47 protein-coding genes and 1 tRNA gene (1 of these 48 cut by a window edge) are annotated in these 57,671 nt (G+C 69.2%); 20 read left to right on the top strand and 28 right to left on the bottom strand.

Translation table 11 applies throughout. From position 1 onward, the window contains the following. On the bottom strand, positions 1-48 hold the 5' portion of the coding sequence (locus ACFXMV_RS06280; protein WP_378499417.1) for a nucleoside hydrolase. Its footprint begins 1,014 nt before the window's first position; 48 of the gene's 1,062 nt are visible here — the first part of the coding sequence; the start codon lies at positions 46-48; its stop codon lies beyond the left edge, outside the window. Between the two features lies 1 nt (position 49). After that, positions 50-520: an OsmC family protein gene (locus tag ACFXMV_RS06275; RefSeq protein WP_378499416.1), complete on the bottom strand. Its 471-nt coding sequence runs from the start codon at positions 518-520 to the stop codon at positions 50-52. 144 nt (positions 521-664) lie between these two features. Between ACFXMV_RS06275 and ACFXMV_RS06270 the strand changes: the two genes are divergently transcribed. Further along, positions 665-1,810 (top strand): lipase family protein, encoded by a 1,146-nt coding sequence (locus tag ACFXMV_RS06270; RefSeq protein WP_378499415.1) that lies wholly within the window; start codon positions 665-667, stop codon positions 1,808-1,810. A gap of 24 nt (positions 1,811-1,834) precedes the next feature. Here ACFXMV_RS06270 and ACFXMV_RS06265 read toward each other — a convergent pair whose 3' ends face one another. Next, positions 1,835-3,175 carry a CoA transferase gene (locus ACFXMV_RS06265; RefSeq protein WP_378499414.1) on the bottom strand — a complete coding sequence of 447 codons (1,341 nt, stop codon included), beginning with the start codon at positions 3,173-3,175 and terminating at the stop codon, positions 1,835-1,837. Between the two features lie 77 nt (positions 3,176-3,252). Here ACFXMV_RS06265 and ACFXMV_RS06260 point away from each other — a divergent pair, with 77 nt between their 5' ends. Then, the gene (locus tag ACFXMV_RS06260) at positions 3,253-3,966 is read left to right on the top strand and encodes a lysoplasmalogenase (RefSeq protein WP_378502767.1); all 714 of its coding nucleotides are present in this window, start codon (positions 3,253-3,255) and stop codon (positions 3,964-3,966) included. Here the strand turns inward: ACFXMV_RS06260 and ACFXMV_RS06255 are convergent. Genes ACFXMV_RS06255 through ACFXMV_RS06245 form a run of 3 tightly spaced genes read right to left on the bottom strand, consistent with a single transcriptional unit; the run spans position 3,947 to position 8,242 of the window. Then, positions 3,947-5,188 (bottom strand): saccharopine dehydrogenase family protein, encoded by a 1,242-nt coding sequence (locus ACFXMV_RS06255; protein ID WP_378500321.1) that lies wholly within the window; start codon positions 5,186-5,188, stop codon positions 3,947-3,949. The genes ACFXMV_RS06260 and ACFXMV_RS06255 overlap by 20 nt on opposite strands. A 60-nt stretch (positions 5,189-5,248) precedes the next feature. Next, positions 5,249-6,745, bottom strand: coding sequence for a glutamate--cysteine ligase (locus ACFXMV_RS06250; RefSeq protein WP_378500320.1), 1,497 nt, complete (start codon positions 6,743-6,745; stop codon positions 5,249-5,251). 60 nt (positions 6,746-6,805) lie between these two features. Next, the gene (locus ACFXMV_RS06245; protein WP_378500319.1) at positions 6,806-8,242 is read right to left on the bottom strand and encodes an SDR family NAD(P)-dependent oxidoreductase; all 1,437 of its coding nucleotides are present in this window, start codon (positions 8,240-8,242) and stop codon (positions 6,806-6,808) included. 245 nt (positions 8,243-8,487) lie between these two features. Here ACFXMV_RS06245 and ACFXMV_RS06240 point away from each other — a divergent pair, with 245 nt between their 5' ends. Further along, the gene (locus ACFXMV_RS06240) at positions 8,488-9,648 is read left to right on the top strand and encodes a S8 family serine peptidase (RefSeq protein WP_378500318.1); all 1,161 of its coding nucleotides are present in this window, start codon (positions 8,488-8,490) and stop codon (positions 9,646-9,648) included. A 95-nt stretch (positions 9,649-9,743) separates the two neighbouring features. Here ACFXMV_RS06240 and ACFXMV_RS06235 read toward each other — a convergent pair. Beyond that, a tRNA-Leu gene (locus ACFXMV_RS06235) sits at positions 9,744-9,829 on the bottom strand. 126 nt (positions 9,830-9,955) lie between these two features. Between ACFXMV_RS06235 and ACFXMV_RS06230 the strand changes: the two genes are divergently transcribed. Then, positions 9,956-11,308, top strand: a complete 1,353-nt coding sequence (locus tag ACFXMV_RS06230; RefSeq protein WP_378500317.1) for a M20/M25/M40 family metallo-hydrolase — start codon at positions 9,956-9,958, stop codon at positions 11,306-11,308. Positions 11,309-11,367: 59 nt separating this feature from the next. After that, on the top strand, positions 11,368-11,901 hold the full coding sequence (locus ACFXMV_RS06225; protein ID WP_378500316.1) for a YbhB/YbcL family Raf kinase inhibitor-like protein: 534 nt from the start codon (positions 11,368-11,370) through the stop codon (positions 11,899-11,901). A 98-nt stretch (positions 11,902-11,999) separates the two neighbouring features. On the opposite strand, the gene ACFXMV_RS06220 is transcribed toward ACFXMV_RS06225, so the two are convergent. Continuing rightward, complete coding sequence (locus tag ACFXMV_RS06220; RefSeq protein WP_378502766.1) at positions 12,000-14,000, bottom strand: DUF222 domain-containing protein; 2,001 nt, start codon at positions 13,998-14,000, stop codon at positions 12,000-12,002. A 67-nt stretch (positions 14,001-14,067) separates the two neighbouring features. On the opposite strand from ACFXMV_RS06220, the gene ACFXMV_RS06215 reads away from it, so the two are divergent. Beyond that, positions 14,068-14,286 (top strand): hypothetical protein, encoded by a 219-nt coding sequence (locus tag ACFXMV_RS06215; RefSeq protein ID WP_378502765.1) that lies wholly within the window; start codon positions 14,068-14,070, stop codon positions 14,284-14,286. 83 nt (positions 14,287-14,369) lie between these two features. On the opposite strand, the gene ACFXMV_RS06210 is transcribed toward ACFXMV_RS06215, so the two are convergent. The 3 genes from ACFXMV_RS06210 to ACFXMV_RS06200 all read right to left on the bottom strand — a co-directional run bounded on the left by ACFXMV_RS06210 (position 14,370) and on the right by ACFXMV_RS06200 (position 17,326). Continuing rightward, complete coding sequence (locus ACFXMV_RS06210; protein WP_378502537.1) at positions 14,370-14,801, bottom strand: hypothetical protein; 432 nt, start codon at positions 14,799-14,801, stop codon at positions 14,370-14,372. A 375-nt stretch (positions 14,802-15,176) separates the two neighbouring features. Continuing rightward, the gene (locus ACFXMV_RS06205) at positions 15,177-16,247 is read right to left on the bottom strand and encodes a quinone-dependent dihydroorotate dehydrogenase (protein ID WP_378501164.1); all 1,071 of its coding nucleotides are present in this window, start codon (positions 16,245-16,247) and stop codon (positions 15,177-15,179) included. 65 nt (positions 16,248-16,312) lie between these two features. Beyond that, positions 16,313-17,326: a YncE family protein gene (locus tag ACFXMV_RS06200; RefSeq protein ID WP_378501163.1), complete on the bottom strand. Its 1,014-nt coding sequence runs from the start codon at positions 17,324-17,326 to the stop codon at positions 16,313-16,315. A gap of 217 nt (positions 17,327-17,543) precedes the next feature. Between ACFXMV_RS06200 and ACFXMV_RS06195 the strand changes: the two genes are divergently transcribed. Then, positions 17,544-17,897: a hypothetical protein gene (locus tag ACFXMV_RS06195; RefSeq protein ID WP_378501162.1), complete on the top strand. Its 354-nt coding sequence runs from the start codon at positions 17,544-17,546 to the stop codon at positions 17,895-17,897. On the opposite strand, the gene ACFXMV_RS06190 is transcribed toward ACFXMV_RS06195, so the two are convergent. From ACFXMV_RS06190 to ACFXMV_RS06165, 6 genes are all read right to left on the bottom strand, one after another. Further along, complete coding sequence (locus ACFXMV_RS06190) at positions 17,898-18,743, bottom strand: heme ABC transporter ATP-binding protein (protein ID WP_378501161.1); 846 nt, start codon at positions 18,741-18,743, stop codon at positions 17,898-17,900. Next, complete coding sequence (locus ACFXMV_RS06185; protein ID WP_378501160.1) at positions 18,743-19,819, bottom strand: FecCD family ABC transporter permease; 1,077 nt, start codon at positions 19,817-19,819, stop codon at positions 18,743-18,745. The genes ACFXMV_RS06190 and ACFXMV_RS06185 overlap by 1 nt, the downstream gene beginning before the upstream one ends. Further along, positions 19,816-20,844, bottom strand: coding sequence for a hemin ABC transporter substrate-binding protein (locus ACFXMV_RS06180; RefSeq protein ID WP_378502764.1), 1,029 nt, complete (start codon positions 20,842-20,844; stop codon positions 19,816-19,818). The genes ACFXMV_RS06185 and ACFXMV_RS06180 overlap by 4 nt, the downstream gene beginning before the upstream one ends. Then, positions 20,841-21,527 carry a heme oxygenase (biliverdin-producing) gene (locus tag ACFXMV_RS06175; RefSeq protein ID WP_378502763.1) on the bottom strand — a complete coding sequence of 229 codons (687 nt, stop codon included), beginning with the start codon at positions 21,525-21,527 and terminating at the stop codon, positions 20,841-20,843. Before ACFXMV_RS06175 ends, ACFXMV_RS06180 begins: the two co-directional genes overlap by 4 nt. A gap of 59 nt (positions 21,528-21,586) precedes the next feature. Then, the gene (locus ACFXMV_RS06170) at positions 21,587-22,009 is read right to left on the bottom strand and encodes a TIGR03668 family PPOX class F420-dependent oxidoreductase (protein ID WP_378500733.1); all 423 of its coding nucleotides are present in this window, start codon (positions 22,007-22,009) and stop codon (positions 21,587-21,589) included. Positions 22,010-22,112: 103 nt separating this feature from the next. Further along, positions 22,113-23,030: an aldo/keto reductase gene (locus tag ACFXMV_RS06165; protein WP_378500734.1), complete on the bottom strand. Its 918-nt coding sequence runs from the start codon at positions 23,028-23,030 to the stop codon at positions 22,113-22,115. Positions 23,031-23,156: 126 nt separating this feature from the next. Between ACFXMV_RS06165 and ACFXMV_RS06160 the strand changes: the two genes are divergently transcribed. The 7 genes from ACFXMV_RS06160 (at position 23,157) to ACFXMV_RS06130 (ending at position 29,457) form a co-directional block, all read left to right on the top strand. Continuing rightward, the gene (locus ACFXMV_RS06160) at positions 23,157-24,002 is read left to right on the top strand and encodes an undecaprenyl-diphosphate phosphatase (protein WP_378500739.1); all 846 of its coding nucleotides are present in this window, start codon (positions 23,157-23,159) and stop codon (positions 24,000-24,002) included. A gap of 26 nt (positions 24,003-24,028) precedes the next feature. Next, positions 24,029-24,721, top strand: a complete 693-nt coding sequence (locus ACFXMV_RS06155; RefSeq protein WP_378500735.1) for a histidine phosphatase family protein — start codon at positions 24,029-24,031, stop codon at positions 24,719-24,721. 52 nt (positions 24,722-24,773) lie between these two features. Further along, complete coding sequence (locus ACFXMV_RS06150; protein WP_378500736.1) at positions 24,774-25,367, top strand: DUF3090 domain-containing protein; 594 nt, start codon at positions 24,774-24,776, stop codon at positions 25,365-25,367. A gap of 3 nt (positions 25,368-25,370) precedes the next feature. After that, positions 25,371-26,189, top strand: coding sequence for an SCO1664 family protein (locus ACFXMV_RS06145; protein ID WP_378500737.1), 819 nt, complete (start codon positions 25,371-25,373; stop codon positions 26,187-26,189). A gap of 48 nt (positions 26,190-26,237) precedes the next feature. Next, on the top strand, positions 26,238-27,479 hold the full coding sequence (gene mshC / locus ACFXMV_RS06140) for a cysteine--1-D-myo-inosityl 2-amino-2-deoxy-alpha-D-glucopyranoside ligase (RefSeq protein ID WP_378500738.1): 1,242 nt from the start codon (positions 26,238-26,240) through the stop codon (positions 27,477-27,479). A gap of 116 nt (positions 27,480-27,595) precedes the next feature. Continuing rightward, positions 27,596-28,186, top strand: a complete 591-nt coding sequence (locus tag ACFXMV_RS06135) for a sugar O-acetyltransferase (RefSeq protein ID WP_378502762.1) — start codon at positions 27,596-27,598, stop codon at positions 28,184-28,186. A gap of 125 nt (positions 28,187-28,311) precedes the next feature. Next, on the top strand, positions 28,312-29,457 hold the full coding sequence (locus ACFXMV_RS06130; protein WP_378499814.1) for a lipase family protein: 1,146 nt from the start codon (positions 28,312-28,314) through the stop codon (positions 29,455-29,457). 6 nt (positions 29,458-29,463) lie between these two features. Here ACFXMV_RS06130 and ACFXMV_RS06125 read toward each other — a convergent pair whose 3' ends face one another. The 11 genes from ACFXMV_RS06125 to ACFXMV_RS06075 form a co-directional block, all read right to left on the bottom strand. Next, positions 29,464-33,636, bottom strand: coding sequence for a TIGR02680 family protein (locus ACFXMV_RS06125; RefSeq protein WP_378499815.1), 4,173 nt, complete (start codon positions 33,634-33,636; stop codon positions 29,464-29,466). A gap of 13 nt (positions 33,637-33,649) precedes the next feature. After that, a complete protein-coding gene (locus tag ACFXMV_RS06120) occupies positions 33,650-35,041 on the bottom strand; it encodes a TIGR02678 family protein (RefSeq protein ID WP_378499816.1) in 1,392 nt (463 codons plus the stop codon). Then, entirely contained in the window at positions 35,038-36,582 is a 1,545-nt protein-coding gene (locus tag ACFXMV_RS06115; RefSeq protein WP_378499817.1) for a TIGR02677 family protein, read from the bottom strand. Before ACFXMV_RS06115 ends, ACFXMV_RS06120 begins: the two co-directional genes overlap by 4 nt. Positions 36,583-36,712: 130 nt before the next feature. Continuing rightward, positions 36,713-37,417, bottom strand: coding sequence for an MspA family porin (locus ACFXMV_RS06110; RefSeq protein ID WP_378499818.1), 705 nt, complete (start codon positions 37,415-37,417; stop codon positions 36,713-36,715). Between the two features lie 136 nt (positions 37,418-37,553). After that, entirely contained in the window at positions 37,554-38,288 is a 735-nt protein-coding gene (narI, locus tag ACFXMV_RS06105) for a respiratory nitrate reductase subunit gamma (protein WP_378502761.1), read from the bottom strand. Further along, complete coding sequence (gene narJ / locus ACFXMV_RS06100) at positions 38,285-38,983, bottom strand: nitrate reductase molybdenum cofactor assembly chaperone (RefSeq protein ID WP_378502275.1); 699 nt, start codon at positions 38,981-38,983, stop codon at positions 38,285-38,287. The genes narI and narJ overlap by 4 nt, the downstream gene beginning before the upstream one ends. Continuing rightward, positions 38,983-40,608, bottom strand: coding sequence for a nitrate reductase subunit beta (narH, locus tag ACFXMV_RS06095; RefSeq protein WP_378502760.1), 1,626 nt, complete (start codon positions 40,606-40,608; stop codon positions 38,983-38,985). Before narH ends, narJ begins: the two co-directional genes overlap by 1 nt. 61 nt (positions 40,609-40,669) lie before the next feature. Next, entirely contained in the window at positions 40,670-44,383 is a 3,714-nt protein-coding gene (locus tag ACFXMV_RS06090) for a nitrate reductase subunit alpha (protein WP_378502759.1), read from the bottom strand. Between the two features lie 78 nt (positions 44,384-44,461). Then, entirely contained in the window at positions 44,462-44,761 is a 300-nt protein-coding gene (locus ACFXMV_RS06085) for a Rieske (2Fe-2S) protein (RefSeq protein ID WP_378501407.1), read from the bottom strand. Then, positions 44,758-47,235 (bottom strand): nitrite reductase large subunit NirB, encoded by a 2,478-nt coding sequence (gene nirB, locus ACFXMV_RS06080; protein WP_378502758.1) that lies wholly within the window; start codon positions 47,233-47,235, stop codon positions 44,758-44,760. The genes ACFXMV_RS06085 and nirB overlap by 4 nt, the downstream gene beginning before the upstream one ends. A 232-nt stretch (positions 47,236-47,467) precedes the next feature. Then, positions 47,468-48,364, bottom strand: coding sequence for a PAC2 family protein (locus ACFXMV_RS06075; protein WP_378499320.1), 897 nt, complete (start codon positions 48,362-48,364; stop codon positions 47,468-47,470). A gap of 51 nt (positions 48,365-48,415) precedes the next feature. Between ACFXMV_RS06075 and metH the strand changes: the two genes are divergently transcribed. The 6 genes from metH to ACFXMV_RS06045 are packed head-to-tail and all read left to right on the top strand — an operon-like array spanning position 48,416 to position 57,649. After that, positions 48,416-51,985 (top strand): methionine synthase, encoded by a 3,570-nt coding sequence (gene metH / locus ACFXMV_RS06070; protein ID WP_378499321.1) that lies wholly within the window; start codon positions 48,416-48,418, stop codon positions 51,983-51,985. 8 nt (positions 51,986-51,993) lie between these two features. Beyond that, complete coding sequence (locus ACFXMV_RS06065) at positions 51,994-52,665, top strand: HAD family hydrolase (RefSeq protein WP_378499322.1); 672 nt, start codon at positions 51,994-51,996, stop codon at positions 52,663-52,665. Between the two features lie 40 nt (positions 52,666-52,705). Next, on the top strand, positions 52,706-54,217 hold the full coding sequence (locus ACFXMV_RS06060) for an ABC transporter substrate-binding protein (RefSeq protein WP_378499323.1): 1,512 nt from the start codon (positions 52,706-52,708) through the stop codon (positions 54,215-54,217). 8 nt (positions 54,218-54,225) lie between these two features. After that, the gene (locus ACFXMV_RS06055; RefSeq protein WP_378499324.1) at positions 54,226-55,173 is read left to right on the top strand and encodes an ABC transporter permease; all 948 of its coding nucleotides are present in this window, start codon (positions 54,226-54,228) and stop codon (positions 55,171-55,173) included. Continuing rightward, positions 55,170-55,991: an ABC transporter permease gene (locus ACFXMV_RS06050; protein WP_378499325.1), complete on the top strand. Its 822-nt coding sequence runs from the start codon at positions 55,170-55,172 to the stop codon at positions 55,989-55,991. Before ACFXMV_RS06055 ends, ACFXMV_RS06050 begins: the two co-directional genes overlap by 4 nt. Further along, complete coding sequence (locus tag ACFXMV_RS06045) at positions 55,988-57,649, top strand: ABC transporter ATP-binding protein (RefSeq protein ID WP_378499326.1); 1,662 nt, start codon at positions 55,988-55,990, stop codon at positions 57,647-57,649. Before ACFXMV_RS06050 ends, ACFXMV_RS06045 begins: the two co-directional genes overlap by 4 nt. Positions 57,650-57,671: the final 22 nt, after the last annotated feature.

The following is a 57,671-nucleotide window of genomic DNA, read 5'->3' as shown; positions in this document are numbered from 1 at the left end:
CAACGGGACGGTGGGCACGCCAGGCCCTGATTTCTCAGCCCGAGTCATCTCACGCCTCCACGAGTGCGGTGGGCTGGTGGTGCACGGGAAAGTTCACAGAGCGGGCGATGAAGCACTTTTCGTGGGCCGCAGTGTGCAGCTCCTCGAGTCTCGGGAGCATGTCCGCGGCCGCCACCGTCACCGCCGGGCGCAGCAGGACGACCGCGAACTGTCCTGCCCCGCCGGACTCTTCGGTCATTGTGCCGGTGGGGCGGTCTACGTAGTCAGTCACCACCACACCCGTGAGGGCGGCGAGGTTCAGGAACCAGAGCATGTGGCACTGCGAGAGGGCGGCGACCAGCAGCTCCTCCGGGTTCCAGCGCGCGGGGTCGCCCCGGAACGACGGATCCGAACTGCCCTGCAGGTCTGGCTTACCGTCCGCGGTGACGATGTGCTCGCGACCGTAGGAGCGCGGGTCGGTTGTACCCGTTCCGTGATTCCCGGTCCAGGTGACGGTGAGTTCGTAGTGGTGATCCCGCACGACCCCATCCTCTCAGTTCCGGTGCCGTTCAGTGCTACTGACGGGCACCGCACGGGCAGTCGTGTTGACTGCCTGTGCCGTCGTCGAGAGGATCGACGGGTCCGGGGATTCTCGGAGGTATCCAACCGGGAGGACTGAAGCGGAATGCGTAGAACGGGCAGGATTGCCGCAGTGGTGGTGGCCGTCGCTGTCGCGGCGGTGCCCACCGCCGCAGCAAGTGCGTCGGTTCCCCCTGGCGTCGTCGCCGCGACGCAGGGGACGATGACGTCGTCGCGAGCGCTGCCGTCCGGATGGGGCGGCGCTGACCGCGCCTGGCTCGTCGAGTACGTCACCGACGGACCCACCGGTGCCCCGGCGAACACCTCCGGTGCGGTACTGCTGCCCGCGGGCTCCGCGCCTGCCGGGGGCTGGCCCGTCATCGCCTGGGATCACGGGACGAGCGGTCTCGGACGCGACTGCGGGCCGACGTCGAGGCCGACCGCCGGTCCGGACGAGGAGATCACCACGACTCTGCTGGGCCAGGGCTACGCCGTCGTGGTGCCCGACTACATCGGCCTCGGCGCCAACGCTCAAACTCCGCACCCGTACCTGCAGACCAGCACGGAGGCCGCAGCGACCGTCGACCTGGTTCGCGCCGCTCGCGCCGTGACAGGTGACCTCGCGCCTCGCTGGGCTGTCGCCGGGGTGTCCCAGGGCGGTCACGCCGCGCTCTCCACGGGCAACATCGCCTCTGCTCGCGCGCCGGAGCTCGATTTCCGCGGCACCGCTGCGCTCGCGCCCGCCACGAACATCGAGAAGGCATTCACCCTCGTCGGCCCGTACGTGCCCGAGGTCCCCGGACTCGAGGGCATCACCGCACAGTTCGCTGCCGCGGTCGGCGGATTGCGCCTGGCGCAACCGGATTTCGACGTCGACTCCTACCTGACTCCGGCCGGTGTCCGGCTCGTCGACCGTCTCCAGACACTCTGCGAACCGGAGTGGGCCGAGGCGGCCAAGGGGCTTTTGCTCGGCGCACTGGTCAACAAGCCGCTGCTCGATCCGGAGTTCGCGCGCAGGCTCGCCGACTACATGGCCGTTCCGGTGGCCGGGTACCGGCAGCCGATTCTCCTCACCCACGGTTACGTCGACACCACCGTGCCCGTCCCACTGACGGCGGCGTTGCTCGCCGAGTTCCAGGCGGCAGGCACGCGGTACCGGTTCGAGACCTATCAGACCGACCACGCCGGGATCATCGACGCGTCCTGGCCGGTCCTGCTGCCGTACCTGGGCGAGATCCTGGCCGTCCGCTAGTCCTCCCGCGCGGTCCCTCCGCACTCAAATCCAGTGCGGCGCATCGGTGCCCCAGTCGTGCGCGGGAAAGGGATACTGCCCGTACCCGGGCAGCGGCGGCCTGGCCGCGGTGACCGCGCCGTGGGTGACAGCCATGCCGGGGCTCGGCTCTCGCGGGGGCGACGGATCGCGCACACGGCCGGGTGCGTCGAGCAGCCAGCGTGCCGTGCGGGCCAGTGACACCGACACCGCCCTACCGCGGCCGTCGGTGCGCCGCAGCGTCAGTGCGTCGACGACGCCGGCCGCGAGCAGGTATCCGCTGGCGTGGTCGAGCGCCTGCACCGGCAGCGCACCCGGGCGCTCGGCGCCCTCGATCAGCGAGATTCCGGTAGCCGCCTGCACGATGGAATCGAAGCCACGGCGTTGTGCCCACGGTCCCTCGGTTCCCCAGGCGCTGACGCTGCCGGAGATCAGGCCGGGGCGCACCTCCCTCAGCCCGAACCGGTCGAGGGAGCCGGGGCGATACCCGGTGAGCAGGACGTCCGCGGTGACCAGCAGGGCATGAATGCCTGCGGCGCCCTCCGCGGTGGCGAGGTCGAGCAGCGCCGACCGCTTGCCCTGCCCGGTATCCCGGTGCTGCCAGTCGATCTCGTGTAAATGGGGTGGATCGATCCGCAGCACCTGAGCGCCGAGCAGCGCGAGCGCCCTGCCCGCGACCGGACCCGCCAGCACTCGCGTCAGATCCAGCACCCGCAACCCCGCCAGCGGCCGCGACGGATCCGTGGCGATCGGCGTCGGTCCGTCGAACGTCCCGGCGGCGCTCACCTCCATCCGGACGATCGGTCCGGCCCCGGACGCGATGCCCTGCGGGTGGTCGGCCCACTCGGTCTCGGTGCGCAGCCGCGCGGCGATCGCACCCGACTCGGCGGCCCGATCCTCGACCTCCTGCGCTGGCAGCTCGCCGATGCGGGAGGAGAGGACGCCCGCATCGGCGTCCTCGGACAGGTCCAGTGCACGCAGCAGTCGGGTGCGGTGGTGCGGGTAGTTCGCGTGCGTCCGGGCCCACGCGTCGGATGCGGCGAAGAATCCCGACATCGGTGCGAAACCGGGGACCGGCTCGCCGTCGATTCGCATCATCCGGTCGCCCGCGAACGAGGCTGCGACCCGTTCCGAGTCGAGGGTCCACCAATGCGGGTCGCGCCCGCGCGCGAGAAGCAGACGGTTCACGGCGGAGGCCAGCGCACCGACGGACCCCAGGGCCAGGGCCGCGGTCGGCAGCCTGGAGGCGAGGTAGCCGTCGGCGGGCGGGTACTCGATCGAGCCCGGATGGCTCGGCAGGGCGCAGCCGTGCTCGTAGTCGGTGCACAGCAGCTCGGCGGACGCCATTCCTGCACCGTATACCCCGGTCAGTGCGTCGTGCTCGAAGCGGCGGTGCCCCGCGCCCGAAGCACTAATATGGCCCGATGATCGTTGATCCCGCACGGACTCTCGGACGCCAGGCCGTCGTTGCGCTGACCGCCTTCGCCGCGGTGTCGGTGGTCCACCTGGCGGCCCAACTCTTCGAGGCCGACGGCGTGGCCAACGTCAGTCAGTGGCTGCTGATGCCGTTGCTGGCGGCCTTCCTGTTTCTGGCGGCGCCTGCTCCGAGGTCACGGCTGGTCAACCTGACCCTGGTCGCGCTCGGACTGTCCTGGCTCGGCGACTCCGCGCCCGACCTGGCCGACGGCGACACCGCCTTCCTGGTGATGATCGGGTTCTTCCTGCTCGCCCAGCTCGCCTATATCGCCGCGTTCTGGCCGTACCGCGGGGAGAGTGTGCTGCGCCGGCCGCAGGTGCTCGGCTATGCGGTCGCAGTGGCGGGATTGGTTGCCGCCTGCGCGCCGGGTGCCGGACCGCTGTTCGTCCCCGCGCTGATCTACGGGATCTGCCTCGGCACGATGGCGGTGCTCTCCACCGGGCTGGGAAGGATCGCCGCCATCGGCGGCGCGCTGTTCCTCATTTCCGACGCGATGATCGCCCTCGGCGCCTTCGCGGACTGGTTCAACCCGCCCGCGTCCGGCTTCCTCATCATGTCGACCTACATCGCCGGGCAGCTGCTGATAATCCTCGGTGTGCTGGCTGCCGCGCGGGCCCCGCGGCAGCCCCACCCCGTCGCGGCTAGTTCCGCCGCGCGCTGATCTCGAAACCGGCGGTCCGCAGCCGCTCGACGAGCACATCGCCGATCGCCGTCGCTGGCGTCAACACGCCCGCGACGTCGGGCAGCGCGTCACGATCGAGCGCGAGTGCGAGGGCGGACTCGCCGAGCATCACCGCGGTCGCGGCGTAGCCCGGATCGCCCTTCGCGCGCATCCGGGAGACGTACCGAGCGCCCGAGCTGGTGGTCGTGTAGACGTCCACCGTGAAGTGGCCTGCGTTGCGGGACTTTTCGCTCGGGCCCTCGCCCGGCTTCGGCAGAATGCGGTCCAGCAGGTACCGGGTCGGGCCGAACGCGAGGCCTGCCATGAGGGCGCCGAGGCCGGCGGACACTCCGGCCGCGAACACGGGGGAGAGCACCGACTGCCCGACGCTCATCACCTCGCGGTAGCGGAACGCGCGGCCGTACTCCCACTTGCGCAGCGAGTTGCTCCGGCGCACCACCCGGGTGTTCGTCGATCCCATCACGAACGGAGCGGTGTGGCCGCGGAGGCCGGGCGCGATGTCCGAGCCCTTGAGCATCTCGACGTCAGACTGGCGACCGAGGTCGGGTTCGGATGCGAGGTCCGGGCTCAGGGAGTACGGGTTCACCGCCACGCGGCGCGCGGACTTGTCGGCCTTGACGGTGTCGATGAGGTTCCGCATCGAGTCGATGGTGCCGCCGCTGACGCCGCCCCGCCACGAGCTGACCAGCAGTGTGGTGTCGGTGAGATCGCCCTCGCCGTCGGCCGCGACCCGCTGGTGCAGGACGTGCACGCCGATGTCGGAGGGAATGGAGTCGAAGCCGCACGAATGCACGATGCGGGCCCCGGACGTGACCGCCACATCGTGGTACCTGTCGATGCTCTCGCGGCCGAACAGCACCTCGCCGCTGAGGTCGGCGTAGTCGGTGCCCGACTCGGCGCAGGCCCGGACCAGGTCGATGCCGTACTTGGCGTAGGGGCCGACCGTGGTGACCACGACGTGGGTGGACTCGGCGAGCGCGGTCAGCGAGGCCGGATCGCCGGAATTCGCGACGATGATCGGCCACTGCGCCGCCGCGGGGCCGAGCTCGGATCGAACCTTCTCGAGCTTGGCCTCGGACCGGCCTGCGAGGCCGATCCGCGCGCTGCTCGGGGCGCTTCTGGCCAGGTATTCCGCGGTGAGCTTGCCGACAAATCCGGTGGCGCCGTAAACGACGACGTCGAGATCACGAGTGCGGGTCATGTATCGGAACCCTACGCGGAACGCCTCCGGCTCTACATGCTCTCCACGCACCACTGGGTGCTACCGGCTCCACGTGTGCACCGGCTCGCCCGAGTGCATTCGCTCCAGATACTCGCCCAGCATGGCCTTCAGTGCGGCGTCACGCGACTGCCCGGCCCGTTCCCGCTTGGCCACGCACTCGCGTTGCCACACCGATCCGTTTCGGGTTGCACGGCAGCGGCCCTCGATCACGCCCAGATACCTGTCGCGGAGTGCGGCGTCGACCCCCAACGCCTCGAGTCCCGCATCCGCCATCGGAAGCAGCGTGCGCTGTACCAGTTCCTGCGGGCTCACCGAACCGATCTCGGGCCAGTGCATCACGGAGTCGAATCCGTTCAGCGCGCCCACCCGCAGATTCTCCTCGGCGGCGGCGAACGGCATCTGCGTCCACAGCGGCCGGCCGGAGCGGGTGAGCGAGCACAGCGTGCCGTAGTAGAACGCGGCGTCGGCGAGGGTGTCGAGGATGGTCGGCCCGGCGGGCAGCACGCGGTTCTCCAGGCGCAGAAGTGCCCGCGCGTCCGTGGGGTCATAGATCGGCCGGTTCCACCGATAGATGGTGCCGTTGTGCATCATGAGCTCGGCGAGTTCGGGGGTTCCGCCGCACGCGACCACCGCGAACGGGTCCTCCGGCGTGCACTCGGGGAGCAACGCGGGAAAGTAGCGTGAGTTCTCCTCGAACAGGTCGAAGATCGACGTGATCCAGCGCTCGCCGAACCACACCCGCGGGCGGACTCCCTGGTTCTTGAGCTCCTGTGGACGGGTGTCGATTGCCTGCTCGAACAACGGGATCCGCGTTTCGTGCCACAGCGCCCGACCCACGAAGAAGGGCGAATTGGCGGCGAGGACCACCTGTATCCCGGCCAGCATCTGGGCCGCGTTCCAGTGCGCGGCGAAGGCACCGGGGGAAACCTGCAGGTGCAACTGGACCGAGGTGCATGCCGCCTCGGGGAGGATCGTGGGCGTGAAGGTGGTCAGGTGTTCGCCGGTGGAGCGGCCCGGCAGCGGCACTCCCGCGATGCTCAGCTCGATGTCCTCGCCCTTCGCGGCGATGATCTGCTGATCCAGGACGGTGTACCGGGTGTCGGCCGACATCCACTTCTGCTCGAAATGCCCTTCGCGCAGGGTGGGCAGGATTCCGATCATCGCGAGCCTGCCGCCCGACCGGCGGGCGCGGGAATCCGCGTGGTCGAGCGAGGCACGCAGGTCGTTCTCGAGCTCGGCGAGGTTGGCACCGGCCAGCGGCCGGGGGTCGACGTTGATCTCGATGTTGAACTGCGCGAGTTCCGACTGATACGTCGGGCCCGCGAGGTCGGCAAGCACCGCGGCGTTCACCATCGCCGGCTCGCAGTCCTCGTCGACCAGGTTCAGCTCGATCTCCATGCCCATCTTCGGGGTGGGCACCTCGACATCGGCATCCTCGAGGAGGCCGGCCAGGGCGTCGAGACAGATCTGCACCTTCTCGCGGAAGTCCTGCCGGTCCTGGCGGGTGAACTTCCGCTGTGTCACCTGGTGGCCCATTGGGTACTCCTCGGCGGGTGCTGACGCCCTGGAGTCAGTATCCCCGCTTTGGTCCCCCCGTCACCAAGGCGACGGCTGATAGTCCTTCAGGAAGCAGCCGTACAGGTCGACACCCTGCTCGCCCTGCACGATCGGGTCGTACACCCGGGCCGCGCCGTCGACCAGGTCGAGCGGGGCGTGGAAGCCCTCGTCGGCGAGTCGGACCTTGGTGTAGTGCGGGCGCTCGTCGGTGATCCAGCCGGTGTCGACGGCGGTCATCAGGATGCCGTCCTCGTCCAGCATCTCCTTGGCGCTGGTGCGGGTGAGCATGTTCAGCGCGGCCTTGGCCATGTTCGTGTGCGGGTGACCGGCGCCCTTGTAGGCACGGCTGAACTGGCCCTCCATCGCGGACACGTTGACCACGTACTTGCGGCGTGCCGCCGCGGCTGCCATCGCCGGGCGCAGCCGGGACACCAGGATGAACGGTGCCACCGAGTTGCACAGCTGCACCTCGAGCAACTCGATCGGATCCACCTCGGCGACGGTCTGGACCCAGCTGTTGGTGTGCGCGAGGTCCGGCACCAGTCCGCCTGCGTCGATCGCGATGCCCTGCTCGATGCGCTCGAGAGAGGCAGAACCCGCGACCAGGGCGAGCTCGCTCACCTGCTGGATCACCGACTGGGCGGGCAACGAGCTCGCCAGCGAGGCGGGGTGGGCGTCGCTGGTCTTGCCGAAGGTGAGCACGTCGGGCAGTTCGCCCGCGGGCAGCGGACCGGACTCGGCCTCGGCCAGCGCGGAGTAGGCGCCGGGCGAGCGACGGACGGTCTGCGCGGCGTTGTTGATGAGGATGTCGAGCGGTCCCTGCTCGGCCACCGAATCGGCGAGCGAGACCACCTGGGCGGGGTCGCGCAGGTCGATGCCGACCACCCGCAGCCGGTGGATCCAGTCGCCGCTGTCCTCCATCGCCTTGAACCGGCGGATCGCGTCGTTCGGGAAGCGGGTGGTGATGGTGAGGTGCGCGCCGTCGCGCAGCAGTCGCAGCGCGATGTACATGCCGATCTTGGCCCGCCCGCCGGTGAGCAGCGCACGCCTGCCGGTCAGATCGGTGCTGGCGTCGCGCTTGGTGTGGCTGCTGGCCGCGCACTCGGGGCAGAGCTGGTGGTAGAACGCGTCGACGACCGTGTACCGCTGCTTGCAGATGTAGCAGGGCCGCGGTCGGATCAGGGTGCCAGCGGAAGCGCCGGGGGCGTTGGACGTGAGCAGCACCCCGGCGGTCTCGTCGTCGATGCGTTCTGGGGAGCCGGTGGCGGTCGCGGCCACGACCTGGCGGTCGGCGTCGGAGACGGCGTCGCGCGCCTCCACCCGTCGACGCCGCTTGAGCTGCTTGAACATCTTGCCGCTGGCGCGCTGGAGGACCATCGAATCCGGGTGGTCGGCGTCGAGGCCGCCGGCCTCGGACAGCACGCGCAGGCAGATCTCCAGGTCGGCGGGATCGATGCCCGTCATTGGTTGTGCCATCGGTAGGTAGCTCAGTTCTGATCTCGAAGTGCCGGTCGACGTCGAATTCTACCGAGTCCGGTGACGGGCGGAGACCATCGCAGTTTCACCAGCCGCAGGTGGTGACATCGGTCACAAGCCCGAGGAGGATTTTGGTATCGGGGGGATCTGTCGGCAGCGATGCCGATCACCGAAAGGCCGAGATCATGAATGAGTTGAGTGGTTCCACGGATCCACCCCGGTTCCCGACGGCAGTGACTGAGGATATGGCGCGTCCGAACTCGCTGCTGCATGTCGAGTCGGTGGTGCCCGTCGAGGCCCCGGTGCAGAAGGACGGACCGTTCCTGCCGGAACTGACGGAGGTCGATCTACTCGTCCGCGCGGCCGACGCCCGCCGTGACTTCAATGTCGGCGGCTCGGGTGTCACCGTCGCCGTGCTCGACACCGGATTGCGGACAACACACGTGGATTTCGCGGGCCGGGTGGTGCCGGGCCGCAATTTCACACACGACAACGGCGGCGACCCGGCCGACGTCGCCGACGGGCACGGACACGGCACGAACGTGTCGGGAATCGTGTGCGCGGCGCGGATCCACACGGGCATCGCCCCTAACGCGCGGATCGTGCCGGTCAAGGTCCTGTGCGACGACGGAGGTGGGAGCTTCACGGACATACGAGACGGATTGGACTGGGTGCTCGAGCGACGGTCGTCGTTGGGGATCTCCGCTGTCTGCATGGCGCTGGGCGCCTCGGACAACCGGACGACGGACACGGATATGCCGGGCGACGGGATCGGTGCGCTGCTACAGGAATTGACGGACGAGGGCGTCTGCTGCTGTGTGGCCGCAGGCAATGAGTACTACGCGCACGGTGGCCTGCAGGGGATGAGCTATCCGGCCATCTTCAGGCAGACGATCAGCGTCGGGTCGGTCTACGACGCCGACGAGGGCAGCTTCCGCTACCGGGACGGGGCGAAGGCGTTCGAGACGGCGGCCGACAGGCTGACGCCGTTCTCGCAGCGGCTGCACCGCAAGGTCGGCGGGCCCTGCGCGACGGACATCTTCGCGCCGGGATCGCCGGTGACCTCAGCGGGCATCCTCAACGACACCGGCGAGTCCATTCAGTTCGGGTCGAGCCAGGCGACACCGGTCGCGACCGGTATCGTCCTGCTGTTGCAGTCCTTCTATCTGCGCACCAGGGGTGAACTGCCGTCGGTCGCCGACGTCAAGCGCTGGCTGGTTCGCGGCGCCACCGTCATCTACGACGGTGACGACGAGCACGACAACGTCGGGCACACCGGGCTGTCCTTCCCGAGGGTCAGCGCCGTCGGCGCGCTGCTCGCCTGCGCGAAGGATCTCGCGATGCGCGAGCTGACGGCCGCCGAGCACGCCAGGGAGGAGGCCGGAATCGCGATGGGCAGGCGATGATTCACGAACAGTCGATGTCGGACAGTCGATGTCGGACCTACGAAAAAGGCCCCGGATCGTGATCCGGGGCCTTGCTCGTCTGTCTCAACTCAGAGTGCGCGAGGGGGGACTTGAACCCCCACGTCCATTAGTAGGACACTAGCACCTCAAGCTAGCGCGTCTGCCATTCCGCCACTCGCGCATGCACACCTTGTTGCTTGCCCGCCTTGTTTCTGCGTGCTGGGAAAGATTAGCTGATGCAGCCCGCCACACCAAAATCAGCGCGTCTGCGCTGCTAGGAGGGGGTGTTCGGTGGTAGGAAAGTGGGGTGTCAGACATCAGCAACAACCCCGTTCGTGGTCGAGCCGAGGCCGAAGTCGTCGATATCGTCAGCGCGCTGATCCGATTCGACACCTCCAACACCGGTGACCTCGCCACCACCAAGGGGGAGCGGGAGTGTGCGGAGTGGGTGGCCGCCCAACTCGAGGAGGTCGGCTACGAGACGGAGTACGTCGAATCGGGCGCGCCGGGCCGCGGAAACGTGTTCGCCCGGCTGCGCGGCGCCGATCCGTCCCGCGGCGCGCTGCTGATCCACGGCCACCTCGACGTCGTGCCCGCCGAGCCGGCGGATTGGAGCGTGCACCCCTTCTCTGGGGCGGTCGAGGACGGCTACGTGTGGGGCCGCGGCGCGATCGACATGAAGGACATGGTCGGGATGACCCTCGCGCTGGCCCGCCAGTTCAAGGCGGAGGGCACGGTGCCACCGCGCGATCTGGTGTTCGCCTTCCTCGCCGACGAGGAGGCCGGCGGCAAGTATGGGTCGCAGTGGCTGGTCGAGCATCGGCCTGATCTGTTCGAGGGCGTCACCGAGGCGGTCGGTGAGGTCGGTGGTTTCTCGCTGAGCGTGCCGCGGCCCGACGGCAGCGATGCCAGGCTGTACCTGGTGGAGACAGCGGAGAAGGGCCTCGGCTGGATGCGGTTGACGGCGAAGGCCCGCGCAGGCCACGGCTCGTTCCTGCACGAGGACAACGCCGTCACGATCCTGGCCGAGGCGGTCGCGCGCCTGGGCAGGCACACCTTCCCGATCGTGGTGCCCGACTCCGTCGCCGAGTTCCTCGGCGCGGTCAGCGCGGAGACCGGACTGGAGTTCGACCCGAGCTCGCCGGACATCGACGGCGCCCTGGAGAAGCTCGGGACGATCTCGCGGATCATCGGGGCGACACTGCGGGACACCGCGAACCCGACGATGCTCAACGCCGGATACAAGGCCAACGTGATCCCGCAGACCGCCGAGGCGGTCGTCGACTGCCGGGTGCTCCCGGGTAGGCAGGCGGCCTTCGAGCGGGAGGTGGACGAGTTGATCGGTCCGGACGTCACCCGCGAATGGATCACCAAGCTGGACTCCTACGAGACCACCTTCGACGGGCACCTCGTGGATGCGATGAACGCCGCGATCTTGGCGCATGACGAGAACGGCCGGACCGTGCCGTACATGCTGTCCGGTGGAACGGACGCGAAGGCGTTCGCGAAGCTGGGGATCCGCTGTTTCGGGTTCGCGCCGCTGCAGCTGCCGCCGGAGCTCGACTTCACCGCGCTGTTCCACGGTGTGGACGAACGAGTGCCCGTCGATGCGCTCGAGTTCGGAACCCGCGTGCTCGAGCACTTTCTTCACAATTGTTAGGGCTGCGTCACCCGCTAGACCGCTCCAGTTCTGTTCCCTCAACGCTGAAAGGTCTCACCATGGCTTCCTCACACAATCCATACGACGCGCTTCCCGAGCTTCCGTCGTTCACGGTGACCTCTACCGACATCGCGGATGGCGCGGTCCTGGCCAATGCACAGGTGAGTGGAATCTTCGGGGCGGGCGGCCAGGACATCTCGCCGCAGCTGTCATGGTCGGGCTTTCCGGCGGAGACGAAGAGTTTCGCGGTGACGGTGTTCGATCCGGATGCGCCGACCGCGTCGGGCTTCTGGCACTGGGCGGTCGCGAACATCCCGGTGACCGTGACGTCGTTGGATTCCGGTGCCGGCGCCGCCGACGGGTCCGGCCTGCCCGCGGGTGCGGTGCAGTTGCTCAACGACGGCGGGCTGTACGGGTACCTCGGTGCCGCGCCGCCTGCCGGTCATGGTCCGCACCGGTACATCGTCGCGGTGCATGCGGTCGGGGTGGAGACGCTGGATGTGGACACCTCGGTCAGCCCGGGTCGACTGGGCTTCAACCTGTTCAGCCACGCGATCGCCCGCGCGACGCTGACCGGGACGTACGAGCGGTAGCCGCCAATTGCGGCGTGGGCCCTCGGACCGAATGGTTCGAGGGCCCGACGCGTTTGTGGGCGCTGTGGTTGGGCGCTGTTGTGGGGTGTTGGGGCGCGTCAGAACGGTGGTGGTTCGTCGAGGTCGATGACGAGGATCGGTCGGGGCGGCTTGCGGGGTTTGGGGTGGCGCCAGTCCGGGGCGACGGCGTCGAGGAGGTACGCGAGGTCGTCCTCGACGGTGCAGCCGCTGTTACGGTCGGCGATGTCGCGGAGGATGCGGTCGGTGTCGGTGTCGGTGTCGGTGTCGGTGTCGAAGTCGCGTTCATTCATGAGCTGAGCGCTACGGGCATCCGCCCGTGCGGTGTCACCGCAGTTGTCGTCACTATCCGTCGCGAGACCGGGTGTGTGGTTGGTGCGGGTGTCGTTGCTGTTGCTGTGGCGTGTGTCGGCAACGCGCTCGCCCGGGTCGTGCCCGCTGTTGTGATCGTGGTCGGGGCTGGAGTCGTCGTTGTTGCTGCTGCTGTTGGGTGTGGCGGTAGCGCGCTCGTCTGGGTCGTGCCCGCTGCTGTGATCGTCGTCGGGGTCGGTGAATGGTCCGGTGGGTTCGGTGATGGTGGTGGTGCCGTGTCGGTCGGTCCATTGGAGGCGGCCGGAGCCGATCTGTTGGACGGTCCAGTAGCCCTCGGTCTTGAGGCGGTGGTGCTTTCGGCAGAGGCAGGCCAGGTTCTGTTCGATGGTCAGCCCACCGAGTGCGGGGTTGGCATGGTTGAACGGGATCGTGTGGTCGAGGTCGCAATCCTGTGCCCGCGCGGTGCAGTTTGGGAATCGGCAGGTCCCGTCTCGGGTCCGGATGATCTCGGCGAGCCTGGCGCTGGGCTTGTAGGTGAGGGCCTCCCGCGAGGCCTTGGTGCGGTTGGCGACATCAGATGGCGTGATGCCTGCGGCCTTGAGGGCTGTGCCGACGCCGAGGATCGGTCCGTGCGGGTTGGTGGTGATGCGGCGGCCGGAAACCCAGGGCTCGCCTGAGCCGGTCCCGTCGTTGGCGACGGATTCTCTGTCCGCGGCGTTGTATCCGCCCGTATCGGTCTCTGCGTCGCCTTTGTTGGCGCCTGTTTCGGTTGCGCCGGTGAATAGTTCGGGTGAGGTAGCCCGGAGTTCGCCCAGGAGGGTGTCGATGAGGGTTTGCCGGTCCTTGTCGGAGAGCAGCAGGATTTGTTTCCAGGTGCCGTCGGACGCGAGGTCGCGGGCGAGGGCGGCGTCTATGGCGCCGTAGCCGTAGAGGTACCCGGGGAGGTCGTCGAGGCCGAGGAGGGTGCTGGCGGAGATGCCGACCAGGACCGTTGCGGTCGGCTTCGGTTCACGGCCCGCGGCGCCGGTGGCGGGGCAGTGTTGGTGTCCGCATTGGCAGGGCAGGTGGTCGGCGCCGTCGGTGAGGGCGATGAGGGCGTCGGCTCGTCGTTGGGCGAGGGTGCGGGGGTCGTCGGCGCAGACCTGTAGCGACATTTGGCGTAGTCGCATGGACAGGCGTTGGGCGCCGACGGTGGGGAGCAGTCCGTCGAGGGTGGACATGCCGTCGTCGGAGGCGTGGGTGCGGACGTCGCGGTCGGCTTCGGCGCGTTCGCGTCGCTTGCGTGCTCCGTCGGGGTCGTGGCGGGCGATCAGGCGGCGGGCGCGTTGCTTGAGCTTGGTGGAGCAGTGGTGGTCGGCGCCGTCGAGGAGGCGTTGTTCGATGGCGTCGAGTTTGTCGTCGGAGACGTTCGCCAGGGCGTCGGCGATGGCGCGGGTTTGGGTGAGGTCGATGGTTCCTGCGGCGAACGCGGCGTAGGTGCGGTGCAGTCGCCAGCGTAGGTCGCAGCCGAGGTCGATCAGCGCGGCGGCGGCGCGTTCGGTGATGTGCAGGATCGCGGCGATCTCGACGTGCGCGAATTCGCCTTGGCGGGCCTCGTTCTTGCCGCGTCGGGCGTCTTGCTCGCAGTGGGCGAGGTAGAGGGCGGTGACGGCATGTATTTCGCGGAATTGTTCGCGGGCGATGTGGGCGTGGTGCTGTTGCAGCGTTGCCGGTTGTTCAAGATCCGGCACGTTGTCGAGTAGTCCCGATGTCGACCCGCTATCGAACATGTGTACGAGTCTACCGGCACCCGCCGACAGAAACCAGAGAACGCGCTATCGCATCGAAGATGCTCGCGTGCGGCCGCGTGTGCTCAACGGTGGGACTGTCGATGCGTCAACGCCGGCCGTGACGGCCGGAAGTGATGGCGGCGCTACGGTTCTGCTGGGCCGCTTGCGAAACCTGGCCGGCCAACGCCTCGCCACGGTCTTGCCCGAACTGGAACCGATTCTTCGCGCCTTCAAGGAGTTCAAGGTCAGCGACGCGACGCGCGCCCTGAACCCAGCGGCAATCTAGCGGGCAGATCCAAGCACTGACCGCCGAACTGCTGACCCCGATGTCATTTGCAGCGAAGATTGGCGGGACGCGCCACAGTAGATTCACCGATCTCGGGCGTGTCGAATGGAATCGCTCTTGCCTCGAACGGGGCGCCCCCACTCCGACGCTACTGCCGACACTCCGGCAACGACTGCTACGAAGGCAACTGGCCCTGCGACGGAAGGCCCGTCGATGCGTTGCGACGCGAAATGCATGTACAGCCACACCGCGGTTGCGACGGCACCACCGGCCGCCATGGCGAAAACAGCAACCTTCGAGGGACGACGCCAGGAAGACAGTGGCCCGGCAATCACTCGCCCGGCGAGCTTCCCCGCCACGATGGCGACCAGCCCGATGACCAGCCCATGGATGGTGCCGACGATAAACACGATCAGCAAGAAGATCGCAGTCGCCGGGTTAGCGGCGTCGATAGCGTCGAGCCCGAAGCCAGCGGTGATCGTTATCCCGAAGGCGACCGATACGGGCAGCCACATCAGCCACCTCCGCGACGACTTCATCGCCTTCGCCGGGGAGTGGAACACCGCAGAACATCGATCGTCTGCCGTTGCTGGACGCGCATGCGCATGCACATTACCTAGGCGAACTCACGTCAAGCGGGATACCGGCCCATCGCACACAGATGGTCGGCATGTACCGATCGGCTCGTCAAGCAAGCGTCGCAGTTCGCTAATCTTCGACCAGCAGCAAGGCCGGACTGGTCGAGGAGCTCGGCACCGTGGCCTGGTGCGGACCGATCCTGAAGCCGCGCCGGCACCGTGGGTCGATTTCGACCGACTCGAGGCCGCGCTTACCCGACGAAACCCATGGGCCAGCGATTCGGTGGTCCGGCGCAGCCCGAAGGCGTGCCCTCAGACCCGGTTCTCGGCCCCGACCGCGTCGGCGAGCGAGGAATACCCGGCCGCGCGGACCCGCCGCGCCAGGCCCTTGTGGATGCGCCGCATCCAGAACGGGCCCCCGTAGATGAATCCGGTGTACCCCTGAACCAGGTTGGCGCCGGCCAGAATTCGCTCCCAGGCCTGGTCGGCGGTTTCGATGCCGCCGACCGAGATGAGCGCCAGCCGACCGCCGACCCGCGCGTACAGGCGACGCAAGACCTCCAGCGAACGGTCCGCGACCGGGGCGCCGGACAGGCCGCCCGCACCGATCGCGGCGACCTCGGACTCCGGCGTGCGCAGTCCCGTCCGGCCGATCGTGGTGTTGGTGGCCACGATGCCCGCCAGGCCGAGCTCGACCGCCAGGTCGGCGACAGCGTCGACGTCCTCGTCGGACAGGTCCGGCGCGATCTTCACCAGCACCGGGACGTCCACGCTGTCCTGCACCGCGCGCAGCAGCGGGCGCAGCGATTCGACAGCCTGCAGGTCGCGGAGTCCCGGCGTGTTCGGGGAGCTGACGTTGACGACGATGAAGTCGGCGAGCGGCCCCAGCAGGCGGGCGCTGGCGGTGTAGTCGGCGTCGGCCTCGTCCGCGGGCACGACCTTGGTCTTGCCGATGTTCGCGCCGATCGGCACCCCGTTTCGCCGCTGCCGCAACTGGTTCGCGGCGTGGCCCGCGCCATGGTTGTTGAAGCCCATCCGGTTGATCAGCGCGTGGTCGGCGGGCAGCCGGAACAGTCGCGGTGCCGGGTTGCCCGGCTGCGCCTGGGCGGTGACGGTGCCGACCTCAGCGAAGCCGAACCCGAGCGGGCCCCAGGCGTTGACGCCGGTCGCGTCCTTGTCGAACCCTGCGGCGAGCCCGAGCGGGGCCGGGAAGTCCAACCCGAACACGCGGGTGCGCAGCACTGGGTCGGAGACGGTGAGCACCTTGGCGACCAGCGCGCGCGACGGACCGAACGCGGTGACCAGTCGCATGGCGCGGAACGCGAGGTGGTGCACCCGTTCCGGCTGGAGGAGGAACATCAGGCGAAGCAGCAAGCTGTACAACGGGTCTCCCTAGATTCCGGTCGGGCGCGCGTGAATGGCGAGTTCAGTGATGACTGGGCCGTGGTTCACGATTGGGCCCTGGTGTCGATCGACTGCAGTCCGTCGCCGACGGCTGAGCCGACGAAGAGCGTCCCGGTGCTCGGGTCGACGGTCACCGCGTTGGGTTGGCGGACCGTCGCAAAGCGATGCTTCTCGACCGGGATGCCGCTCGAGAGGTCGTAGCCGACCACCTCGTTGCTGCCGGTCAGGGTGACCCAGACCAGGTTCGCGGTGTCGTCGAAGGCGATGCCGTACGGCGAGTTCGGGACCGGGAACCGCTGACGCATCATCAGCGGATCGGTGGTCAGCGCGATCAGTTCGCCGCCGCGGGTGTCCGTGACGAGCACCCGGCCGAAGTGGTCGGTGGTGAGGTTGGTCGCGCCCTCGCCCGCACGCAGCGCGCGGCCGAGATGCTTCTCCGGGATGTCGATCTCGGTGACGGAGGTCTGCCTGCGATCGAGCGCGGTCAGCTGCTCGCCGGTGACGCCGAGCGCGTCGACGGACGCGAGACCCGAGATGCGCTCGGTCTGCTGTCCGTTCGTGTCGAGAACCAGGACCGAACCGTCGGCCGTGCCGACCGCCAAGTCACCGGTACCGAGGAAGGCGGCGGAGCGAACGTCGCCGTCCACCTCGACAGTCGTCGACTGGCCCGATGCCAGGTCCACGCGCACCACCGCGCGGCCGGCGGGCACCACCAGCACGCCGTCGCGGGCCTTGCCGAGCGAGGCCACCCCTCCCGGCAGTGGAACCTCTCGGGGGGCGGCCGCCGGGTCGGCAGCGGGCAGCAGAAGGAGCCGTCCGGCGTCGGGTGTGAGCAAGGCCACGGTCCCGGTTGTCGGGTCGAAGGCCGCGGTCTCGACGGCGGCAGGCAGGGGCCGTACGGTGCCGGCGGGCTGCGCGACCGTCGCGGGCGAGGCCGCAGCGGTGGCCGGCTCGATGGTCTTGAGCTTGTCCCCGCCGCTGTCCGAGGAGCAGCCGGTGACCAGCAGTAATAGCGCTCCCGCCAAGACCGTGGTGGTGCGTGCCGCCGGTACCCGCATGTACGTCTCCTCAGTTGCTACTCGGTGCCGGGAGCGGAGGCCGTGGCGTGGCCGCCGCGGACCCATCGCCCGATGTTCACCATGTCCGCCCCCTAGCATTCCTGATCTCGTTTCGTCCGAAGAATCCGACTCGGGCCTACCGGGCTCATCGGGACTACCGTGAGTGAATCTGGGCTGATGTCCGGCATAGTCCGATCCGAGGCAGGGAGGAGGCGGCGTGAGCGCAGACAAGACCCCCGGGTTCGAGTTGGAGGACCTCAGCGTCGGCCCCAGCGCGCACGGATTCGGGACGAACGCGGACGGCCAGACCTTCGCTTTCCGGGTCCGCCGCAGCACGCTCTTCGTCGAGGTGTACCGCGAGGACCTCGAATCCGCCGTCCCCGACGGGTCGGACGTGGTCGCGACGGCGGAGCGTTCGATGACCACCGTCGACCTGACCGACGAACGCAGCATCGGCGCCGCGGTGCGCGACGCCGTCGCCGCTGCGGAGCCGGTCAATCGCGGTGCCGACGAGGGGATCACCCTCCGGGCACTGCTCGGCCGGCTCAGCTCGGTGCTCGACCGACGCTGATCAGTCCCGGCGCGGCAGCACCAACTGCGCGCCGGACTCCGGATGCGCGATCACCTCGACGGGATGGCCGTACACCCGGCTCAGCAGCGTCTCGGTGAGCACCTCCCGCGGGCTGCCGTACGCGGCAAGCGCGCCCGCCTCGAGGACGGCGACGGTGTCGGCGTACGCCGCTGCCAGCGCGAGATCGTGCAGCACCACCACGACGGCGGTGCCTGCCCGCGCGCGCTCGCGCACCAGGCCCATCACCGCCTCCTGGTGACCGAGGTCGAGCGCGGCGGTCGGCTCGTCCAACAGCAGTGTCTCGGTCCGCTGCGCGAGCACACGGGCCAGCGCGACACGCGAGCGTTCGCCGCCGGAGAGCGCGGCGAACGGCCGCTCGGCGAACCCGGCGACGTCGCAGATCTCCATCGCCTCGCGAACCGCGTCGGCGTCATCGTCCCTGCGGGCGGTGCGGGTCCACGGCGCCCGGCCCATCCGGACCACCTCGAGCGAGGTGAATGAGAACCCGACGGTGTGCTGCTGGGGGAGCACCGCACGCCGCAGTGCCATGTCGGTACCAGTCCAGCGGGTCAGCGGCAGGCCATCGAGCTCGACGTGTCCCTCGACGATGGCCTGATCGCCCGACAGCGCTGCCAGCAGCGTCGACTTTCCGGCGCCGTTGGGCCCGACCAGGGCCAGCACCTCACCGACCCGGACGTCCAGCGAGACGGACTCGAGTACCCGTCGCTGCCCGCGGTCCACGCTGACGTCCACTGCGCGCATGCTCACCGAGCCGGGTTGCAGTCGTTCCGGCACCGCGAGTTCGCGCGCGAACAGGTTTCGCAGCTGTGCCGTCAGTGCCACCATCACGCCCACCCACCCTGCTGGCGACGAGTCCGGCGCAGCAGCCAGAAGAAGAACGGGCCGCCGACCAACGAGGTGAGCATGCCCAGCGGAAGGTCGGCGTTGGGCACCAGGGTGCGGGCGCCCAGGTCGGCCGCGAGCAGCAGAATCGCCCCGCAGAGCGCGCTGGCCGGGATCAGCATGCGGTGGCCGGGGCCGACGATCATCCGCATCAGGTGCGGCACCACCAATCCGACGAACAGGATGATCCCGGTGAACGCCACCGACGAGGCGACCAGGAGCGCGACGACCACGACAGCGAGCTGTCGGACCCTTTCGACGTTCACGCCGAGATGGCCCGCCGCGCTCTCGCCGAGGGCGAGCAGGTCCAGCTTGGTGGCCATTGCCATCGTCACCGCGATGCCGACGGCGGCCATCGGCGCGACGATGGCGACGGAGTTCCAGGTGGCGCCGTTGAGGCTGCCGAGCTGCCAGAAGACGATCTGATCGCGGGCGGCGGGGGAGGCCACGAACGTGAAGTAGGCGATCAGCCCGCCCGCGAACGCGTTGATCGCGATGCCGGTCAGCACCAGGGTCACCACCTCGGTGCGGCCCTCGGACCGGGCCATCAAATACACCAGCGCCGTGGTGATCAACCCGGACACGAACGCGGCCGCGGCCACCGTTGGCCCGCCGACGAACGCACCGCCGGTCACGATCACCGCGCTCGCACCCACGGCCGCGCCTGCGGAGACGCCGATGACACCCGGCTCGGCGAGCGGGTTCGCGAACACGCCCTGCAGCAGGGCGCCCGCGCAGGCCAGCCCGGCGCCGACCACGATGGCCAGCACGACCCGTGGGAACCGGACCTGCCAGAGGGTGACCTCGCCGCTGGGGTGTGCGGGCATCGGGCCGATGTCGAGTCCGATGCGGTGCAGGACGCTGCCGACCACCTCCATCGGCGCGGTCGGTACCTGCCCGACGCAGGCCGAGATCAGCGCGAGCACTCCGAGCGCGATCGCCAGTAGGGCGAGCAGTGCACCGCCGCGCAGTCGCCCGCGCGCCGGTGAGGCAGCGGGTGCGGCCGTCGGGGCGGTCACTGGGCGGGTGGGCCGTAGACGGCCGTCGCCAGCGCCTTCAGCACGGTGCCGGTTCTCGGCCCGAAGCTGAGCAGTGCGCCGTCCTGCATGTCCACGATCCGCTGGTTGCGACCGGCAGGGGTCTGGGCGATGCCCGGGATGGCGGTCAGTCCCTCGACCCCACCGAGGGAGTCGAGGCCGCCCGTCATCATCAGGAACACGTCAGGGGCCGCCGCGATCATCGCCTCGCTGGTGATCGTCGTGAAGGCCTCGGTGAGGCCGGCGGCGGTCCCGGCGTCGATGGCTCCGAGCCCCTCGATCAGCGAGTCGGCGCCAGATCCGGGTCCAGCCATCAAGGTGATCGCCGGGCCGCGCATGTAGAGGAACGCAATGGTCAGCGGGTCCGCGCCCGACGGCACGCGGGCTGCCGCGTCGGCGATCTCGGCGGCGGTCCGCTCGCTCAGCGCGGTGCCCTCGGCGGGCACGCCGAGCGCGTCGGCCACCGCCTGGATCTGGTCCGGCACACCCGCGAGGGTACGGCTGGGATCGAAGAAGACGACGGGGATGCCCGCCGCGCGCAACTGGTCCTGCACGCCCCGAGGTCCGATGCTGGCATCGGTGAGCACCACGGTGGGGTGCAGGTTCAGGATCGCCTCGGCGGAGAGCTGGCGGCCGCTGGGGGTGACGTTCGGGATCGACTCCACGGCAGGGAACTTCGCCGCGATGTCGCGGCCGACCAGGCGGTCGCCGAAACCGAGCGCGTAGACCGTCTCGGTGAGGGTGCCGTACTGGTCGGCCGCGACGATCCGGCTGGTGTCGGTGATCGTCACGTCGACGCCGTCCGCGCTGCGGACGGTCACAGGCAGCGCCGAGACCGGGTGCTCGGCGATCGGCTCGGGGTCGAGGCTCTCGAGGGTCGCCGTGGTCCGGCCGGTCTGCGCACCGGTCGGTGCGTCACCGTCGGACGCGCAGGCGGCGGTCATCGCCGCGGCGGCCAGTGCGATGGCCAGCAGCCGGGATGTCCGGGCGCCGAGCAGTCGGCTCATTTGACCAGGTAGCTCTCGATCTCGGCCTCGAGGTCGGCGAACAGGTCTCCGTTGAGCTGGTAGGCCAGGTTCACCTCGTCGATGAGGCGCTGCTGCTCGTCCGCGGACAGCGGCGCGGCGTCGAGCTTGCCGCGGTAGGCGTCCTTGTACAGCTTGGGCTTCTCGATCTGGTCGAAGATGTAGAACCGCAGGCCGTCCGTGGTGTAGCCGTACGCGCGCTCGAGCATCCGGCGGATGATCTGGCCGCCCGAGAGGTCGCCCATGTAGCGGATGTAGTGATGCGCGACGAATCCGGCGGGCCAGTCGAACGCGACCTCGTTCAGCCGGTCGACGTACCGCGTGGTCGCGGGCAGCGCGGTGATCTCGTCACGCCAGTTCGCGCCGAGCAGGAACTCCAGGTCTGCCTCGAGGGCCTCGGTGCGCAGGAGTTCGTCGCCGAGGAACGGGGACGCGATGGGGTCCGCCGCGTGGACCCGGCCCGCCTCCTCGAGCGCGAGGTAGACCAGGTACGTCTGGCCGAGCAGCGCCGCGTACCCGGCGCTGGTCAGTTTGCCTCCGAGGAGGTCGCCGATGAAGCGGGACTGCTCGGTCTGGCGGTGCGCCGCGTCCGTCTGCGTCTTGATCCGCTCGGCCAGGCCGGTCGAATCATCCGCGGCGGTAACGCCGGAATCGAGCACTGTCATCGTTTCTCCTGTAGCTCTCTGAACCCGCAATCGATGCAAGGTTAGCCTGTCCTAGTAGATCATGCGTCCAGTGCGGACCACGATGCCCACTTGTCCGGTTCGATCGCGACCACCGGACCTGCGGGTGGCGACGCCGTGTACTGCGGGTACTTGTGAACGAGGGCGTCGATCCCGGTCCGGCTCTCCGGGCCGTCGGCGAGCACGGAGGCCGCGCCGTCGACGCGGATCCACCAGAGCTGTGTCCAGTCTTCGGCGTAGTCGTCGACCAGCAGGCTCACCCGGCCGGTCGCGGTGATGTTGTCGAGCCGTCGCAGTTGCCGAGTCGACTTGGGTTTGCCGTCGACCGCCGTGTAGATGGCGTCGCCCGCCATCGCGAACACCACCGGTACCAGGTGCGGGAGCCCGTCGGAGCCGACCGTGGCCAGTCGCGCCACCCGCGCGCGTTCGAACCGGCGGTGCTCCTCGTCCGGCATCCGGTGCATGCCTTCAGAGTAGGTGGCCGGAGCGGAGCCTGCGGAGCGACCAGGGGTGCCGGAGCGGAGCCTGCGGAGCGACCAGAGGGCGGGGCCGGGCCGAAGGGGGCGGTCAGGCGCTGACGTCGTCGAGGGCCGCGGCGATCGCCGCCGGAAGCTCCAGGTCCTCGGCCGCCAGCACGCCGGTGTGCTGGGCGTAGTCCCTGGCTCCGACGATGGCGCTCGCCACCCCGGGCCGGTCGCACACCCACGCCAGCGCCACGGCCAGCGGCGAGGCCCCGAGGCCGTCGGCCGCCGTGACGACCGCCTCGACGACGCGGCCGCTGTGCTCGTTGAGGTAGCCCGCGACCAGGTCCGCGCCGGATTCGGTCGCTCCGCGGGAATCGGCGGGGATCCCGTCGCGGTACTTGCCGGTGAGCACACCGCCTGCCAGCGGGACCGCGGCCAGCAGCCCGATGCCGTGATGGTCCGCGGCCGGGATCAGCTCGTCCTCCACACCCCGGGCGAGCAGCGAGTACTCGGCCTGGGTCGCGATGAGTTTGGTGCCCGCCGCGGCGGTGGCCAGCTGCCAGCCCAGGTGTCCGCGGGCCCCGACGTAACGGGCCCGGCCGGTCGTGACCGCGAACTCGAGCGCCGACGAGACCTCCTCGGTCGGCGTGAACGGATCCCAGGTCGCCACCTGCCACAGGTCCAGGTGGTCGGTGCCCAGCTCCTTGAGGGTCGCGTCGAGCTGACCGATCAGGGCCCGACGCGAGCAGTCCAGGCGTTCGCGGCCGGGATGGATGCCCGAGCTGCTGCTCAGCACCAGCTGACTGCGCGGCACCACGTCGTCGAGCAGTTCCGCCAGGATCCGCTGGGATACGCCGTCGCCGTAGAACGGTGCCGAATCGACCAGCGTGCCACCGGATTCTGCGAACCCCATCAGCTGGGCGGCGGCCTCGACGCCATCCGTGTCCCGACCCCAGCCGAGCGTGCCGAGTCCGATTCGGGACACGCGGAGCCCGCTGTCGCCGACCGCGCGCTGCCTCATAATTCGATCACCACAAGAAGGGGAGCGTAGTGGTGCCGCGCGGCGCGCGCCCAGGGGCGCGCCGGGTACGGTCGCTCCCGTGAATCTTCTTTGCCGCGTGTGCGTGTCCCCGGGAGTCGGCCTGTGATCGTGGAATCGATGACATGGCTGCAGGCCATCGTCCTCGGAGTGGTCCAGGGACTGACCGAGTTCCTGCCGATCTCCTCGTCCGGCCACCTCCGAATCGTCTCGGAACTGTTCTGGGACACCGACGCGGGCGCCTCGTTCACTGCGGTGACCCAGCTCGGTACCGAGGCCGCGGTGTTGGTGTACTTCGCCAGGGACATCGGCCGGATCGCGATGGCCTGGTTCCGTGGCCTGTTCGACCCGGACAAGCGCGGCGATCACGACTACAAGATGGGCTGGTACGTCATCGTCGGCACCATCCCGGTCGGGATCCTCGGCTTCCTCTTCAAGGACCAGGTCCGCACGGGGGCGCGAAATCTGTGGTTGGTCGCAACCATGCTGATCGTATTCGCGCTGGTGATCGCCGCTGCCGAGTACTACGGGCGCAAACGAAGGCCGATCGAGCAGCTGACCCTCAAGGACGGCGTGATCATGGGCTCCGCCCAGGCGCTGGCCCTGATCCCCGGTGTGTCGCGGTCCGGCGGCACGATCAGTGCAGGCCTGTTCCTCGGCCTGACCCGCGAGGCGGCGGCTCGCTACTCGTTCCTGCTGGCGATCCCCGCGGTGACCGCAGCCGGATTGTTCAGCCTCCCCGACGCATTCGCGCCCGCGGGCGAGGGACTCAACGCGAGCGGTGCCCAGCTGATCGTCGCGACCCTCATCGCGTTCGTGATCGGCTACGCCACCATCGCCTGGTTGCTGCGGTTCGTCGTCGATCACTCGATGTACTGGTTTGTCGGCTACCGGATCATCCTGGGCCTGCTGGTGTTCGGGTTGCTGGGCACGGGCGTGATCTCGGCGACCTAGGTGGGAACTACACCTAGGCTGGGTCCATGACGGTGATCCTGCTCCGACACGGGCGATCGACGGCCAACACCTCGGGCACCCTCGCGGGCCGGAGCCCAGGGGTCGACCTCGACGATCGTGGCCGGGAGCAGTCCCGCGCGGTGGTGGACCGGCTCGCGGGTGTGCCCCTCGTCGCGATCGTGCGGTCGCCGTTGCTGCGCTGTGAGCGGACCGTGGACCCGCTGGCGCGGGACCGGAACCTGGAACCGATCGCCGACGAACGGCTGATCGAGGTGGACTACGGCAAGTGGACCGGACAGGCGATCAAGGACCTGCTCGAGGAGCCGCTGTGGAAGGTGGTGCAGCAGCACCCATCCGCGGCGGTGTTCCCGGACGGCGAGGGTCTGGCGCAGGTGCAGGCGAGGGCGGTCGCCGCGGTCCGTGGGCACGACGCGCGGCTCGCCGAGGAGCACGGCGGGGATGTGCTGTGGCTGGCGTGTACTCACGGGGACGTGATCAAGTCGGTGCTCGCCGACGCGCTCGGCACCCACCTGGACGGCTTCCAGCGGATCGTCACCGAACCGGCATCTGTGAGCGTCGTGCGCTACACCGCGACCCGGCCGTTCGTGCTGCGGATGAACGACACCGGCGACCTGTCGGGGCTCAACGGCGGTGCCCCCGCCAAGGCCGCGGGCGTCGGATCGTCGGATGCAGTTCCCGGCGGCGAGGTGGGAAGGTAGTGGGTAGGCGGATAATCACAGATAGCGACTACTCGAACAGACGGAGGTGCTGATGTCCCGCGCAATACACGTTTTCCGCACCCCTGATCGATTCATCGCCGGCACCGTAGGCGAGCCAGGTGACCGTGCCTTCTATCTCCAGGCGATCCACGAGTCCAGGGTGGTCAGCGTGCTGCTGGAGAAGCAGCAGGTGCAGGTGCTGGCCGACCGGATGGGACTGCTGCTCGACGAGGTGCACCGCCGTTTCGGCACTGCGGTACCACCACAGGACGTCGAACTCGAGGACCTCAGCCCGTTGATGACGCCGATCGACGCGGAGTTCCGGGTCGGCACGATGGGTCTCGGGTGGGATGCGGACGCCGGTTCGGTCGTCGTCGAATTGCTCGCGGTCAGCGAGTCTGAGATCGACGAGTCGGTGGTCCTCGACGACGCCGAGGAGGGGCCGGACGCGGTCCGGGTTTTCCTGACGCCGGAGCAGGCGAGGGCGTTCGCGCTGCGGTCGGAGCGGGTGATCGCGGCGGGCCGTGCCCCCTGTCCACTGTGCGGTGAACCGCTGGCCCCGGAGGGGCATGTCTGCATCCGCACCAACGGCTACCGTCGCGGCGCCAACTTCGAGCGCATCGACGAAGTCCCTGACGAGGAGTAGCCGTTGACCGCCGATCGCCTCGTGGACGAGGAGTCCGAGTTGTTGCACACCGGTGAACTGTCAGTGCTGGGTCGGATTGTCAGCGCGAGCAACGCCACGCTGGTGTGTGAGGCCACGGCGAACGGGCAGAGCGTTCGATGCGTGTACAAGCCGATCCGCGGGGAGCGTCCGCTGTGGGACTTCCCCGACGGCACCCTTGCCGGCCGCGAGGTCGCGTCATACCTGATCTCCGAGGCGCTCGGGTGGGGCGTGATCCCGGAGACGATCCTGCGGGACGGGCCGTACGGCCCCGGCATGGTACAGCGCTGGGTGCAGACGCCGGAACCGACGGGCGAGCTGGGTGAGCGGATGGGTCTGGTCGACATCTGCCCACCGGACCAGGTACCGGGCGGGTGGTTCGAGGTGCTGCTCGCCTACGACGGGGACGGCGAGCAGGTTGCGCTCGTGCACGCCGACGACCCGCGTCTGCAGCGGATGGCCGTGCTCGACGTCCTGATCAACAACGCCGACCGCAAGGGCGGCCACGCGCTCGAGGGCATCGACGGTTCGGTGTACGGCGTCGACCACGGCATCTGTCTGCACTCGGAGGACAAGTTGCGCACCGTGCTGTGGGGCTGGGCCGGTCAGCCGGTGCAGGGCGGACTGCTGGTGGACGTCGAGACGTTCTCGGAGCGGCTGCGCGGTCCGCTGGCCGACCAGTTGCGCGAGCACATCACCGGCCAGGAGGTCGAGGCACTGGTGGCGCGGACCGATGCCCTGCTCGTCGAACCGGTGATGCCCCTGCCCGGCGGGCATCGGCCGATCCCGTGGCCCGCGTTCTAGCGGGAACGCGTTCCGGTCGCCCGGGGCCCCTCCGATAGGCTCGTCTGCATGCAGTCCTGGTCCGACACCGCCGTTCCCTCCGTTCCCGGTCAGGGGCCGCCTTTGCGGCTCTTCGACACCGCGGACCGCCGGGTCCGGCCCGTGACCCCGGGCGAGGTCGCCACCATGTACGTGTGCGGGATCACGCCCTACGACGCGACGCATCTCGGGCATGCCGCCACCTACCTGACTTTCGATCTGGTCAATCGGGTCTGGCGCGACGCCGGGCACGAGGTGCACTACGTGCAGAACGTGACCGACGTCGACGACCCGCTCTTCGAACGCGCGGCCCGCGACGGCGAGGACTGGGTCGTGCTCGGCATGCGGGAGACGGCGCTGTTCCGCGAGGACATGGAGGCGCTGCGGGTGCTGCCGCCCCGCGATTACATCGGCGCGGTGGAATCCGTGAACGAGGTCGTGGAGATGGTGGAGAAGCTGCTCGCCGCCGGTGCCGCCTATGTCGTCGACGACGCGGAGTACCCGGACGTCTACTTCCGCGCGAACGCCACCGAGCAGTTCGGCTACGAGTCCGGATATGACCGCGACACCATGGAGCGCTTCTTCGCCGAGCGAGGCGGAGACCCCGACCGGGCGGGCAAGCAGGACCGTCTCGACGCACTGGTGTGGCGCGCCGAGCGCCCGGGCGAGCCGTCCTGGCCGTCGCCGTTCGGCCCTGGCAGGCCGGGCTGGCACATCGAGTGCTCCGCCATCGCGCTGAACCGGATCGGCTCCGGGTTCGACGTGCAGGGCGGCGGCAGCGACCTGATCTTCCCGCATCACGAGTTCTCGGCCGCGCACGCCGAATCGCTTGTGCTGGACCGGCGTTTCGCGCGGCACTACGTGCACACCGGGATGATCGGCCTCGACGGCGAGAAGATGTCGAAGAGCCGCGGCAACCTCGTGTTCGTGTCCAAGCTGCGCGGCGAGGGCGTCGACCCGATGGCGATCCGGCTGGGGCTGCTGTCGGGGCACTACCGCACCGACCGGGCCTGGACGGGCGAGGTGCTCGCGGAGGCCGAGCAGCGGCTGGCCCTGTGGCGCCGCGCCGCGGCACTGGAGTCAGCGCAGTCGGCGGAGGACACCATCGCCCGGCTGCGTCAGCACCTGGCCGACGACCTGGACACCCCGAAGGCGATCGACGCCGTCGACGGCTGGGCCCGGCGGGCCGTGGATCACGGCGGTTCGGATGCGTCCGCGCCTGCGGTGCTCGCGGACGCCGTCGACGGCCTGCTCGGGGTCTCGCTGCGCTGAGCGCCGCCCTCTTCCGTTCTCCCCAATGTCACATTGATTCGCCTGAGCCGAATCAATGTGACATTGGGGAGGTCTCGAGATGAGTGGTGCAACAACGCCGGGTACCGTCGATCCTCATGGGGGAACAGCGGGATCGGATGCTGCGCGGAGAGCTTTACCGAGACAACGATGAGGACCTGGTCGCGGAGCGGAAGGCGTGCCAGCGCCTGCTGGACCGGTTCAACGCCACGCGCGCCGATGACGACGAGCTGCGTCGCGACCTGCTGGACCAGCTCCTCGGATCCATCGGCGAGGGCTCCTGGATCATGCCGCGATTCCAATGCGACTACGGATCGCTGATCACGATCGGTACGAACAGCTTCCTCAACTACGACGCGATCCTGATGGACTGCGCGCCGATCACGATCGGGAACGACGTGTCGATCGGACCCCGCGCGCAGCTGCTCACCGCGCTGCACCCGATGGCCGACCACGAGGCGCGACGGCAGCGGTGGGAATCCGCCGCCGCGATCGTGATCGGCGACAACGTGTGGCTGGGCGGGGGAGTCATCGTCTGTCCCGGCGTCACCATCGGGGACAACACCGTGATCGGCGCGGGCGCCGTGGTGACCAAAGATGTTCCGCCGCATGTGTTCGCGGCGGGCAATCCGTGTCGGGTGATCCGAGAGTTGCCGGCCTCTCTTCCGTCCTCCCCAATGTCACACTGATTCGCCTGAGCCGAATCACTGTGACATTGGGGAGGTTCGTTCGGGATGCCCGCACTGAGAGTGATCCATCTCACTGAGCGAGAAGCGCGCCTGACCGGCATGTGACCCGCATTACATTCGCGCGCATGATGAACAACATGAAGGCGGCGGCGCTGAGCGCAGGCGTCGTGGCCGTGCTCGCGGGATCGCTCACCGGCTGCGGACAGTCCGACGAGGCCGCAGCCGAGTCGGCTCCGGCGGCAGGCGCCCTCCGCTCCTCGGCTGTGCTGGACCAGGCGTTGTCCGTTCCCGGTGCCGCCGTCGCGTACCGGATGGATTACCAGACCAAGGGTCCGGGTGGGGTCGGAGCGGAGAGCACCGGTGCACTGTTCGTGCCCGAGGGCGACGCGCCCGACGGCGGTTGGCCGGTGGTGGCGTGGGCACACGGCACCGTCGGCGTCGCCGACGACTGTGCGCCTTCTGCGGTACCGCGGACCGAGCGGGACGCGAACTACCTCGCGGGGTGGCTGAAGCAGGGATATGCCGTCGCAGCATCCGATTACGTCGGTCTCGGAACCGCCGGCGTGCATCCGTACCTGGACGGACCGACCGCCGGCTACAACGTGGTCGACTCGGTTCGGGCCGCGCGGGCGGTGCCGGGTGCTCCGGAGCTGTCCACGACATGGATGGTGGTCGGTCAGTCCCAGGGCGCCCATTCGGCGATGGCCACCGCGGCGCTCGCAACCGAGTACGCGCCCGAGCTCGACTACCGCGGCGCGGTGGCCACCGGGCTACCCACCCGCAGTCAGGACGTGCTCCCGATCGGCCCACAGACCGTCTACCCGCCGATCACCAGCTTCATCGCGATGCAGCTGGCCGGGCTCCGGGCCGCGAGCCCGGAACTGGACCTCGACAAGTACCTGACGCCGGTGGGCAAGCAGATCCTCAGCGATATCGAGGCGTCCTGCGCGAAGGCCGTGAACGACCGCATCAACCCCATCCCGGTCGGGACCATGTTCACCACCCCCATCGACGACCCGCACGTCAAGGACGTGTACACCGCTCTGGCCGACGTGCCGTCGCAGGGCTACGACCGGCCGATGTTCATCGCACAGGGCGAACAGGACAGGCTGGTGGCGGCGCCGACGGTCCGCAAGCACGTGGAACTGTTGCGGCAGAACAACGTCGACTTCGTCTACAAGGAGTACCCGAGCGACCACAGCGGCACGATGGCGGCATCGTTCCCGGACACGTCCGCCTTCGTGCGGGAGCAGATGGCGGCCGGGAACTGATCCGGCTCACACCTCCGCGAACTCCAGGCCGCCCTCCGCCGAGGCGAGGACCCTGCGGCGCAGCGGCGAACCGAGCGCGGTCGCCAGGTCGCTGCCATCGTGCTCGGCCAGCAGTTCGTCGTTGGCCCACACCAGGAGGGTGGCGCTCACACTCTGCGCCGCGGCCGAGTGGGCCAGGTCGTAGTGCGCACATCCCGGCACCCCGGCGTAGGTCACCCACAGGTCGTAGCCGGTCATGAACAGGTCCAGGTCGAATTGCACACTCAGGCCGAGCAATTCGCTGCGGCCGTTGTCGTCGACGCCTGCGAACGCCTCATCGAGGCCGAGCAGGCGTGGGGCGTGCGGATCGGCGGACGACAGCATGACGTGGGCCGCCGCGAACAGCGGAAGGTGCAGCGACACGGACTGTTCGCCGCCCGAGAGGGCGCCGTGCCTGGCCACGGTGAGCCGGTCCTCGCTGCCGTCGCCCCCGATCAGGGTGAAGGAGAAGACCCGCCATCGGCGGTAGTCCAGCGCGGTCTCGAGGATCTCCGGGTACGACCGCTCCGGGTGCGCGGCCCGAGCCATCCGGATCTGCGCCGCGAAATGCGCACGCATGGTGGCGAGTTCATCGGCACCGAGAGCGGAGGCGTCGCGGTCGAGCAGTTTCGAGATCGCCCGTGAACTGTCGTCGAGGTTGTCGGCCAGCACCCAGTGCACCCCGATGGTGCTGCCCGAGGACATGCGGCGCTCGCGCATCTCGGCGCTCATCTGCGCGATCAGGTCGCGGGCGTCGACGGTGCGCTCGTGGATCTGCTGGGCGAGTCCGGTCAGCAGTGCATCTTCGAGGATCCGTCGTTCCGACTCGGTGAGCAGCAGTTCCTGATCCTGTCGGGCAGCGCTGATCCGGGCCGCGAAGTCGCCGATCGACGAGTGGCCCTGGTCGTCTTGAACCTGAACCGTGGTCACCCCAGCGGGGGCGTCCCATTGCAGCCGGTAGTCCTGGCCTGCGGCAGCGAGTTGGGCGTCGAAGTCCTGCAGGGCGGCGGTCAGGGCGGTTCGCGTCGATTTGCCCGCGTTCTCGGAGACCTTCACCGATTCCGTCGCCGTGGACATCGCGGACAAGAGCGCGCCTACCTCCGGGGGCACCACCGGTGCCGGCTCGGTCGGGTTGCCCTCGATCCGGTACAGCAGTTGGTCGGTGCTGAGCCAGGCCGCGTCGCTGGCAGGCCACGAATGACCGCCCGCGACTCCGAGGAGCTCGAGGAGGTCGCGTCTGGCATACGGCGCCAGACGGTTTGCGTCCGAACGAGTCTCGGTGAGGGCGCTGCGCAGTGCCTCGACCGCCGTGTTGTAGGCGCCCTCGGCCTTGCCGATCTGCTCGACAGCGGATTCGTGCGCCTTGCGTGCCGCGCGCTGTTCGACGGTGGCCGCCTCGATCCGTGCCCGCGCCAGCTCCAGGTCGGCGTCGATCTGTTCCGCCGAGGCGCCGAGGGCGTCGCGCAGGGTGGCCAGGCGCTGGACCTGTTGCGCCAGCTTCTCCTGGGCGACGGCGGTCTCCTCGGCGAACTCCTCGGCGACGTCCCGCGCCTCCGTGTGCCGGTCGTCGGCCTCGCGCTGGTGCTCGACCTCCTTCTCACGATCGCGCCTGCAGCGCAGCACCAGCTCGCCCTGCTTCTCGAAGTGCCGGATCGCCGCCGCGAGCGAGTCGAGGTCCCGCGCCTGATTCGGGGTGCGGTGCGAGACCGCGGTGGCCCGCAGCTGCTTCTCCTTGGCACCGAGGTCCGCGATGGCCTGGTCGAGCTCACGCTGGGAGGCTGTGGCCGCCTCGGAACGGGTCCGGAGGGCACCGGCCGCCTCGGCGACCGCGCGCAGCGCGCTCAGCACAGCCGTGGTGCGCGGCAAGGACTTTGCGGCCGCTGTCACCGAGGCGAGCAGCTCCGTCGCCGCCTCCTGTGCGGAGCGCGCGGTGTCCCCGGCCTCGCGGGCCCGCTCGAGTGCGGTATCGATCTCGGCGAGGCGTTGCTGCCTGCGGCGCGCGCGGGCGGTGGCGCCGATGTACTCCGCGTCGGGCTTGACGTGTCTGCCCTGCTGCACGCCCTGCCGGTACTGGCCGTCCGCTCCGACCGCGACACCCGTCCCTGGACCGTCGGAGCCGCGTCGCAGCGCGATCGAGGCGAGCAGCGCCGCCACCCGGTCCGCTGGGACGCCTGCGTCGGGTTCGACCAGCAGCACGTCGGCGAGAGTCGGGCCGGACGGGCGCTGGTCCGCGGCGAGGGCGGTGAGGTACTGCTCGGACTCCGAGTCCGGCGGTGCGCCGTCCCCGCCGTACACCCAGCCGTCGAGGAGATTCGCGGCCTGCAGGGCAGCCTCCACTCCGGCGGCTTCCGATCCGTCGATGGTGTCGGCGAAGCGGACCAGGCGCCACAGCGGCGCCCCGATCAGTCCTTCGCGGGATCCGGTACGGGCCGCGAATCCCGGTGGTGCGTCGTCACGTTCGGCAGAGATCCGGGACCGGGCGGCGGTCAGGTCGGCGATCTCAGCCGCGGCGCTGTCGGCCTCGATCTCGGAATGCCTGCGGCGGGACCGGACCGTCTCGATCGCGTCCTCGGTGTGCTCACCGAGCACCGCGGCGAAACCGGGGGAGTCGTCGTCGCCGATCTCGGACACCGCGTCGTTCAGGCTGATGAACAGTTCGCTTCGCACACCGATCGACGCGTACGTGCGGGAGTTCCTGGTCCACCACGAGCGGACCGCGGCCGCACACTCGGTGCGGGCCACCGCGGCCGCTGCCTCCGACTCGGACACCGCGACCGTCGAGGCCTCGAGCAGTTCGCGTCCGCGGTCCGCGGCGCGCTCGGCCCGTGCCCTCTCGGTCTGCGCCTTCTCGACCGTGGTCACCGCGGCCCGCACGGCCCGGACGTCGCCGTCGCGTTCCTCCGCGTGGCCGCGCACGGCCGCGGTGATCTGATCGGTCCGCGCCGCCGCGGGCAGCGGCGCCCACACGATTCCCGCATCCTCCGCGGCGGATTGCAGCTCGTCCTCCGACCGGGCGAGGGCCTCCACCGCACGGGTGACCGCGGCGGCGGACTTCGCGGCGTCGTCGGCGCGTTGCTCGAGGCTGGCCCGCGCCTTTTGCGCCTTGTCGGACTGTTGGTCCGTGGACTGTTTCAGTTCCGCTACAACCGCGGCGAGGTCGTCGAGTTGCTGCTTGCCGGTGTACGCGTTGGACTGCTCGAGCGCCTCCTTCTCGGCCTTGGCCAACTCCAGCTCGTGTTCGGCGGACTCGTACCGCGCCTGGGCCGAGACCCGGTCCTTCTGCCGCTGCTCTTGCAGTCCGGAGGCCTCGGACAGGGTGAGGACGGCTTGGTCGACGGCTTCGAGGCGCCGCGAGACCTGCTCGATGTCCGCACGGGCCTGCTGGCGGAGGTACTTGGTGTACACCGCGACGAAGCCCTGCGCGGCCTGGTCCGCGGCGGCCAGGCCCTCGAGTGCGCGTCCGACCTCTTCCATGTCGCTGAACGAGCGCGCCGCCTCGAGCACCAGCTGCGGATCGAGGGGGCGCAGGCCGTCGGTGAGCGCCTGCGACAGGCCCTTCGGGTCGAGGTTCTTCGCCAGCTGCGGCCTGCGCAGCGTGAGGATCAGGTTGATCAGCTGGTCATAGCGTTCGGCGCCGAGGCCGAAGAGGCGGGCGTCGATCGCGGCCCGGTAGTCGGTGGGCCGGTCGGTGATCGCGTCGGAGCCGAGCTGCTCGGCGAGCTGCCGCTTGGTCAGCGGGCGGTCGTCGTCGCCGAGTAGGGAGAAGTCGATCCCCACCCGCCCCTCCGCGACGAAATGCCACCGGGTGACCTTGTCGTTCTGCCGGGTGGCGCGCATCCCGATGCCGACGGTGACCGCCTCCGGGTCCGACTGCGATCCGCGGGCGAACTCCATCCAGATGTAGGAGTGCGCGCTGTCCTGGCCGCGGTAGAGCAGGTTCGACTTCATGGTGCGCTCTTCGCCCGCGAACGGGTTCAGCCTGCGCGGCTCGATGCGGCCGTCGAGAACGAAGGGGAAGAGCACTTCGAGGGCCTTGGTCTTGCCCGAACCGTTGGGCCCGCGCAGCACGAGCCGGCCGTCCGCGAAGGAGAACTCCTGGTCGCGGTAGTCCCAGAGGTTGATGATCCCGGCCCGGGTCGGGCGAAAGCGCGCGCTTGCCATGCGAATTCTGCCTCTACTTCTCTACTTGTCGTTTGGGGTCGGGGTCGTCGGCGAACAGTTCCGGCTGGCTCGCGCGGTCGCGGATGTTCACGACGACCCCGCGGTAGCGCGCCAGCGCGGGCAGCACCAGCACGCCGCCGGTGGTGCACAGCACCAGCCGTTGCTTGTCCAGCAGCGCGACGGCCTGCTGCCGCAATCCGTCGCGATCGGCCTGCCACTGCGCAGCGAAGGTCCTGCCGAACCGGCGCACCAGGTCGTCGACCGCGTCTCGGATCCAACCGTCCTCGATCAGCGGAAGCAGAACTGGCACAGCGCCATCCGCAACCGGGGCCTCGGCAGGGCGTTCGGCGAGCCCGTGGAAGATGCCCGCCGCCGGGATCGCGTCGTCGAGCTGCGTGATCAGGGCGGTCGTGCGAGGCTCCGGGATGGGCAACCGCGCGAGCCCGTCCGCATCGGGGTCGAGCACGCGATCGGCGATCTCTCCTGCCAGCAGGAGCGCGACCTGGGCAATGGTGCCGGTGTGCGGAAAGCGCAGGTCCGACATCCGCCCGGACGCGTCGATCAGCGCGATGCCCTCTTCGCGGCGCTCGGCGACCAGGCCGGTCAGGGCCTCGACGTCCGCCGCCGTCCGTGGCAACGCCAGCTGCAGGCGCTCGTCGTCGTCGAGTTCGCCCGCGTACACGACCGGGCGCTCCACCAGTGCCCTGCGCACCCGCCTCGCCGTCTCCCTCAGGTCCGTGGTCCGGTCGGGCGTGTGCCCATCCTCGTCGGCGGCCGGGAGATCCGCGCCCGACAGCAGACCCCGGATCGAGGTGAGGTGCTGCAGCGCCCGCGGCGGCCGGAACAGCGCGACCACGACGGACCGGTCGATGTCGTACAGCGCCTCGCCTGCACTGGGGTTGGCCGCCCAGCCGCCCGCATCGCCGTCCGCCAGCGCGATGGCGCCCCTGGCCGCCAGCCAGCCGACCGCGTCGACGAACGCGTCCCGGTCGGCGGCTCGCTCGGTGGACAGTTCGACGCCGTTGACCTGGGCGGCGTCGGCCGCGACGTGGTCCGCCAGCTCCGAGAGGGTGATCTGGTTCCCGGCCCGACCCAGCGCCGCGAGGCACAGAGCGAGGTAGGCGTAGCGGTGCCGGTCGAAGGTGCGGTCGGTGGTGGTCCTGGCCGCTGCCGTCGGGTCAAGCCGGTCGGCCACCGTGAACAGGCGCGCGGTGGTCTCGGTGACCTCGAGCCGGTACCCGAACAGTTCGAGCATGTCCTCACGCAGTTCGGTCGCCCATCGGCGCAGCAGCGGAAGCGCGATCCGGTCCGGATAGCTCTGTGTGACAAGGTGGTTCGAGAGGACGATCCGGGCCGCGCGCTGGTAGGAGTCGAGGGCGAGCGGCGGGATCTCGCGAGCCCTCACTGCACGCTCACCTGCAGCCGGTCCAGGTGCAGCCTGCCGCGGGTGGTCTGCACCGTGGTCGACTCGTCGTGCGGGCGCAGCGTCAGCCGCACCCCGTTCTCCGCGCCGGTTGAGCTGGTGACGCGGCCGCTCACCGGCACCCGGGCGGTCAGCGCGGCGCCCAGCAGGCTCAGCAGCACCTCGGTCTCCTGCTCGTCGAGAACCCGGTCGTAGACGCCGCCGGTGGCCAGCGACTTGGCCGCGGTGGCGCGGGCGCGCTGCGCCGCGAGCTGCCCCTCGCGCAGCCGGCGGATCCCGGCGTCGTTGCGCTGTACCCGGGCAGGCAGGCCGGGGGTCGGGGTGCGGCCGGTCTCGGCCAGGGTGCGGGAGATCTCCACCGGCGGAGCCTCCCACCAGGACCGCGACTCAGGGATGATGTCGGCGTCGGGGTGCAGCATCGACAGGTGTCGCGGCCTGCCGAGGTCGAACACGGCCTGGTACAGCGCGTGCGCGGCATCCTCGCTTGGCGTCGCGGCGAACCAGCCGGCCAGGTGCCGTAGCTGGCTCTCCCGGCTCACGCCGCCCCTGCGGGTCTCGGTGACGCGACGCAGGAGCGAGAGCACCGCGGCGATGGCGCTCATGGTGCCCTCCCGCAGCCGGTCCGATTCGGTGACACCCGCGTCGGCGACGAACCAGTGACCGAGCCCCGACCACCGGGCCCGCCAGTCGTCCTCGCGCTCCCGCAGGGTCAGGAACACCCGCTCGTCGCTGGCCGCGGCCCGCGCGATCAGCTGGTCGATGCCGGTCTCCTCGACGGCCTCGATCGCTTCCGCCAGCTTGGGGGCGTATCGGGCGAGATCCGAGCTGAACTCGCGCATGTGGGTCAGGAGGGCGTCCTTGTGCGCGAGGAACGCTTCGGGGGTGATCTCGGTGGTGCGGACCAGGTCGCCGAGCGTGAGATAGAACTGTGCGGCCCTGGCCGCCATGTCGGACAGCGTGGCGTCGAGCCGACTGAGCTTGCGGTAGATCAGGTCGCCGTCCGCGGCCCGGTTCGCCGAGGCCAGCTCCTGCATGTCTGCCAGCAGGTCCGGCAGAGCGAGGCGGGAGAGCGAAGCGTCCTCCAGCCGGGCGCCGAGCACGTCCTCGACCGCCCGGAACGCCTGGTAACCCGCCTGGCTGAACTGGTAGACGAAATGCCGGTTGCGGTACTCCGCGAGGGTGGCGGCCCGGGTGCCGTCGTAGCTGCGTTCGAGCACACCCCACACGTGCAACTGCTCGAGGAGTGGCGTGATCTCGTCGGCGGCGAGCCGCCCATTGGAATCGGCGGCGAGCCGCCCATTGGAATCGGTGGCCTGGTCGTCGTCCGCGATCCGGCTCAGGATCTCCGCGATCTCGCCCGCGTGCAGCAGCACCACGTAGTTCGCCCTGGCATGGTCAAAGGCCCGCAGCACCCGCAGGTAGTCGGCGCGCTTTTCCGCGTTCGTGAAGGCGAACAGACGCAGCCGGTCATCGCGGGCGAACGCGTCGCGCGCGCCCGCGCTGGACGTTCCGGAATCACTCATCGTGAACAGGGTAGGGGAGCGGCCGGGCGGCACCTAGCGGGCGTACGGGTCGGCGTTTCGCCCGGCGCCCACAACAAAGCCGGGGACGCGATTACGCGTCTCCGGCTTTGTAGTGGGTTGCGGTGGCTGCCTACAGCGGAACCGGCGCGCCGTAGGTCATCGCGATGTCACCGGAGGAGGTCTCCACCCGGGCGTACGGCCGGAGCGTCACCTGCCCGAGTGCGCCCGAGACGCTGCCGTGCACGCCCGCCATCCGGATCCTCGCCCCCGGACCGTCGAACTCCTTCTCACTGACCAGCGGAACGTCGGTGATGCCACCGGGCTCGAGGTCGAAGATGAGGTTCTGCTGCGGGATGATGTCGCCCGCCAGCATGCCGCGGTTCTCGAAGCCGAGTTCGAAGTCGGGATCCCCGAACGCATCGCCGACGATGATTCCGTCGGTGTGCTCCAGCTCGAAGCCGAGGCCGGGGGTGTTCAGCTGGATCGTCGCACCGGTGAGCGCGACCGGGTAGCCGACCTGGTAGCCGAAGGACAGCTTGGTGCCCGTGAACTCCGCCGCACTCGGGCCGTCGATGCTGACCTGCGCGTAGCCGTTGTGGAAGAACTCCCGGCTGAGCGGCGAACTGTCCAGCGGCGGCACCGCATTGATGAAGGTATCGCCCTGCGAGACCTCGATCCGATTGCCCTCGAAGTCGACGAGGCTGTTCGCATTGTTCACCACCGCAGCCGACGTGCCGTTACCAAGAAGCATTCCGACGGCCGCGACGGTGGCGATGGCCGCCACTCGCCGCTGTCCAGTTCCGCGGCGGCGCCGAGGTCCACGAATTCTTGCCATGAATCCACATCCGTTCGGTCGAGTTCCCGATCGCGTGCCGCGATCGGCCCAAATCAACACAGGTCCCCGATGCGTCTCGAACGCTAGTTGATAGCGGTGGTTGCCGCGACTCTTTCGGCGCCGTGGCGGAGAATGGTTATGCGCGGTTGCGGTTGGCGGTCTCCCAGGCCCGGTCGTACCTGTTGCCACCAGGGCGCTTGACGTCCTTGCTGCGGTAGACCACATAGGGACGGCCCAGGTAGCCGATCGGCGCGCTGAAGACGTGGACGAGGCGGGTGTACGGCCAGATCGCCAGGAGTGCCAGCACCGTCAGGCCGTGCAACTGGAAGCTGAGCGGAACGCCGACCATCAGTTCCGGCTGCGGGCTCAGCGAGAACAGGCTCCGGAACCACGGCGACACCGTGGAGCGGTAGTCGTACGTGCCGAGGATCAGGTTCTCGCCCATGGTGTTGAACATGCCGGTCGCGATGACGGCGATGAACAGCAGGTACATGAGCTTGTCGCTGGTGGTGCTCGCCTGCCTGACGCTGGCAACGGTGATCCGCCGGTACACGAGAATGGCCAGTCCCACGACCGTGGCGATACCCGCGGGCACGCCGACGCCGACGGCCAGGATGTGGTAAACGTGATCAGAGATGCCCAGCGCCCGTGTCCAGCTCGCCGGGATCAGCACGCCGCCGACGTGCCCGGCGAGCACCGCCAGGATTCCGAAGTGGAACAGCGGGCTGCCGAGCCGCAACAGCCGGCTCTCGTACATCTGGGACGACCGGGTGGTCCAGCCGAACTGGTCCTTGCGGTAGCGCCAGATATGACCCACCACGAATGACGTGAGGGCGATATAGGGCAGGGTCAGCCACATCAGCGTGGTCACCGTCGTTCTCCCATCTCGGGGTGCAATGCGGGGTCGAGCGCGTAGGTGTCGAGGCCGACCGCTTCCTCCGGCGGCCCCTCGGCCGCCATCTTCGCCACCTTCTGCCGGTCGTCGGTGTCGAGCTCCGGCAGGGTCGCGCACACCGCGTCCAGGACGGCGGCGAACGGCGAGTCGCCATCGTGCAGGGACAGGCGCAGCACCTCCACCACGGCGCGATGCTCGACGAGCAGCCGCCAGCCGCGCGCGGCATCGGTGGTCGCGGCGAACTCGAGGACGACGGGCAGGTAGTCGGGAAGTTCGTGGTCGCCCAGGGTCACACCGCCGTTGCGGTAGGCGTTCTTGAAGCGCAGCAACGCCATTCCGCGATTACGGGTGTCGCCGTAGGCGTAATAGGACAGGTGCAGGCTGCTGCGCCGCCGCAGGTCGAACGTCTCCACGAACAGGGAGGACAGCTCGATCCTGGGTGTGCGCTGCATGAAGTCGACGCACGACACCAGGTTCGAGCCGGCCGGTCCCGGCACCGTTGCGGCCGCCGCGCGCAGCTCGTCGAGCATGCCGAGGGTCTGCTCGGTCGGGTAGTCCAGCAGGAGCGCGGCGATCCGCCACACCACCCGCTGGTCCCGCTCGGACAGGGTGGCCTCAGCCCCCGGTCTGAACTTGTTGGACACCTTGCGGCGCAACCCGAGCGCGACCATCAGGCGCCGTCCCGGCTCGAGGCGGCCGCGGTCGGGATCAGGCCCGCCGTGCTCTTGCCGTCCCAGTTGAGCAGGTTGATCCGGCCGGACTTGTTCTCCGGTGCCGCACTGGAATTGGTGTCGACGGCCTGCTCGGTGAGGTGGAACTTGTCGGCCATCACGTCGAACGCGGTCATGCCGGGTCCACCGTCGCCTTCCAGGCTGCACCCGGTGGCGAGCGCGTCGAGTCGGTGCGCGTCCGAGCCTGCCCCGTTCGGGATCACGTACCGGTCCTCGTACTTCGCGATGGCGAGCAGCCGGTACATCGACTCGATTTCGGTCTCGGTCAACCGAACCGCCTTCGCGACCTCCGGCCGGGTCGGCTCGCCGAGGTTGACCCGACGCATGTGTGCGCGCATCGCGGCCAGTCGCTGAAGGGAGGCGCGCACCGGCCCGACCTCGCCCGCGGTGAAGAGTTCGGCGAGGTAGTCGATGGGGATGCGGAGCGCGTCGATGGCGCCGAAGAGGTTGTCGGCCTCCTCGCCGTCGTGACCGGTGTCCGACAGCGCGTCGACCATGGGCGAGAGCGGCGGGATGTACCAGACCATCGGCATGGTGCGGTATTCCGGGTGCAGCGGCAGCGCCACCTGGTAGTCGACGATCAACTTGTAGACCGGCGAGTTCTGCGCCGCCTCGATGAACTCGGCGGAGATGCCCGCCCGCTCGGCCTCGGCGACCACCCGCGGATCATGCGGGTTGAGGAACACGCCCAGCTGCGACGGGTAGAGGTCCTTGTCGTCGGTCACCGACGCCGCCTCCAGCACCGCGTCGGCGTCGTAGAGCATCACGCCGATGTACCGCAGCCGGCCGACACAGGTCTCCGAGCAGATGGTCGGGATGCCGACCTCGATCCGGGGATAGCAGAACGTGCACTTCTCGGCCTTGCCGGTCTTGTGGTTGAAGTAGATCTTCTTGTACGGGCAGCCGGTGACGCACTGCCGCCAGCCGCGGCACTTGTCCTGGTCGACCAGGACGATGCCGTCCTCGGAGCGCTTGTAGATCGCGCCGGACGGGCAGGACGCCGCACAGGCCGGGTTGAGGCAGTGCTCGCAGATGCGGGGCAGGTAGAACATGAACGTCTGCTCGAACTCGAGCTTGATCTTGTCGGAGACCTTGGCCAGCAACGGATCCTTGCCGACCTGCTCCGGTCCGCTACCGAGGTCGTCGTCCCAGTTCGCGCCCCAGGTGACCTTCGTGTCCTCACCGGTCAGCAGCGACTTGGGCCGCGCGACCGGGACCGTGTCCATGGCAGGCGAGGCCAACAGGTTCTCGTAGTCGTAGGTCCACGGCTCGTAGTAGTCCGAGACCGTCGGCAGGTCGGGGTTCGCGAAGATGTTCAGCAGCCGCTTGAACCGGGAACCGGTCTTGAGGGTGAGCTTGCCGCGCTTGTTGAGCGTCCAGCCGCCCTTCCACTTCTCCTGGTCCTGGTACTGCCGCGGATAGCCCTGTCCCGGACGGGTTTCCACGTTGTTGAACCAGGCGTACTCGACGCCACCGCGGTTGGTCCACGCCTGCTTGCAGGTGACACTGCAGGTGTGGCAGCCGATGCACTTGTCCAGGTTCATCACCATGGCCATCTGTGCCATAACTCTCATCGTCGGCTCTCTTCGTTCGTGTTCGCGTTCGGCAGGGTCGCATTCGGCAACATCAGTAGGTCACTTCCTGGTCGCGGCGGCGGATCGTGGTGACCTCGTCGCGCTGATTGCCGGTCGGTCCGTGGTAGTTCATCGCGAAGGACTGCTGGGCGTAGCCGCCGATCAGGTGCGACGGCTTGATCATCAAGCGGGTCAACGCGTTGTGGATACCTCCGCGCTTGCCGGTGCGCTCGGTGCGCGGCACGTCCACCGCGCGGTCCTGGGCGTGGTACATGAACACCGTGCCCTCGGGCATCCGGTGGCTGACGATCGCGCGGGCCACCACGATGCCGTTCCGGTTGCTCGCCTCGATCCAGTCGTTGTCCGCCACACCGATCTTGGCGGCGTCCCTGTCGGACATCCAGATGGACTGGCCGCCGCGCGAGAGCGTGAGCATGTGCAGGTTGTCCTGGTACGCGGAGTGGATCGACCACTTCGAGTGCGGGGTGAGATACCGGACGGTGACCGTCCCACCGACCCCGTTGCCGTGGGTTTCCCCGACCGCGGGTTCGCTGAACAGCGCGGTCATGTCCAGCGGCGGACGGAAGATCGGCAGCTGCTCACCGAGTTCGGCCATCCAGTCGTGGTCGAGATAGAAGTGCTGCCTGCCGGTCAGCGTGTGCCAGGGCTTGAGCCGTTCGGTGTTGATGGTGAACGGCGAGTACCGTCTGCCGCCGGTCTCCGACCCCGACCATTCCGGCGAGGTGATCACCGGCACCGGTCGGGCCTGGGTGTCCGCGAAACGGATTCGGGTGCCCTCGTTCTCCGCGGCCAGGTCGACCAACTCGGTCCCGGTGCGCTCCTGCAGGTGCTCGAAGCCCTGGGTGGCGAGCCGGCCGTTGGTGGTGCCGGACAGCGCGAGGATCGCCTCGCAGGCGTACTTGTCCTTGGCCAGCGAGGGCCGCCCCGCCGCGATGCCGGTCTGCACTGTTCCGTTGACGCCACGCAGGTACTCGACCTCCTCGGTCGGGTGGGTGGTGACGCCCTTGGTGGTGAGGCCGAGCTCCTCGACCAGCGGGCCGAGTGCGCCGAGCTTCTCCGCGATCGCCGAGTAGTCCCGCTCGACGACGACGATCTTCGGCATGGTCTTGCCCGGGATCGGCTCGCACTCACCGCGTTTCCAGTCCAGCACCCGGCCGCCGGGCTGGGCGGTGGCGTCGTTGGTGTCGTGGATCAGCGGCATCGCGACGATGTCGCGCCTGGTGCCGAGGTGCTTCTCCGCCAGCCAGCTGAAGCCGCGGGCGATGCGGTGGAACGCCTCGAAGTCGGTCTTGGTCTCCCACGGCGGGGAGATCGCGGGGGAGAAGGCGTGCACGAACGGGTGCATGTCCGTGCTCGACAGGTCGTGCTTCTCGTACCAGGTGGCGGCGGGCAGCACGACGTCGGAGAACAGCGTGGTGCTGGTCATCCGGAAGTCCAGCGTGGTGAGCAGGTCGAGCTTGCCTGCCGGGGCCTCGTCCCGCCAGATCATCTCCTCGGGCCGGATCCCCTCGGAGTCGCGGGCGTTGAGGTTGGAGTCGGCGCCGAGCAGGTGCTTGAGGAAGTACTCGTTGCCCTTCGCGGACGAGCCGAGCAGGTTCGAGCGCCAGACCGTGAGACACCGCGGGAAGTTCTCGGGTGCGTCCGGATCCTCGACGGCGAACTGCAGGTGACCGGTCTTGAGGCCGTCCACCACGTGCTCGGCGACGTCCTTGCCCAGTCGGTCCGCCTCGTCGGCCAGGTCAAGCGGATTCCGGTTGAAGGTCGGGTAGCTCGGCATCCAGCCGAGCCGGGTGGCGAGGGCGATGTTGTCCGCCGCGGTGCGGCCTGCGAACTTGCCGTCCGCGAGTGGCGAGGACATCACCTCGGCGGTGAACGGGTCGTAGCGCCACTGGTCGGTGGCCAGGTACCAGAAGATGGTGCCCTGCATCTGGCGGGCGGGCCGGGACCAGTCCGAGCCGAATGCCAGTGTCGCCCAACCGGTGACCGGACGGCACTTCTCCTGCCCGACGTAGTGCGCCCAGCCGCCGCCGTTGACGCCCTGGCAGCCGGTGAGCATGGTCAGGGTCAGGAAGGACCGGTAGATCTGATCGGAGTGGAACCAGTGGTTGGTGCCGGCGCCCATCAGGATCATCGAGCGGCCGCCGGAACGATCGGCGTTGTCGGCGAACTCGCGGGCGACGCGCGCCGCTGCCGCGGCCGGGACGCCGGTGATGCCCTCCTGCCAGGCGGGGGTGTAGGGCTCCTCGGTGTCGTCGTAGCCGGTCGGCCAGTTGCCGGGCAGGTCCGGGCGTCCGACGCCGTACTGGGCGAGCATCAGGTCGAACACGGTGGTGACGCGGCGGCCCGCGACCGTCCTGGTGGGCACACCGCGGCGCAGCACGCCGGGGACCGAGGTGTCGTAGCGCGGGAAGTCGACGGCGACGGCGCCTGCCGCCATGTCCTGGTCGTCGTGCATGGTCATCAGCGGGTCGACGCCGTGCAGGTCGAGGTTCCAGTTGCCCTTGCCGGACTCGGTGAAGCGGTGGCCGAGCGAGCCGCCCGGCACCACGGTCTCGCCGGTCTCCGCGTTCAGCAGCACCGTCTTGTGCTCGGCTCCCTCGGAGGTGTCGCCGAGATCGGCTGCGGTGAGGAACTTTCCGGGGACGTAACCGTCGCCACGCTCGTCCAGGGTGATCAGGTACGGCAGGTCGGTGTACTTCTTGACGTAGTCGGTGAAGTACTCGGTGTTCTTCTCGATGAAGAACTCCTTGAGGATCACGTGCCCCATCGCCATGGCGAGCGCACCGTCGGTGCCAGGGCGCGCGGGCAGCCACTGGTCCGCGAACTTCGTGTTGTCGGCGTAGTCGGGCGAGACCACGACGACCTTCTGGCCGCGGTAGCGGGCCTCGGTCATGTAGTGCGCGTCCGGGGTTCGGGTGACCGGGACGTTCGAGCCCCACATGATCAGGTAGCCGGCGTCGAACCAGTCGGCCGATTCGGGCACGTCGGTCTGATCGCCGAACACCTGGGGGGAGGCCTCGGGCAGGTCGGCGTACCAGTCGTAGAAGGACAGCATCGCGCCGCCGATCAGCGAGATGAACCGGGTGCCGATCGCATGGCTGACCATCGACATCGCGGGGATCGGCGAGAATCCGGCGACGCGGTCCGGGCCGTACTTCTTGATGGTGTGCACGTGCGCGGCCGCGACGATCTCGGCGGCCTCCCACCACTCGGCGCGGACGAAACCGCCCTTGCCCCGGGCGGACTTGTAGCGCTTGGACTTCTCGGGGTCGGTCGCGATGTCCTCCCACGCGAGAACGGGGTCCTTGAGCCGTTCCTTCGCGTCCCGGTACATCTCGAGCAGGACGCCGCGCACGTACGGGTAGCGAACCCGGGCAGGCGAATAGGTGTACCAGGAGAACGACGCGCCGCGGGGGCAGCCGCGCGGCTCGTACTCGGGCTTGTCGGGACCGATCGAGGGGTAGTCGGTCTGCTGGGCCTCCCAGGTGATGATCCCGTCCTTGACGTAGATCTTCCAGGAGCAGGAACCGGTGCAGTTCACGCCGTGGGTGGACCGGACCACCTTGTCGTAGGACATCCGATCGCGGTAGAAGTCGTCCGACGTACGGCCGCCGATCTGGTACAGCGCGCGCCCGTCCTCGGAGGCCTCGCCGCGCTGGAAGTGTCTGCCGAACTTGAGCAGGGAATCGGCGAGATCTGTTCCCGCGGAACCGGTGGCGGTGCCGGGCTTGGTTGAGTGTGGCATTGGTACCTCTCGAGGATCTTCTATGGGCCTGACCGCTGGCAGGCCCCACTGGCTGAGCTGCGTCGTGCGTGCCTGGGCCTAGATGTCGACCATCACCATTCCGTCGACGACCCGGGCCGGGTATGTCTGCGCCGCACCCACTCCCTCCGACGTGCACGCCCCCGTGTCGAAGGAGAACGCGTACTGGTGCAGCGGACACATCACCACGCCCGCGTCGATCTGTCCGTCGGCGAGCGGGCCGCCCTTGTGTGGGCATATCGCGTTCATGGCGCGAACCGTGCCGTCCGACAGCAGGAAAACGGCCAGTTGGAGACCGTCGACGACGTACGTCCTGCCCTCGCCTGGCGTCAGGTCGGTCACCGAGCCGATGGCGGTCATCGGACCGGCACCTGGGGGAGCGGGAGCAGCGGAAGCGACGAAACGAACTGTGCAGGCGACTTCGGTTCGGTGCGTTCCTGCCACGGGTCGCGGTAGCCCTCGACCGCGACCGCCATGCGCTCGTCCAATCCGGCCACGGCCCCCTCCTCGTCGCGGACCAGTATGGCCTGCAGGTGTTCCAGCCCCAGCCGCGGAACCCAGGTATAGGTTCGCTCCAGCCACTTCGCGTCCTCGCGGTAGTACTGGATGAAGCGGCCGGCCAATTCGAGTACAGCTTCCGATGATTCGACGGTCGCGAGCAAATCACCCTTGCGGATGTGAGCACCCGCGGCGCCACCGACGTAGATCTCCCACCGGTCGTCGCCGACCGACACCACGCCGAAGTCCTTGCACAGCGCCTCGGAACAGTTCCGCGGGCAGCCCGCGACCGCCAGCTTGAGCTTGGCGGGGGTCTCGAGACCCTGGAACCGCTCCTCGAGGGCGATGCCGAGCGCGGTGGAGTCGCCGAGACCGTACCGGCAGAAATCGCTGCCGACACAGGTCTTCACGGTGCGCATGCTCTTGCCGTAGGCGTAGCCCGACGGCATGTCCAGGTCGCCCCACACCTTCGGCAGGTCCTCCTTGCGGATGCCGAGCAGGTCGATGCGTTGCCCGCCGGTCACCTTCACCAGCGGCACCTGGTACTTGTCGGCGACGTCGGCAATGCGGCGGAGCTGGTCGGGGGTGGTGACCCCGCCCTTCATCTGGGGCACCACCGAGAAGGTGCCGTCCCGCTGGATGTTCGCGTGCACCCGGTCGTTGATGAACAGCGCGCCACGCTCGTCGACCCAGTCCGGGCCCCAGATGGTGCGCAGCAGCGAGGCAAGCGGCATCTTCGCGCCCGCGTCTTCCACGCCGTCGGCGGCCAGGGCCGCGAACACCTGGGAGACGGCGCGCAGGTCACGCTCCCGGATCGCGGCGATCAACTCGGCCTTGGTCATCGGGATGCAGGGCACGTACCAGTCTGCCGACGGGTCGGCGGCAAGCGCACCGCCCGCCGCGCACGCGACGATGTCGGCCACGAGTCCCTTGCAGGACCCACAGCCCTTGCCCGCCCTGGTCTTTGCGATCACCTCGCCGAGCGAGGACGCACCCGCGTGCACGCAGGCGACGATGTCGCCCTTGCTGACGCCGTTGCAGTTGCAGATCTGGGTGTCGTCCGGCAGATCCGCCGCGTTCGTGCCGGCGCCGCCGTCCGCGAGGTCGAACAGGAGGCTGAGCCGGTCCTCCGGAAGCTCGATCGCGCCGTCGAAGGCCTGGGTGAGCATCCCGGCCTTGCCGACCTCGCCCATCAGGGTGGCGCCGATCAGCTTGCCGTCGCGCACCACCACGTTCTTGTAGGTGCCGTTGCGCGAATCGTAGAACTGGAGGAACTCGTCGCCGTCGAGCTCGGGGCCCTTGACTCCCATCGCCGCGACGTCGACGCCTGCGACCTTCAGCTTGGTGGTCGATCGCGAACCCTCGTAGGCGGCTTCGGGATTCGAGCCGGTCAGGTGCTCGGCGAGCACGACGGCCTGCTCCCACACCGGGGCGACCAGACCGTAGAGCTCGCCGCGGTGCTGGGCGCACTCGCCGACCGCGTACACCGAACCCTCGTCCTCGCAACGCATCTGATCGTCGACGACGATGCCCCGTTCGATCACCAGTCCGCCCGCGCGGGCCAGCTCGGTGTTCGGCCGGATGCCGGCGGTGACGACGACCATGTCGGCGTCGAGGGAGCTGCCGTCGGTGAAGGAGACCCCGGTCACGCGGCCCCGCTCGTCCCGCAGCACCGCGTCGGTCCGGACCGAGGTGTGCACACCGACCCCCAGCGCCTCGATCTTGGCGCGCAGTACCGATCCGCCGCGTTCGTCGAGCTGCTGGTTCATCAGGTGGCCCGGCGAGTGCACGACGTTCACCGTCAGCCCCTGGGTCCGCAGACCGTAGGCCGCCTCGAGCCCGAGCAGCCCGCCGCCGATGACCACGGCGGAGACGTCATCGTCGGCCTGGGCCATCTGCAGCATGCCGTTGGTGTCGGCGATCGTGCGGAACCCGAACACCCCGCGCGCGAGCCGGCCGTCGGGCTCGCGCAGGCCGTCCATGTTCGGGAAGAAGGTGTTGCTGCCGGTCGCCACGATCAACACGTCGTAGTGGACCTCGCGGTCGCTCTCGCACGTCACCGTCTTCGCGAACCGGTCCAGCCGGACCGCGCGGTCACCGGCGAAGAGGGTCACACCGTTCTCCCGGTACCAGCTCATCGGGTTGAGGATCAGGTCCTCGTCGTCGGTGGAGGACTCGCCCGCCAGCACGTGCGAGAGCATGATCCGGTTGTAGTTGCCGTATGGCTCGTCGCCGATCATCGTGATGTCGAACTGGTCGCCGCCGCCCCTGGCGAGGATTTCCTCCACCGTGCGGGCGCCGGCCATCCCGTTACCGATCACAACCAGTCGTCGCATCAGATCACCACCTGTCCGAGGTCCGTGACGGCCGCGCCGGTGTGCCTGTCAGATCGTGAAGGAACCGCCGTGTGCTCGCCATGGAGACGAGCGTGCTGCGTGCCGGTGACGAAGTGGATGCGCAGAGGTTACGTGGGAATCAGGAAGACCTCACCTCGCCGACCGGGTGAATGTCAGGGATTGTTAATCGGTGTCCTGCGTCACGTACCCAGCGACTTCGGGGAGATCGAGCTCACATTCCGCCGAAGCTGCCCGGTCCACGCCTGCGCAGGTAGCGCTCGAACTCCGCCGCGATGGCGTCGCCGTCGATCTTGGAGATCACCTCGGAGATGTCGACCTCCGCGTCGCCGCGCTCCTCCAGCGAACGCACGTACTCGGTGATCTCCTCGTCGTCCTTGGTCATCTCGGTGACCGACTGCTCCCACTCCTCGGCCTGCCCGGGCAGCTCACCGAGCGGTACCTCCACGTCGAGCACCTCCTCCACCCGCTGCAGGAGGGCGACGGTGGCCTTCGGGTTCGGCGGCTGCGACACGTAGTGCGGGACGGCGGCCCAGAACGAGATCGCCGGGACGCCTGCCTTGACGCATTCGTCCTGGAGCACACCGGTGATCCCGGTCGGCCCCTCGTAGCGGGTCTGCTCCAGGTTGAACCGTTCGGCCGACTCGGTGCTGTACGCGGTCCCGGTGACCGGCACCGGACGGGTGTGCGGGGTGTCGGCGAGCAGGGCGCCGAGGATGACCACGGTGGTGACGCCGAGGTCCTCGATGATCTCGAGCAGGTCGTCGCAGAAACTGCGCCAGCGCATGTTCGGCTCGATGCCGCGCAGGATCAGGACGTCCCGCTCGCTGCCGGGGGGAGAGCACACCGACACCCTGGTGGCGGGCCACTCGATCTCACGGGTGACCCCGTCGACCTGGCGAACCGTCGGACGATTGACCTGGTAGTCGTAGTAGTCCTCGGAATCGAGCTCGGCAAGCGGCCGCGCGTCCCAGATGAGTTCCAGGTGTTCGACGGCGCCGCTGGCGGCATCGCCCGCGTCGTTCCACCCCTCGAAGGCGGCGACGAGGATTGGGTCACGCAGGGTCGGCGCGTCGTGCTCGGACGTGACTTCGGGTTCGCTTGGACTCACCCGACCAGCCTACGACCAGGGTCCTTCGAGGTGCCCACTACTCTGGACGGCATGTCTGCCCCATTTCACTCCGCCCTGTTGGATGCGCTGTCGCAGCGCGTTGTCATCGGCGACGGTGCGATGGGGACCATGCTGCAGGCCGCGGAGCTCACTCTTGACGACTTCCTCGGCCTCGAGGGCTGCAACGAGATCCTGAACGAAACCCGCCCCGACGTGCTCGCGGACATCCACCGGGCCTACTTCGAGTCGGGCGCCGACGCCGTCGAGACCAACACGTTCGGATGCAACCTGCCCAACCTCGCCGACTACGACATCTCGCACCGGATCCGCGACCTCTCGGAGCGCGGCACCCGGATCGCGCGCGAGGTCGCCGACGAGATGGGGCCCGGCCGGGACGGCATGGCGCGGTTCGTGCTCGGCTCGATGGGGCCGGGAACCAAGCTGCCCACCCTCGGGCACGCCCCGTTCGCGGTGCTGCGCGATGCGTACACCGAATCCGCGCTCGGCATGATCGAGGCAGGCGCCGACGCCATCCTGGTCGAGACCTGCCAGGACCTGCTGCAGGTCAAGGCCGCGATCATCGGCAGCCAGCACGCCATGGAGAAGCTCGGCCGCCGGATCCCGATCATCACCCACGTCACCGTGGAGACGACCGGAACGATGCTGCTCGGCAGCGAGATCGGCGCCGCGCTGACCGCGCTCGAGCCGCTGGGCATCGACATGATCGGCCTGAACTGCGCCACCGGGCCCGCCGAGATGAGCGAGCACCTGCGGCACCTGTCCCGGCATTCGACGTTGCCGGTGTCGGTGATGCCGAACGCAGGCCTGCCGGTTCTGGGCGCGAACGGTGCCGAATACCCGCTCACCGCACCGGAACTCGCGGAGGCACTGAGCGGCTTCGTCTCCGAATTCGGACTGGGCATGGTCGGCGGCTGCTGCGGCACCACCCCCGAGCACATCCGTCAGGTCGCCGACGCGGTGCGCGCGGTGGAGAAGGCCGAACGCAACCCGGTTCCCGAGCCGGGCACCTCGTCGCTGTACGCCGCGGTTCCCTTCGAACAGGACGCCAGCATCCTGGTGATCGGCGAGCGCACCAACTCCAACGGTTCGAAGGCCTTCCGCGACGCCATGATCGCCGAGGACTACCAGAAGTGCGTCGACATCGCGAAGGACCAGACTCGCGACGGCGCGCACATGCTCGATCTCAACGTCGACTACGTCGGCCGAGATGGCGCACTCGACATGGCCGCGCTCGCAAGCCGTTTCGCGACGACGTCGACGCTGCCGATCATGCTGGACTCGACCGAGCCCGCGGTGCTGCGCGCCGGACTCGAGCACCTGGGGGGCCGCTGCGCGGTGAACTCGGTGAACTACGAGGATGGCGCAGGGCCTGATTCGCGGTTCCAGCAGATCATGCGGTTGGTCAAGGAGCACGGCGCCGCGGTCGTCGCGCTGACCATCGACGAGGAAGGCCAGGCCCGCACCGCCGAGCACAAGGTGCGGATCGCCGAGCGCCTGCTCGAGGACATCACCACCAACTGGGGCCTCGACGAGTCCGATGTCATCATCGACGCGCTCACCTTCCCCATCTCCACCGGCCAGGAGGAGGTGCGCCGCGACGGCATCGAGACGATCGAGGCCATCCGGGAACTCAAGCGGCTGCACCCGCGCGTGCATTTCACCCTCGGCATCTCGAACATCTCGTTCGGTCTGAACCCGGCGGCGCGGCAGGTGCTCAACTCGGTGTTCCTGCACGAGTGCACCGAGGCCGGACTCGACACGGCGATCGTGCACGCCTCGAAGATCGTGCCGATGGCCCGCATCCCCGAGGAGCAGCGGCAGGTCGCGCTCGACCTCGTGTACGACCGCCGCAGCGAGGGCTACGACCCGCTGCAGAAGCTGATGGAACTGTTCGAGGGCGTGTCCGCGGCCTCGGCCAGGGAGACCCGGGCAGAGGAGCTCGCGGGTCTGCCCCTGTTCGAGCGGCTCGAGCGGCGCATCGTCGACGGTGAGCGTGCCGGTCTCGACGTGGATCTGGACGAGGCGATGACGCAGAAGTCGCCGCTGGTGATCATCAACGAGACGCTCCTGTCGGGCATGAAGACGGTCGGTGAGCTGTTCGGATCCGGGCAGATGCAGCTGCCGTTCGTGCTGCAGTCCGCCGAGGTGATGAAGGCGGCCGTCGCGTACCTGGAGCCGCACATGGAGGTGACCGACGAGGACGGCAAGGGCCGCATCGTCATTGCCACCGTCAAGGGCGACGTCCACGACATCGGCAAGAACCTGGTCGACATCATCCTGAGCAACAACGGATACGAGGTGGTCAACCTCGGCATCAAGCAGCCGATCGCGACCATCCTCGACGCGGCCGTCGACAAGAAGGCCGACGTGATCGGCATGTCCGGGCTGCTGGTGAAGTCCACCGTGGTGATGAAGGAGAACCTGCAGGAGCTCAACAAGAGTGGCGTCGCGGAGCAATTCCCGGTGCTGCTCGGCGGCGCGGCGCTGACCCGCTCCTACGTGGAGAACGATCTCGCCGAGGTCTACGAGGGCGAGGTCAGCTACGCGCGCGACGCCTTCGAGGGCCTGCGCCTCATGGACGAGATCATGACCGTCAAGCGGGGTGGCGGTCTGGACCCGAACAGCCCGGAAGCCGTCGCGGCGCGGGAGAAGGCCGCCGAGCGCAAGGCGCGGCACGAGCGGTCGAAGCGAATCGCCGAGGCGCGCAAGGCGGCCGAGGTTCCCGTCGTGGTGCCGGAACGATCCGATGTCGCCACCGACATCGGGATCCCGACGCCGCCGTTCTGGGGGAGCCGCATCGTCAAGGGCATCTCACTGGCCGATTACTCGGGCCTGCTCGACGAGCGCGCCCTGTTCCTCGGCCAGTGGGGTCTGCGCGGGCAGCGTGCAGGCGACGGTCCCACCTACGAGGAGCTGGTGGAGACCGAGGGCAGGCCGCGGCTGCGTTACTGGCTGGACCGGCTCAGCACCGACGGCATCCTCGCGCACGCCGCGGTGGTGTACGGGTACTTCCCGGCCGTCTCCGAGGGCGACGACGTGGTCGTGCTGACCGAGCCGACCGCCGATGCGCCGGAACGGTTCCGGTTCACCTTCCCCCGTCAGCACCGGGACCGGTTCCTGTGCATCGCCGACTTCGTGCGCTCGCGCGAGGAGGCCCGCCGCACCGGTCAGGTGGACGTGTTGCCGCTGAACCTGGTGACGATGGGCCAGCCGATCGCGGACTTCGCCAACGAACTGTTCGCCGCGAACTCGTACCGGGACTACCTGGAGGTGCACGGCATCGGGGTGCAGCTCACCGAGGCGCTCGCCGAGTACTGGCACCGCCGGGTCCGCGAGGAACTGGTGCTCGCGGGCGGGCACAACCTGGCCGAGCAGGACCCGGACGACGTGGAGGACTTCTTCAAGCTCGGCTACCGCGGCGCCCGTTACTCTTTCGGCTACGGCGCCTGCCCCGACCTCGAGGACCGCGCCAAGATGGTGGCCCTGCTGGAGCCGGAGCGGATCGGCGTTGAGCTCTCCGAGGAGTTGCAGCTGCATCCCGAACAGTCGACCGACGCGTTCGTGCTGCACCACCCCGAGGCGAAGTACTTCAATGTCTGAGGCTTTCGATGTCTGACCTGAAGGCCATCCTGTGGGACATGGACGGCACGCTGCTCGACTCCGAGAAGCTCTGGGACGTCGCGATGCACGAGCTGGCGGCGGAGCTGGGCGGCGCCATGACGCCGGAGACCCGGCACGCGATCATCGGGGCGTCCGGCCCCGACGCGCTGGCGACGATCTTCGCGGCACTCGGCCTCGAGCCGACGCCGCAGGCACTCGCGGACGCGACAGGCTGGCTGAACGCCAGGGTCACCGAGCTCTTCGCGCTCGGTATCCCGTGGCGGCCGGGTGCCCGCGAGCTGCTCGGGGTGGTCCGTGAGAGCGGCCTGCGGACTGCGTTGGTGACCAACACCGAGCGGGAGCTGGCGGAGCAGGCGCTGAACACGCTGGGACGCGAGCACTTCCACGTGACGGTGTGCGGAGACGAGGTGCCGCGCGGCAAGCCGCAGCCGGACCCCTACCTGCGTGCTGCCGAGCTGCTCGGCATCGCGCCGGAGCACTGCCTCGCCGTTGAGGACTCACCGACAGGAGCGGCCGCAGCCGAGGCCGCAGGCGTGGCGGTGCTCGTCGTGCCGTGCGAGGTACCGGTGCCCGTGGGACCGCGCCGGGTGCACCACGATTCGCTGCACGGGCTCGGCGAGGCCGACCTCAGGTCGGCGTGGCGGGCCGTTCGCGCCTGAGACGCGTCGCCGTGAGGCGTCACATGGCAGGATTCCTGGCATGATGCGTCGGTGGACCGGACGGCTGCTGCGTGCAGTTGCCGCGTCGACCGCCGCCATTGCCGTGCTGGCGTCCTGCTCCGCCGGGGCCGGACTCTCGAGCGCGGGCGGACCTGACACGTTCACCGTCGCCCTCACGGCGAAACCGGACAATCTCGACTTCACCCGCACGGCGGGCGCGGCCATCCCGCAGGCGTTGCTGGACAACGTGTACGAGGGACTGGTCCGGCTCGATGACAAGGGCGCGATCGTCCCTCTGCTGGCCTCCTCGTGGACCATCAGCCCGGACCGCACCGTGTACGAGTTCGCGCTGCGCGAGGACGCCACCTTCTCCAACGGCGAGGCCTTCACCTCCGAGGACGTCGCGTTCAGCCTCGACCGGGTCAAGGCCGAATGGACCGCGAACTCGCCCGCGCTGATGGCGGTGGTGGATCGGGTGGAGACACCCTCGCCGCACCTGGCGAGGGTGATCCTGCGGGCGCCGAGCAATGCCTGGCTGTTCAACATGACCGGCCCGATCGGCGCCATGTTCACCCCGCGCGGCGTCACCCACTTGGCCACCACCGCGATCGGTACCGGACCGTTCACCGTGGCGCGCTGGAACCCGGGCTCGGAGCTGGTGCTCGCCGCCAACCCGCGGTACTGGGGTGCGCAGCCGGCGATGAAGACGGTGCGGCTGAAGTACTTTGCCGATCCCACCGCGCAGGCCAACGCGATGCTCAGCGGCGGCGTCGACGCGATCTACGGACTCGGGGCTCCGCAACTGCTCGGTCAGTTCAGCCGCGATCCCCGGTTCCGCGTCGCGGTCGGCGGCACCAACGGGGAGGTCACCCTCTCGATGAACGGCGCCGTCGCGCCCTTCGACGACATTCGGGTGCGCCGCGCGGTGATGTACGCCGTGGATCGGAAGGCGGTGCGGGATACCGCGTATGCGGGCTACGGGGAGCTCATCGGTTCGATGGTGCCGCCGACGGACCCCTGGTACGAGGACCTCACGGGCCGCTATCCCTTCGACCCGCAGCGGGCCCGCGCGCTGCTCGCCGAGGCGGGCACCCCGAACCCGACGGTGCGCTTCGACGTGCCCAATCTCCCGTATGCCACCGCCGCCGCGCAGGTGGTGAGTTCGCAGCTGCAGCAGGTCGGGTTCACCGTGCGGACCAATCCGGTCGAGTTCCCGGCGGTCTGGCTCGATTCGGTCTTCGGCCGCCGCGACTACCAGATGTCGGTGATCCAGCACGCCGAGCCGCGCGACATCTCCACCTTCGGCAACCCCGAGTACTACTGGGGCTACCGCAATCCCGCCGTCACCCGGCTGCTCGCGGAGGCCGACGCGGCGGACGAGGCCGGCTATGTCGCGAAGATGCGTGAGGTGGCGGGCACCATCACCGAGGATGCGGCGGCGAACTGGCTCTTCCTCTTTCCGCTCCTCGTGGTGACCGACGCGGACATCTCCGGGCTACCGAGAAACGCGACTTCCCTTGCGCTCGACCTGTCCCGGGTTCGGCGCGGGTAGGCCGGGCGATGGCGGTCCAGTTGGCCAGGCGGCTCGGCATCTTCGCGCTCACCGCGGCGTTCGCGTCGGTGCTGGTGTTCGCGTTGCTGTCGGTGCTGCCGGGCGATCCAGCGCGGATCGCCCTCGGCGTGCAGGCCTCGGCGGAGGAGGTCGCCCGGGAGCGGGCAGCGATGGGCCTCGATGCGCCTGCCCATGTGCGCTACGGCAATTGGGTCTGGGGCATGCTGCACGGCGACATGGGCGAGTCCTACCTGACCAGGGAGCCGGTCGGCCCGGAGATCTTCGATCGGCTGCAGGTGACGCTCTGGGTGGTCGGCGCGGCAATGCTGGTCGCGTTGGCGGTCGCGATCCCGCTCGGGGTGCTGGCCGCGGTCCGGCGCAGCAGGCCCGATGGGGTGCTGATCGGCGGGATCAGTCAGGTGGGCATCGCGATCCCGGCGTTCCTCGCGGGCGTGCTGCTGTCCACGGTGTTCGCCGTCGAGCTCGGTTGGTTGCCGTCGAGCGGGTGGCAGGCGCCGATCGAGGGCATCGGCGGGTTCCTGAGCTATCTGGCGTTGCCTGCGCTGGCGCTCGGACTCGTGCAGGGCTCGGTACTGACCCGGTATGTCCGTTCCGCCGTGCTCGACGAGCTGGGGGCCGACTACCTGCGGACCGCGCGGGCCAAGGGCCTGACCCGAACCGGCGCGTTGCTGCGGCACGGGCTGCGCAACGCCGCGGTGCCGGTGGTCACCGTCGCGGGGCTACAACTGGCCACCCTGCTGATCGGGGCCGTGGTCGTCGAGCGGGTGTTCGTGGTGCCAGGACTCGGGAGTCTGTTGCTGGACAAGGTGAGTCAGCGCGACATGGCGGAGGTGCAGTCCATCGTGATGGTGTTGGTGCTGATGGTGCTGCTGCTGAATCTGGTGGTGGACCTGCTGTACACGGTGATCGACCCCCGCATGCGGAGCGCGGCATGACAGGGGTTCGGTGGTCGGGGACGTTCAAGTTGGGCGCGGGTCTGGTTGCCGCGGTGGTGCTGGCCGCGCTGATCTCATTTGTGTGGACGCCCTACGACCCGACGGTGGTCGACGCGGGCGCGCGGCTGCTGCGTCCGAGCGCGCAGCACTGGCTCGGCACCGACGACTTCGGCCGCGACATCTTCAGTTCGCTGCTCGTCGGCGCCAGGACGACGTTGCTGGTCGGGGTCGTGGCGGTGGTCATCGCCGCGTCGATCGGCATCCCGATCGGGGTGGCCGCCGGGATGCGCCCCGGTGTGCCCGACGAGATCCTGATGCGGGGCAACGATGTGCTGCTGGCGTTCCCCGCGCTGCTGCTCGCCATCATCTTCGCCGCGGTCTGGGGTGGGTCGACGGTGACCGCGATGACCGCTCTCGGCGTCGGCACCGCGCCGGCCTTCGCCCGCGTCGCCAGGGGCGGCACCAGACAGGTGATGGCCAAGGATTACGTGCTGGCGGCGCGGGCGGCGGGCAAGGGTCCGATGCGGATCGCCCTGCGACACGTGCTGCCGAACATCTCCAGCGCGCTCATCGTCCAGGCCTCGGTGACGTTCGCCATCGCGGTGCTGGCCGAGGCGGCGCTGTCCTATCTCGGCTTCGGCACCCCGCCGCCGACACCGTCGTGGGGCCGGATGCTGCAGGAGTCGCAGCCGTACCTGTACCTCCAGCCGGCGGTGATGTTGTGGCCAGGCCTGGCGATCGCGTTGACGGTGCTCGGGTTCAACCTCCTCGGTGACGGACTGCGTGACAGGTTCGACCCGAGAACGGCGCGCCGATGACCGGCCCGCTGGTGGTGGTGAACGACCTCACCGTCCGCGCGGGGGATCGGACCCTGCTCGACGGGATCGGCTTCACCCTGGACCGGGGTGAACGGCTGGGGCTGATCGGCGAATCCGGGTCGGGCAAGTCGCTCACCGCGCTGAGCCTGATGGGCCTGTTGCCAGACCAGCTGTCGGCCGCCGGTTCGATCGCCCTCGACGGCGTCGACGAGAACCTCGTCGGTGCGCAGGAACGGTTGCTCACCGCGCTGCGCGGAGACGACCTCGCGATGGTCTTCCAGGAACCGATGACCGCCCTGAACCCGTTGATGAAGGTGGGCAGGCAGGTGGCCGAGGTGATCGAGCTGCATGACGGCGGGCTGAGCCGCGCCGACCGGCGGGAAGCGGCGTTGGCGCAGCTGGCCGCGGTGAACCTTCCCGACCCGCCGCGCATCGCCCGGTCCTATCCGCACGAACTGTCCGGCGGGCAGCGGCAGCGGGTGCTGATCGCCATCGCGATGGCGAACCGTCCGAGGGTGTTGATCTGCGACGAGCCCTCCACGGCGCTCGATGTGACAGTGCAGGCGCAGATCCTCGACCTGATCGACACGACGGTGCGTGAGCACGACACCGCGCTGCTGTTGATCACGCATGACCTGGCGGTGGTGTCCGGACTGTGCGAGCGGGTGCTGGTGATGCGGGACGGGGCGATCCTGGAGTCGGGGCCGATCGAGCAGGTGTTCGGTGCGCCGCAGCACCCGTACACCCGGTCGCTGCTCGCGGCGTCGGACCTGAGTGGTTCGACGCTGGGTGGTTCGACGCCGGGTGGTTCGACGCCTGCCGCTCCTCCTGAGGCAGGCGGTCGCGCGGTCACGCCGGTGTCGAACGAGCAGGCCGAGCCACTGGTGTCCGTGCGCGGGCTGACCCGCACGTACCGGGGGTCGCGGTCCTCGCTGCTGCGTCGCGCCGGGCCGGTGCACGCGCTGACCGACGCGTCGTTCGACATCGGTCGGGGTCAGCGGTTCGGCGTGGTGGGGGAGTCCGGTTCGGGCAAGTCCACGCTGATCCGGCTGCTGTGCGCCCTCGACGTACCGACGGCGGGCTCGATCGTGGTGGACGGGCAGGAGATCGTCGGCGCGCGGGAACGGGACCTGAGGCAGTTCCGCCGCGATGTGTCCATCGTCTTCCAGGACCCGATGGGGTCGCTCGACCCTCGAATGAAGGTCGGCGACGTGGTGGCGGAACCGCTCGATTCGCGTGCGGGATCGGGCGAGTTGGTCGCCGAGATCCTCACCGCAGTCGGCCTCGAACCCGCGATGGCGGATCGGTATCCGCACCAGTTCTCCGGCGGTCAGCGCCAGCGCATCTCCATCGCCCGCGCCCTGATCACCAAACCGAAGATCCTGGTGGCCGACGAACCGGTCAGCGCGCTCGACGTCTCGGTCCGCGCCCAGGTGCTGGACCTGCTGGCCGAGTTGGTCGACGAGTACCGGCTGACGCTGCTGTTCGTCTCGCACGACCTGGCGGTCGTCCGGCACGTGTGCGACGTCGTCGCGGTGATGCACCGGGGGCGGATCGTCGAGTGCGGGCCGACCGAGGACGTGTACGAGCGGCCGCGGGAGGACTACACCCGAACGCTCATCGCGAGCGCCCCGAAGCTGGTCCTGCCGAACCACTGATCCCCCGTAGCGACCGCTTGCA

Source organism: Rhodococcus sp. NPDC059179 (assembly GCF_042754885.1).
Classification (GTDB): domain Bacteria; phylum Actinomycetota; class Actinomycetes; order Mycobacteriales; family Mycobacteriaceae; genus Rhodococcus_G.
Note: the sequence above shows the minus strand (reverse complement) of the source record. Positions and strands in the feature narration are given on the sequence as shown.

Bases quoted from the DNA above. Each gene is read 5' to 3' on its own strand.
- ACFXMV_RS06270 (WP_378499415.1), top strand. From the start codon at position 665: ATGCGTAGAACGGGCAGGATTGCCGCAGTGGTGGTGGCCGTCGCTGTC.
- ACFXMV_RS06265 (WP_378499414.1), bottom strand. From the start codon at position 3,175: ATGGCGTCCGCCGAGCTGCTGTGCACCGACTACGAGCACGGCTGCGCC.
- ACFXMV_RS06260 (WP_378502767.1), top strand. From the start codon at position 3,253: ATGATCGTTGATCCCGCACGGACTCTCGGACGCCAGGCCGTCGTTGCG.
- ACFXMV_RS06255 (WP_378500321.1), bottom strand. From the start codon at position 5,188: ATGACCCGCACTCGTGATCTCGACGTCGTCGTTTACGGCGCCACCGGA.
- ACFXMV_RS06250 (WP_378500320.1), bottom strand. From the start codon at position 6,745: ATGGGCCACCAGGTGACACAGCGGAAGTTCACCCGCCAGGACCGGCAG.
- ACFXMV_RS06245 (WP_378500319.1), bottom strand. From the start codon at position 8,242: ATGGCACAACCAATGACGGGCATCGATCCCGCCGACCTGGAGATCTGC.
- ACFXMV_RS06240 (WP_378500318.1), top strand. From the start codon at position 8,488: ATGGCGCGTCCGAACTCGCTGCTGCATGTCGAGTCGGTGGTGCCCGTC.
- ACFXMV_RS06225 (WP_378500316.1), top strand. From the start codon at position 11,368: ATGGCTTCCTCACACAATCCATACGACGCGCTTCCCGAGCTTCCGTCG.
- ACFXMV_RS06220 (WP_378502766.1), bottom strand. From the start codon at position 14,000: ATGTTCGATAGCGGGTCGACATCGGGACTACTCGACAACGTGCCGGAT.
- ACFXMV_RS06210 (WP_378502537.1), bottom strand. From the start codon at position 14,801: ATGTGGCTGCCCGTATCGGTCGCCTTCGGGATAACGATCACCGCTGGC.
- ACFXMV_RS06200 (WP_378501163.1), bottom strand. From the start codon at position 17,326: ATGCGGGTACCGGCGGCACGCACCACCACGGTCTTGGCGGGAGCGCTA.
- ACFXMV_RS06190 (WP_378501161.1), bottom strand. From the start codon at position 18,743: ATGGTGGCACTGACGGCACAGCTGCGAAACCTGTTCGCGCGCGAACTC.
- ACFXMV_RS06180 (WP_378502764.1), bottom strand. From the start codon at position 20,844: ATGAGCCGACTGCTCGGCGCCCGGACATCCCGGCTGCTGGCCATCGCA.
- ACFXMV_RS06175 (WP_378502763.1), bottom strand. From the start codon at position 21,527: ATGACAGTGCTCGATTCCGGCGTTACCGCCGCGGATGATTCGACCGGC.
- ACFXMV_RS06170 (WP_378500733.1), bottom strand. From the start codon at position 22,009: ATGCACCGGATGCCGGACGAGGAGCACCGCCGGTTCGAACGCGCGCGG.
- ACFXMV_RS06165 (WP_378500734.1), bottom strand. From the start codon at position 23,030: ATGAGGCAGCGCGCGGTCGGCGACAGCGGGCTCCGCGTGTCCCGAATC.
- ACFXMV_RS06155 (WP_378500735.1), top strand. From the start codon at position 24,029: ATGACGGTGATCCTGCTCCGACACGGGCGATCGACGGCCAACACCTCG.
- ACFXMV_RS06150 (WP_378500736.1), top strand. From the start codon at position 24,774: ATGTCCCGCGCAATACACGTTTTCCGCACCCCTGATCGATTCATCGCC.
- mshC (WP_378500738.1), top strand. From the start codon at position 26,238: ATGCAGTCCTGGTCCGACACCGCCGTTCCCTCCGTTCCCGGTCAGGGG.
- ACFXMV_RS06135 (WP_378502762.1), top strand. From the start codon at position 27,596: ATGGGGGAACAGCGGGATCGGATGCTGCGCGGAGAGCTTTACCGAGAC.
- ACFXMV_RS06130 (WP_378499814.1), top strand. From the start codon at position 28,312: ATGATGAACAACATGAAGGCGGCGGCGCTGAGCGCAGGCGTCGTGGCC.
- ACFXMV_RS06125 (WP_378499815.1), bottom strand. From the start codon at position 33,636: ATGGCAAGCGCGCGCTTTCGCCCGACCCGGGCCGGGATCATCAACCTC.
- ACFXMV_RS06115 (WP_378499817.1), bottom strand. From the start codon at position 36,582: ATGAGTGATTCCGGAACGTCCAGCGCGGGCGCGCGCGACGCGTTCGCC.
- ACFXMV_RS06110 (WP_378499818.1), bottom strand. From the start codon at position 37,417: ATGGCAAGAATTCGTGGACCTCGGCGCCGCCGCGGAACTGGACAGCGG.
- narJ (WP_378502275.1), bottom strand. From the start codon at position 38,983: ATGGTCGCGCTCGGGTTGCGCCGCAAGGTGTCCAACAAGTTCAGACCG.
- narH (WP_378502760.1), bottom strand. From the start codon at position 40,608: ATGGCACAGATGGCCATGGTGATGAACCTGGACAAGTGCATCGGCTGC.
- ACFXMV_RS06090 (WP_378502759.1), bottom strand. From the start codon at position 44,383: ATGCCACACTCAACCAAGCCCGGCACCGCCACCGGTTCCGCGGGAACA.
- ACFXMV_RS06085 (WP_378501407.1), bottom strand. From the start codon at position 44,761: ATGACCGCCATCGGCTCGGTGACCGACCTGACGCCAGGCGAGGGCAGG.
- nirB (WP_378502758.1), bottom strand. From the start codon at position 47,235: ATGCGACGACTGGTTGTGATCGGTAACGGGATGGCCGGCGCCCGCACG.
- metH (WP_378499321.1), top strand. From the start codon at position 48,416: ATGTCTGCCCCATTTCACTCCGCCCTGTTGGATGCGCTGTCGCAGCGC.
- ACFXMV_RS06065 (WP_378499322.1), top strand. From the start codon at position 51,994: ATGTCTGACCTGAAGGCCATCCTGTGGGACATGGACGGCACGCTGCTC.
- ACFXMV_RS06060 (WP_378499323.1), top strand. From the start codon at position 52,706: ATGATGCGTCGGTGGACCGGACGGCTGCTGCGTGCAGTTGCCGCGTCG.
- ACFXMV_RS06055 (WP_378499324.1), top strand. From the start codon at position 54,226: ATGGCGGTCCAGTTGGCCAGGCGGCTCGGCATCTTCGCGCTCACCGCG.
- ACFXMV_RS06050 (WP_378499325.1), top strand. From the start codon at position 55,170: ATGACAGGGGTTCGGTGGTCGGGGACGTTCAAGTTGGGCGCGGGTCTG.
- ACFXMV_RS06045 (WP_378499326.1), top strand. From the start codon at position 55,988: ATGACCGGCCCGCTGGTGGTGGTGAACGACCTCACCGTCCGCGCGGGG.